Raw genomic sequence first — 56,966 nt, 5'->3', positions numbered from 1 at the left:
ACTCGCTTTCACATCACCAATCCCACTAAAATCTAGAATCACTCGCTCATAATCGCCATCTTGAAGCGTTTGTAACAAGTGATGTTCGTTAACATGAAAGAGGTTTTCCTCAAGCTCCCCAAACAAGGGGATAATACCAAGGGATGCAGATATGGGGAGAAAAGGGCTGGAAAGTTTTTTCACTTTCACTAAAACTGCTTCAAGCTCTTCTTTTTTATCCATGAGATCAAAATTCGTATCAGCAAGTCTTTCCTGCTGTCTTTGAAGTGCCTTTGACAATTTTTCCAATCGCTCATCTTGCCTTACACATACCAGCTGTCCTCCACCATTCGCTGACCACTTTGCATAAACGTGAAACAAGGAGTAAGGAGACTGGGCAGTACCCATGACCAATTCAACTTCCGATTCTTTTAACAGGGGATTCAACATTTTGGCAGCTTTTTTACGACTATCAATATCGACCAGCTCTAAAAAAGAAGATCTTGGAGAAAAAGCTTCAGTGGCGAGCTTTGATTGTGAAAGAATATTAAGCTCTTCATCAACTAAAAAAGCAGGGAGTGGATGGTCATTTATATCGAACATTATTCATACTCCCTTTCCGCTCTTCCAGCCATTCCCGAACACGATGTAAATCAGGAACCAACGTTGTCTGTTGAGAACAATACTTAGATAAGTTGTATTGTGAGGTAAGCCTCCCTCCAACTAAGACTTCTGGGGGATTTCCCAATGCTTCAAGCTCAGTGACATAACGATTTAGACGCTCAGCATGATACAAGATTGAAACCGAAATACCAACTACTGAAGCCCCCCATTTCTCCGTTTTCTCCACTGCATATTCTAGAGGCAAATTTGCACCGAACAACTTCGTTTGCCAACCATACTCTTGAAACAGCAACGATATCATTTTTAAGCCTAGATAATGCTGTTCTTGCTCAATGCAAAGAAAAAGAGCTTTCGGACCGTTTTCATTCTTATTCGTTATCTTCCTAAAATGAGCATAGCGTGAAAGAACATAGTCACATGTTGTCGTAGCTAAATGCTCATCCGCAACTGATATTTCATTTTCTTCCCATAGCTTACCAATTCGTTGCATGGCTTTCGTGAGAACTTCAAAGGTTAAATGACTGTTTGTCATTAATTCAGCCTGCTCTTTGATTCTTTCCCATGCTTGATCTTGATCCCCTTCAAGAAAGTCATCTGTTAACTTGTTGATATCTATCGTCACATGCTCACCTCTTTGTGTACGAAGAACTCTCGACTGTAAGTTCTTCAAGCTCTGCAATTCCTTTTTTCAACGTGCTGAGATAATCATCTTTTTCCTCAAATGATTCCACTGCATATATTTCATCCTCAAGGCGCTTAAAATTATCAATTAAGTGCTCGGTTTTCATCCCTCTTGCAGTTAAAATATTGTTCAACCATAAAACATAATCAACAAAAAAATCATCCGAATCCAGGTTGCGTGCCGAATTCAGGTGCTTGATATGATGATAATTATCTTCGCGACATTTCACACGACCCTGTTCCCCGAATCTCTCCAGTAGCTCTGGCATATCGTGGTAAATCCCCTGTACTACTCGGTCAATAATCAAGTCGATTTGATTCATCATTCAGCCACAACCTTAAAGCGCGATACTTTCGGTTTTATTGCTGCTAGTTCCTGATCTGGATATTTCTTTTCAAGGTCATGTATCTCTTTATAAGAAGGACTTTTTATCCAAGTCAAAAACGCTTCTTTTGTTTCCCATTTCATCTGAACCGTTAGTTCTGAAGGTTTGCTTTCATTTTGGAGAAGCCGGAAAGATTCAAACCCTTCAAATTCATCCACTTGTCTAGAACGAGACTGATAAATGCCAATCACTTCATCTACTTTTTCTTCTGGCACATTAATGACAGAATTCACAATGTACATATATACCCTCCTTACCGAAATGTTATACCTGATTTTTATTTTTTTTAGGACGGAAAGAATACCAATTTAAAAGTTCTTCTCCGTTTAATTGTTCAATATCTTTCACCCTAAATTGCTTTCCAGCAAGGCTTGATAAGATTGATACTTTAAAGGTCGTTAATTGTTTAGGTTCTTGAAGTAACGTTGTCTCCATCTCCATCGATTGAATATTTTTTCTAGCTACGTATACACGCGTTCTTGATATTTGTCTAAATTGGAGAAGGGCGACGTCTTTTTTGACCCCAAATCCTGCATCACGATAATGAATATAACCAATAACACAGCAGAGTGGCAACAACAAGAGTGAGTAAGCACCGTAAGGAACAACATAGGTTAATACTCCTACTGGTAATATAACCGGCAGAAGGAAGCGAATGACATATCGTCTTTTTGCTCGTAATGGCAGGGATGAACGCTCTTCATGTATCGCCATCTCCGGTAGGATTTCCCCCAATAATGTTTTCACTCTTTTTCGTTTAACGAGTGGAAATAAAATGGTTGAAAATTGTTCCTCTTTTCCTCCTCCCCCGCCACTTTCTACGTAGAGCGCTGAATATCCAAAAGGTTGGCGAAGAATGCCTTCCACAATTCGAATCGCCTGGATGCGATGAACAGGAATGGTTAATTGACGCTTTTCAAGAATCCCTCTATTAATAATCAAATCATTTTCATGACGACTAAGAACAAAACCACCATATTTTAAAACCGTTCCAACGACTGAGAAAAACCATGATATCAGGAGAAGAAAGGCCACTGCAAGTAACAGTAATGGAACCGTAGCATCCAATACTCGCTCTGTAACACTTTCATAAAAACGATTTGGAATGAAATCATCTACTTGGGAAGCAATTGCAGCTACGAAAGAAAGAACAACCCCTATACCTCCAGAAGTTGATGCAGTAATTAGTAGTTCACGCCAAGAAAGCTTATAAAGCAGCGGCTGCTCTTGCTCTACTTCTTCCATCTCATCTTCCGTCACGGCTTTTCTTTTTTGATAGAGTTCACTTCTTAATATTTCAGCGTCAGCTCGTCTTAACGCCGACATCACCACTTCCGGTTCTCCACCACCCCCGGCGGTCTCAATTTGAACCTTTACGAGTCCAAATGCACGTTGGATTAATCCTTGAGAAAAATCAATTGATTGAATTCTCTCTCGAGGAATAAATCGCTTTTTACGAAAAACAAACCCCTGATGGATGCGTAGCTCATTGTTTTCAATGTGATAATTATAAAAAAACCATCCTAGTACACCATTACCTAGTGTGAATAGAAGTAGTGATCCAATAATCAGAAAATGCCACCAAGAATACCCATTTCCTCCACCAACGAAAACGAAAAAAACCAATGGAAGAGCCGCTTCTCTAGCTGCCTTTATAACTGATAACAGCATGGCTACCGGATGCAATCGCTTCTTCTCAGACATCTTCTTCTGCCACCCTTGCAAGAATCGAAATACGATTTCTTAACTCATCTGCCACGTCGTTTGAAAGAGCGGGAATTTCATGGGTCGTTGCGGCTGTTGAAATCGTGACCGATGAAAGCTGATACGCCCTTAAAAGTGGTCCTTGTCTCGTGTCTACATGTTGCACTCGAACCATAGGGATTAACGTTCGTTTCACTATGATGACGCCATATTTAAGTTCAATTTCGTGTTCAGTAACTTCGTATCTCCACCTTTTCCACCGAAGCTTTGGTAGCAACCATGTCTGGAGAAGGGCAAATAGAAGAGCAAGTATACAACCTACCGCTAGTAGCCATATAGGGAGAGGTCGTAAAATGAAATGAACGACGAAAAAACCACCGAGGAGAAGAATGGCAATGAATGATATAATTCCGCCTGTTATTTGCCATACTTTTAACCCTTTTGGGTCGATTTGTTTTGAAGGTTCCAGTCGCATTCGTTTCCTCACTTTCCATTGAATGATCTTTCCTAATGATTAAAATAATTATATCATTCTTAAGTTATGCCTTCTATTCCCCCGCTCGATCTGAGAGAAAATAAACAAATGGCGGAACACTAATAAAAAAACTCGAGCCCATTTAGGCTCAAGCTTCATTCTTCTTATTAAAATCGATTTGATACATATGGTCGCTCAGACTCTCTCATGCTAATGATTTCTTTTAGTTGATGGTCCCAGATTGCTAAGATTTTCGTATCTGCATTATAAAACGTTAAATGTTGCTCTGAACACTGAACGAGCTCAGAACTTGGGATTGGGAATTTCTCTTGGCTTCCTGTTTTGGAACAGATGTAAACCAGCTGATCGCTTTTCCCTGTTCTTCTGTTAATGCCATGGACAATTAAATGACCGTTCCAGGAGTGAATCGTTCGCGGTGAAAAATCAAGCTTAAAGGTATGTTTAACCTGGTACGTATCATCAAGAAGAAGCACTTGATCCTGGTAAGAAGCAGAAATCGATAGAGCTGCAACATAAATGCCTTCTTCAGCAACCATCATGTTTACTGGTGAATAACCCGTTTCTAAGGGAATTACCTTCTTACCAGAATCACTAAACGTTGTTAAAAGGGCTTCATCCCCTTCAACATGATAGGAGGATACAAGAAGTTGGTTCCCTCTTCGCTTCAAATCACAAAAGATTCCATTCACATGCCATTGATGCGTCATGCGTGGATCTTGCTTTGAAAATTCATAAATCCACCCGTTCCATTCTTCGCCCTCACAAGCGATACAAATGGTTTCAGGGTATTCATAAAAACTTGGTTTGCCATTTACTTGGAACGTTCTCAATTGAGCAAGGCTGTGAACAAAGACATAAACCTCGACATGGTTAGGCGAAAGTTGCTTAGTAAACCAATAATTTTGATTGGAGTCCCTCACAACATTAGAAAAGCCTTCTTCACTTGCAATTGGTAGTTTGGGTACATTGACCCGCTCAGATGTTTGGGTAGTGCGCTTATGCCCATCAGATTTAAGTGCTTTGTTCCCTTGCTCAAACGGCATTCTAAACTCTCCCTTCATAATCAGCTGCCTTCTTCCATTGAGGCAAGTAGGAAAAAGGATAGATGTTTACAACCGATCCTTGCTGTTATTACTAGTTTAACAAACAATTCGTCAAGGGGGTATTGGGAAATAACAATAACTTTCGTAGGATTATTAGGCTGATTTGTTTCCTACTTTCCCAAGTATTGAACCTCCTTATAGGACTTTACTCCTCATCTTATCCATTAAATTATGTTCGCTTGCTGATCACTCTCGTTTCTGTGTTCCTTCAGAAGTATGAGTTTAACCTTGACAGTCACCTTTCCCTGCATAACAATGAGTACGAATCCACTAATACTAGGAAGGATGAGATCGTCTTGGCACGTAACCACGATGAGTATATTCAACACCTATTCGGAAATGAAGACGAAGCACTGCACTCAGTCAATGAAAGTATTCGTAGGAATGGTATGCCTGCTATCTCAGTTAAACCAGAAGTTGGACGCTTTCTTTCTTTACTTGTCAGCATTGCTAAGCCTCGTAACATAATGGAAATTGGAGCCCTTGGCGGCTATAGTGGGATGATGCTTGCTAGCGCACTCGATAAAGAGGGCTCATTAACGTCACTCGAATTAGAAGAATCGTATGCAAATGTGGCGAAAGATAACTTGAATCGAGCAGGTCTTGGCGACAAAGTAAAATATGTCATTGGTCCCGCCCTCCAAAACATGGATTCTTTACATAGTGCTGGACAGCAGTATGACTTTTTCTTTATTGATGCTGATAAAGTAAATTATCCCAATTACTTTCAAGCTGCATTAAAATTAGCCACACCAGGAGCGGTTATCGTAGCAGATAACACACTCCAGGGTGACAAGGTTATGGATGAAAATGACACTAGTGAAAGTGTAGAAGCGATACGCACATTTAACAAACAAATCGCGTCCGATGAAAGAGTAGAAGGAATGCTGCTTCCCCTTTGTGATGGACTAACGGTTTGTAGAGTGAAACCTTAGCTTACAAAAAGAAAGGAAGCAGAGCGATGCTCTGCCTCCTTTTTTAAAACGCAACAATTGTTCTTCCACGAACTTTTCCGTTTAAAATGTTTCGTAATACATCAGGTAGTTCGTCAAGCGTAATTTCGTTTTGTATTGCCTCAAGATGCTCAGACGGCTTGTATTCATCAGCGGCTTTTTTCCAAATTTCTTTTCTCTTTTCCATCGGACAGTAAACCGAATCAATTCCAAGTAAATTAACCCCTCTTAATATAAATGGAAACACGGTCGTTGGAACCTTAGGACCACCTGTCAGACCACTAACAGCCACAGCACCGCCGTACATCGTATTACTTAGAACTGCCGCCAGCGTATCTCCTCCCACTGGATCAACGACGCCTGCCCATTTCTGCTTCCCAATTGGTTTAAACCCTTCTGGTGCGACTTCTTCTCTGCTAACAATCGTTGTTGCACCTAACTCTTTTAAATAGTTATGCTCAGATTCTTTCCCTGTGCTTGCGGCTACTTCATAACCTTTTTTCGCAAGAATAGCAACGGCCATACTTCCTACTCCACCAGTAGCACCCGTTACAAGAACCGTTCCTTTTTCAGGAGTAACTCCTGCTTGTTCGAGCTGATAAACAGAAAGCGCTGCAGTGAACCCTGCTGTACCGTATACCATTGCTTCTTTAAGAGACAACCCGTCAGGTAGTGGGACAATCCAGTCAGATTTCACTCTAGCATATTCACTAAAGCCGCCGTAATGAGAGACGCCTAGCTCATAGCTTGTCACAATGACACGATCGCCTTCCTGCCAATCTGGATGATCCGATTCAGCTACAACGCCTGCTAGGTCAATCCCTGGAACATGAGGATAGTTTTTTACGATATTTCCTTTTGGATGTACTGCTAATCCATCTTTATAATTTACGCTCGAATAATGAACTTTGATCATCACGTCACCTTCAGGAAGGTCTTCCTTCTTTAGTTCTTTAATAGCTATTTTTGTATCTTCTTCAACTTTGTCAACGACTAACGCTTTAAATTGGTCCATTTTCAACTTCCTCCTTTAGCTTTCTTTCGGAACAAGCTTAACAGAAATTATTCTGACCGGTCAATTAATCTGAATTCTTTAATCGTGCATCTAATTTATGTATAATAAGCTCAGTAAGGAGAGGAATACAATGAATCGTAAAGCAGAGTTGAAGCGGCAACAAATTATTAAAGCAGCTTATCAGGCCGTTTCTGACAAAGGTTACGAAGCTGTAACACTACAAGATATTGCGAATTATGCAAATGTGAGTAAAGGCGTGCCGAACTATTATTTCCAAAATAAAGAGGACGTTCTTGCGCATCTTCTCGCTCAAATTACAGAGCGAATTTATAAGAAAGAAAAAGAAGCGGTTGAAAAAGAAACTTCTGCACAGGAGATGCTTCAAGCTTATATCAATACCGTCTTTGTTAGCCCTGAGGAAAATGAAAAGTTCTACCGTGTTTATTTGGATTTTCTTGCACAGGCTACAAAGAACAACCGCTATCGAGAGATTAACGCACGTTTTTACCAAAATTGTGCTTCAATTTCTAAGGAGATTTTAACCCAGGCTAAGAAGGAAAATGTCTTTGTCGTCAACGATTTTGAAACGGCTGGCCGAGCCATTCGTACGATGATTGATGGGTACATGATTCAGTGGATGATGACAGGTGACCATGCCCAACATCGTTCCTATAAACAGGCATGTTATCAAGCCATCACCACCTATTTATCCTAATGCGGCTCATTATTTGAGAGCCGCATTTTTTCAATCCATTCGACCTCTTCTCCATTCGGGCCAATAGCATAAGCGACCTGTGTTCCGTGTAGCGTGTAGCGCTCTACTTTAGTAAACACCGTTCTGTATTCTCGTAAAAACCGCTCAAGATTATCTATTTCAAAAGCAAGGTGACCAGATAGTCTGACCGGAAGACTTCGTGTTGTTACCTCTTCAATCAGTTCTACCATCATCCCATTTTTCTTTAGAAATGCTGTCCTCTCCTCATGCGAACAATACGTCTCTATCTTAGTAAAACCTAATTTCTCATAGAAAGAAACCGACGCTTGGAGATCAAGCACGTTAATCGCAGCGTGATGAAACCTCATTTACTCACTCCTACTATTAGATTAACATCACCAAATTCATGCCAAAGATACTTCTCTTGTATAGCGATCTCATAGGCTTTATCCAACTTTTCCTTCGATACAAAAGCAGAAAGCATATCTAAATGACTGGCTTCTGGTTCATGAAAACCTGTGAGGAGTCCATGAACAGCCTGAAGTTTCGTTTGGGAATGGATGTATAGGTTTGTCGATCCTTTACCTGATTTCACTTCAGTATCAAATGCAGACTCAAGAGCACGAACAACGGTTGTTCCCACTGCGATAACTCTTCGTCCCTCTTTTAATGCTTTATTTACAGTGTGTGCCGTTTTTTTAGGTATCGTATATTCTTCCCAATTTTCACATGGATTCGGAGACCAATTCTCCTGAAGCAAGTCACTTATTCCTGTATGAAGCGTAAGGTAGGCAAGGTGCACACCCAATGCTTCTAATTCGAATAGCATTTTCCATGTAAAAGCTCGACCAGCAGAAGTCATTTCTACAGAACCAGGAGCCGAACTATAAACCGTTTGATACGTTTCAAGTGGCCATGGCTCATGAATATATTCATAGCGAATGGGCTCTCCAATTTGATAAATATCATTTAGTAGTTCCGTTCCTCCTTTTGAAAAAGATAAATGATCATAAGCTCCCGCATTCTTCTCAATCATGGCGCTTAATGATTTCGAAAACCAAATCGTTTTGCCACTTTCTGCTACGCCTTCAGCTACAATTACAGCCCACTTCTTATCGCTCAACCGTCTTGCAAGCCGAACAGCAATTTTCTCCCCTTTTTCCGTAACCCCCTTTAATTCCGCAGGCAACGTACGACTATCATTAAAGACGAGAACATCTCCTTCATGCAAGAAGGAGCCTAGCTCAAGAAATTGCTTATGCCTTACTTCTTCTTCCTCTATAACCATCATACGAACATCCTCTCTCCGTCCAGATCGATGTTCGGGGGGATCATTCGCGTGAAGCACATCAGGTAAGCAAAAACGGATTCCCATCAATTTCAATCACCATCCCTTAAGCGTTGAGCTTCCACTCTTACACCTGTATCACTAGACTCAGCTAAATGAAGAAAGACACTTGTGACATCCTCTGGTCGTGCCAGTAAATAATCACAATCCGGTACTGCTTTCTCATGCATCGCTGTGTCCATCTCACCTGGGTCGACCATATTTACTCGAACGCCTAACCCGCTTAGCTCATCAGCCCATGTCTCTGTCATACCTTCAAGTGCAAATTTAGAAATACCATAGGCGCCCCATCCTGCATAGCCTGTTCCTCCAGCTTCCGAAGTAACATTAATGATGGATCCTTCCTTTCTTCGGATCATGCCAGGTAGTACGCGTTTCGTTAAAAGAAACGGCCCTTCAGCATTGACCCTCATCACTTCTCTAAATTCAATTGGCGAATAATCCAGTAAAGACGGAATTGGAGAAGGACCCAAGTAAGAAGCGTTATTGATGAGAACATCAATATTTCCATAAGTGTGCTCTGTTACCGCCACCAACCGTTCAACTTCTTCTGCCTTTGATGCGTCCGCAACGACAGCTATTACTTCTGCACCATTTTCAATAAGTGCATCTCTCACCTGCAAGAGCTCCTTTTCTCCTCTTGCACAAATTGAAAGGCGGTAGCCTGCATCAGCAAAAGAAAATGCCAGTGCTTTACCAAGTCCTTTAGACGCCCCTGTAATCATAACCGTTTTGTTCATTATTCTTTCCTCCCCTTCTTTTTTCCTATTTCTAGTTTATCGAGAAAATTAGAATCAGGCTTCGGGGATTCGTTGTAGAAATGGCTACTGATTAAGTCCTGTATTCCTGTGTTATTTCTACACCTTTTGACTGAGTGACGGAATAAGAAGCATCTATGTGAAAAGAATAACCCTATCAAAGTTCGGATAAAACCTGATAGAACGGACACGCTAATTTCATGTAAGGAGGAGATTTGATGGCCAAGGAAAAAAAACGTGGTATGAAGAAAGAGCTTTCTCAGGCAGTAGAGCATACCAATGAAACAAAACCTTCAACGAAACAAAGAAGCAAAAAAATCACAGAGTAAAACCGGGCATGCTTTGCCCGGTTTTACTTTATTCTAAATGTAGAACCGTCAATGAGCTCGATATCGTCCCGTTTCTTAATGTTATCCATTAATTGAAATAAAGCCGCATCCTTTTGCTTTGCTTCAATCATACAATCAATTTGCTCAGTACTTCCTTTTACGCTATTTAGGAAAGAGAAAAACCAATCAACATCTACATAATCAGCATGACTTCGAAATTCTTGCTCACTTTTCGGTGATGAAATGTGCATCTTCACCGGGAGCGAAGAGTTTCGCCACGTGTCTACCACTCTCCCCCAGTGCTCTTCCCACTCTTTCGTTTCATGACAAGCCATATGGTGATGATAGTCAAAAACCATCGGAACATTTAATTTTTCGCACAAATAAAGGGTGTCCAAAAGAGTAAATGTTGTATCATCATTCTCTAAAATAATGGTTTCTTGTATCTTCTGTGGGGTATACATCCAATTATGGATAAAGCGTTCAAGCGAAAGCTCTTTGTCATCATAACCACCGCCCACATGAAGAACACACCGATGGGTTGAATCGATCCCCATACTTTCAAGAAGCCTAACGTGCAAAGCGAGCATTTGAACGGAAGCCTGTAAGATTTCTTTTTTTGGAGAATTTAATAATACAAAGTGATCAGGGTGAAAATCGATTCTCATTTTTTCTTTTTTTGCAAAATTGCCTAATTCCTTTAATTCATTCTTTAGCGGTGTTAAATAATCCCATCCTTCAAGTGCCTCATGGTTGGCAAGAGGAATCAAGCGTGAACTTAGTCGAAAGAAATGAATGTCATTCCCTTTGTTATGCTTTAAAAGTCTGAGGCAATTTTCAAGATTTGATTTAGCGATCCGTTCAAGCTTACGAATCGCGGCTTCTTTGTTTTTGATTTTCTGAAATTGAGCGTAAGTCATCGTCTGAGACGGAGAGCTATTTATAAGCTCGGTACTCATGGCAACATAGCCCAGTTGAATGATTGTCATTTCCTTCTCACCTCTCAAAAATCTTTTTATTAGGCTGTCCATTTCACTCTTCATCCATGAGAAATATCTTCCGGTCGATTAGGCGTGAAAGCGTGGTACAATAGACGTAATACCTGGATGCGGGTAATAACGAAAAAGGGGTAATTGTATGGCAACTCGAATCATTACTGACAGCAGTGTTGACTTCCCTGAAGAACTGCTAACTGAATTGAACGTGTCGGTCGTTCCACTTAACCTTCTCTTTGGTGATGAAGAATACAAAGCTGGAGTAGACCTTGATACACCTACGTTCTATCAGAAACTTAAAAAATCAAAAGAACTTCCCAAGTCTTCTGCCCCATCACCCCAGGACTTTCTTACAAAATTTCAAGAAGCAAGTCCGGAAGACGATATTCTTGTTATAGCGCTTTCTGGAGCACTGAGTAGCACGTATGATAACGCTGTTCTGGCGAAAAGAATGTTTCATGAGGAACATCCTAATCGAAAGATAGAAGTGATCAACTCTAAAACAGCCTCATCCGGTCTTGGGATTATTGTTTATCATGCTGCGGAGATGGCGCGCGATGGGGAGAGCTTTGATTCTATTGTCGAACAAGCATATGAATATACAGAAGATACGCTTACGATGTTTTTACTAGACACCCTTGAGAACGTTATCAAGGGGGGACGCCTTGATCGAGTAAGAGGAACAATTGCTTCTGCCTTAAATATCAAGCTGCTTATGAAAGCAAGTGATGACGATGGATCGCTTGAAGTACTTGATAAAATTCGTGGTAATAAACGAGCCGTTCGACAATTCATTCAGAAAATCGGAGACTATGGTCATAACCTAGAAGACAAAGTAATTGCGGTTGCTCATAGTAACTGCGAAGACAAAGCCAAGGCATTGATTGAGCAAATTCAAGAACGCTATCCGTTTAAACAAGTGATTCTCTCAACTATGGGCCCACTTATTGGAACATACGCGGGAGAAGGCGGACTCCTGGTCGCCTTCAAGAAACACTAAAAAGCCTGTCTAGAAAGAGCGCCGAGGCGCTCTTTTTTGATGTGTTATCATCGTTTCTCATAAAAAAAATAAATAAAAAAGCGCTTTCTTTACAGGAAATGAATGACCATTCATCGAAATGTGTTCAAAACGAAGAAGTGTGGTGAATGGTAAATGAAATGGGAAAAATTATTTGAACCTATTCAATTAAGAAGACTCACGTTGCCAAACAGAGTGATGATGGGATCCATGCACCTTGGCATGGAAGGAAGTAAAGAACAAGAGGAGGCTCTTATTTCCTTTTATACTGAACGTTCAGGAGAGGATGGCCCAGGCCTTATGGTTACTGGTGGAATTTCCGTTTCTCCCGAAGGTGATGGAGGGCACCACTTTTTAGGATTCTACCGGGAAGATGATCTTCGAGTAATGAGACGATTAACAGACAGTGTGCACGCGGCAAACGGACGCATTGCTGCGCAACTTTTTCACGCTGGTCGATATGCCTATTCACAAATGAACGGTGTTCCATCCGTCGCTCCCTCTCCTATAAAATCCCCTATACACAGAGAGGTTCCGGAAGAATTAACTGAAATAGATATCCTAAATTTGCTTGAATCCTATGCAGAAGCAGGAAGAAAAGCAAAAGCTGTTGGCTTTGACGCTGTAGAAATCATGGGTTCTGAAGGGTATTTAATTAACCAATTCCTCTCACCAAGAACGAATAAACGATCAGATAAATGGGGGGGCAATTTTGAGAATCGTACTCGTTTTGCAACCGAAGTCCTGAAATCTGTTCGAGCAGCGGTTGGCGACGATTATCCCATTATTTTTCGGATGTCCGGGCTCGATTTAGTTCCTGATTCGTCAACACCAGAGGAAACGATCCAACTGGCAAAGAAGTTAGAAGAGCATGAAGCGGATATTTTAAACATCGGAATTGGTTGGCATGAATCTACCGTTCCGACAATTTCAATGATGGTCCCGCGCGCTGGTTTCATTGAACCGGCTCTCAAAATCAAAGAAACCGTTACCATCCCCGTCATTGGTAGCAATCGCATTAATGATCCGCTTCTAGCAGAAGAGTTACTTTATAAGCTAGATATGGTTTCGATGGCAAGACCGTTTCTTGCTGACCCTTTTCTATTAGCAAAAGCGAAAGGGCAAGCGCTCGATCAAATTAATACGTGTATTGCCTGTAACCAGGCATGTCTTGATCATGCCTTTGAAGGAAAAGCCGTCTCCTGTCTTGTGAATCCTCGTGCTGGAAGAGAACATAAATGGACAATTAAAAAAGCAGATAAAACAAAAACAGTTGTTGTAATCGGTGGCGGTGTAGCTGGAATGGAAGCAGCCAGAGCTCATGCTGAACTGGGCCATACCGTTACGCTTTACGAAGCGAACGCAGCGATTGGCGGTCAGTTTAATCTGGCGAGAAAAATTCCAATAAAGAAAGAATTCGATGAGACCATCCGCTACTATACTACTGAACTAAACCGATTAGGCGTTCAAATTAACGTTAACCATAAACCGAATGCAGATGACCTGCTCGCCCACTCACCAGATCTAGTCGTACTTGCTACTGGAGTTGTTCCAAGACAGCCTGTTATTCCTGGGATCCATCATGCCATTTCGTATCCTGAAATTCTTTCTGGGACCCGAGAAGTTGGAAAGAAAGTCATTATTATTGGTGCAGGTGGAATTGGGTGTGATGTCTCGCACTTCCTGATCGAAAAAGGAATTCACGACATCCTTCTACTTAGGCGAAATGGAAAAATGGGCGAAGGACTTGGTAAGACGACAAAATGGGCGATGCTGCAAGATTTAAAGCAAAATGGCGTTACGTTCAGAACCAATCTTTCATACGAGGAAATCACAACAGAAGGAGTAACGATTACAAATAGCGAGACGGGTGAGCAGGAATTTCTTCAAGCTGACACCGTCATCCTTGCTGCTGGTCAGGAGTCGAATATTCCTGAGGAATATGAGGAACTATCAAAGAAAGGAATCGATATAGCCGTGATCGGAGGCGCTCGACTTGCTGGTGAGCTTGATGCCAAGCGAGCAATCTACGAAGGAGCGAAAATTGCTTTTGAACCCGAGACAATTTCTGTTAAGTAACTTCTTATCCGTCAAGGTAATGCCAGCCATGAGGCAAGAAAACAAAATCTTTAGATCGAACTAGAAAAAGGTGCCCTTGGCACCTTTTTCTAGTTCCTTCTATCTTTATTCATTTAACTCAATCATTCGCTTTAAAAACGAGCTACTATAAGTCGTTCCGTCAAGCTGATCAAGTATCCAAGCTTCTTCTTCTTTAAGCCAATCTCGTATGTCGCGTACCGCCTTTTCATGATCGTCAATCGTTATGTGTTGATAAATATCCTTCGTTTTTTTTAAGTTGTTTTCTTCAAGTGTCGTATGTAATGTTTTTAACCCCAGCTGCGCTCGCTCTGGATGATAATGGTAAAGCAACACTCTGGAATAATGCATCATAACGTGATGCAACATATGAACTGACCAAATGTCATTTCCTCTTCTTCTGGACTTTTCATATTGAAATAAAAAAAATGCCGTATCATCTACATGGTTAATAAACTCTTGTTTTGATAAGGTTAACTGTTCGTTAAAATCACTTAGACATCCTTGTGGATCGTAAAGCACTCTACAAAAATCTTTCTCAATGAACGATTCAGCTGTCACTGTAAACAAATCAAGGTGCAACAAATTATCAAACACGGCTATCACTTGTGGCGCAATAATAAAGATTTCATCATAGAACAGAAGTTTACTATAAACTTCCAAATAACTTTTTCGCTTTTTTAGAAAAGCCTCCATGTCTTCCTCATTAACGAGACAATAGAGATCCACATCTGAATTCTCATCATGCTCGTTTCGCCCCATCGATCCTTTAAGAAAAATGGCTTTAACAAGCGGATCCTCTTTTAGATGATTTGTAATGACTCTTACTGCTTCTTCCTGTTTCAACTTTCTAACCCCCATCCATCATCAAAATTAATTATATTTCTAGTGAAAAAAGACAGCTGATAAACAAGAAAGAAGAGTGCTTAAGCGCACTCCTCACCCCAGTTTATAGCCATTCTTTACTTTTTGATCGGGCTGTATCAAAACCACACCATTATCCCCATACACACCTAGAACAAGTACTTCTGACATAAAATCGGCAATCTGCCGGGGCGGAAAGTTTACGACAGCCATCACTTGTTTACCAATTAAATCTTCAACTTCATAAAGATCTTTGATCTGGGCACTGGACTTCTTTATACCAATTTCCTCACCAAGATCCACTTTTAATTGATAAGCTGGCTTCTTTGCTTTTTTAAAATCGTTGACTTCAATAACTTCGCCTACTCGAATATCAAGCTTCATAAAATCATCAAACGTTGCCATTCATCTCACCCTGCCTCTATTTACATAAGCTACACTTAATCAGATTCTCGTTCCATGAGCGAATTCCTGCTTAAGCGGTTTTGAACAAATTGCTTAACGGCAAATCGAATTTCATCTTCCGTTTGGTGATTATGTCCAAATAAGTAAGAAGAATAAAGCTCCACAAGAAAGCGATCGGTCTCCTCAAATTGAATCGAATAGAGTTCTGAGAGGGTAAGCGGGTATTGAGAAGTAGCGAAAAAGCGTTCAATGCGAAGGATGTACATAAGATCATTCAGCAGTTCGTAAGGGTTAATTGGCGATACAAATTGATTTAATCGGCTGTCAATCGAGAGCAATAGTGTCATTAAACCAATTTTTATCTCATTTCTTGCAGGAAGAACAAATGGCGTCTCTCCATAGATTTTCAATTGCTCAAAACAAGGGGCTACATATTCTTTCGATCCATCTGCCACCTCATTAAAATCTCTTAAACATACCTCCCTCACATCAAGTGATATACCTGTTAATTCAGGTAGAGAAGGCGATTTTATAAGTGCTTCATTGTAGAAACACCAAATATCTAAATCGGAATGCGGACCTGCTTCTCCCCTTGCAAAGCTTCCTGTGATTACGACGCCTGTTAATAACGGGTGCTTCAATCGATCAACAAGACGTTTGGCGTATTTTTCAATCATTAGTGGAGTGATTAGGGAATGTCGCATCTCATTTTCTCCTTTTCACCGAGAGCCTTAGAAAAAGCTAGCAAGCACGAAGCCGGTGGGTATAATGAAGTGTTCTATCTTACTCTAGTGATCTTCAACGTTCTTGCCTATCAAAAATTGATAAACCGCATCAATCACGTCATCACGATCTTCTCCATGACAAATCAAATGTTTGGAATTCTCCATCATCCTAACCTGTTTCTCATTTGAGCTGATGAGTTCATAGATTGCATCCGCCGTTTTATATGGCACCATCCCATCAAGCTTCCCCTGAAGAATGATCGTTGGTGTTAAAACATTCTCAAACGAAGGCTTAAGATGTTGAACAAGTTTACGAAATTCTAATGAAGCAACGAAAGGTGTCCTTTTCACCTTCTGACTATAGCGAATAAACAATTCATTTCTAAGAAGTCTTCCCCTACAAAGGTCCGTTACCATCCCTCCAATATCTTTGATCATCTGGATAGGATGAATATAGTGAATTGCTGCACTTAATAAAACTAACTTATCCACTTGATACTTTGTCGCTAAATAACCAGCGAGAACACCACCCATAGAAAAGCCGATAAGGTATATAGTGTCGCATAGCTCTAGTAAGTGTTGGAGATGGGCTTCAGCCGTGTCAATCCATTGCTGAAAAGTAATACCTCGAAGCGAATCCTCTTCCCCATGCCCTGGAAGAATTGGAGACGAAATAATCCAATTTGTATTTTCGCGAAAATAATTTGCTAGTGGTTCAACTTCATAGGGTGCACCAGTAAAACCATGTATAAGCAAACAACCCGTCATATTCGCTCCCTCACCTTTCCTCCTGAAGTTTATTTTTATAATACCACCAGGAGGAAAAAGTTAACCGCTTGTTATCCTGTTTTAAGATTGATTACTTATTGCCTTGAGGTCTTGGATCCTTTACCAAAATGAATCGTTAAAGCTGGACTCTGCTCCTCTTCTCGAAGCGATGTGGAACAATTAGGACAAATGATCGCTTTAGAAGGAATGGGCGTACAGCAATAGGGACATTCCTTTCGAGTCATCGAATTGATAGGATCCTGTCCAGGTTTACGCCATCTGTTTAATTGACGAACAACAAGAAATACAGAAAAAAAGATGATCAAAAAACGAATGGAAGTTGTAAGAAATACACCATAATTAATCGTAGCTGCTCCTGCTTCTTTCGCATCGGATAGAGAGGGATAATAGTGACCATTTAAACTGATATATAAATCTGCAAAATTGATCTGCGCTAGTAATAAACCGACTGGTGGCAGAATAATATCCGAAACGAGTGATTCAATAAATCGACTAAAGGCTGCACCAAGAACAATCCCTATCCCCATATCAGCCGCATTTCCTCTAATAGCAAAGTGACGGAATTCATTTAATAGACCGATGGGAACCCACTCCTTTAACCTCGCTCTACACAATATGTATGCTTCATTCATACAAGCTATGAATTTTTTTAATGGTTGTAATTTTTCTATAATTTTTTCTAAAAGCGTCGCAAGCCTGATAGATGGTATAATGTTTCTTTGCGACTATAGTCTAACATCAAGGAGTGAACAATCATGACATTTGCACTAGCCTGGTCAAAGGCGAATCCCTTAATAGAGGATCCAATGGCTGTCTTTGTCTATCTAACGGTTGTCGTTGGACTCATCTTTATGCTTGGCGAATCAAAAAACACCGTCTTGCAAAAGATTTTTCATTACGCACCTCCGTTAATTTGGACATACTTTATTCCAATGCTATCAACGACCTTTGCTATCATCCCTCAAGAGTCAACGTTGTATGGCTTTGTTTCCACGTATATTCTTCCTGTCGGATTACTGCTGTTACTGTTATCAGCAAACGTTCCAGCTACACTCCGATTAGGACCAAAAGCATTACTTATGTTCCTAGCTGGTACAATTGGGGTTATTATCGGTGGACCGATTGCACTTGCTATTTTCCAACCATGGTTACCAGCCGATGCCTGGACGGGAGTTGCGGCACTTGCAGGAAGCTGGATTGGTGGATCAGCGAACATGGCTGCCATGATTGAAGCAGTAGGAACACCCAAAGAAATTCTGTCCCCTATTATCGTTGTTGATACGGTAGTTGGTTATAGCTGGATGGGGATTATGATTTTCCTTGCAGGGTTCCAGCATAAATTCAATAAATGGAACAAAGCGGATGATTCCGTCATCCAAAGCGTGAATAAAGAAATGAACGATATTCAACGTAAGAATGAACGCCCTATTCAAGTTCCGCAACTACTAGGTTTACTTGGACTTGCTTTCGGTGTCTCTTACATCGTATTGAAACTATCAGAGAATCTTCCGCAGTCGGCCGTTCTTTCTACAACAACGTGGACTGTTATGATTATTTCGGCAATCGGTATCGCATTCTCTTTCACCCCTGTGAAAAAATTAGAGGGGTATGGTGCAAGTAAAGTCGGCTATACGGCCATTTATCTTTTACTTGCAACAATAGGGGCAAGAGCTGATCTTGCTTATGTCGTTGATTCACCTCAATACGTTCTTATGGGTATTGTTTGGCTCAGTATTCATATCCTCGTTATTTTCATTGCAGCACGATTGCTGCGCGCCCCGCTTTTCTTTGTCGCCGTAGGTTCACAAGGAAATATTGGTGGGACGAGCTCCGCTCCAATTGTGGCTTCTGTCTTTCAGCCTTCACTTGCTCCGGTTGGACTTTTGATGGGAATTGTAGGTAACGTTGTTGGTAGCTACGCAGCTGTTCTCTGTGCACAATTAGCAAAAATGGTTGCCACAATGTTTTAGCTTCTAAAAAAATCCGTCCTCTTGTTTCTGAGGACGGATTTTTCTATACCTTTATCCTTGTGATGTAGGACGAACGAGTACTTCGTTAATGGATACACTGTCAGGTTGACCAACAGCATAATAGATTGCATCCGCAATGGCTTGTGGATCTAAAGGATCCAGACCATTAGGACCACGATTGTTTAACTTCTCCTGTACATCTTCATCTGTAATGGTGTTTGTTAATTCTGTTGCAACTGCCCCTGGAGAGATAATCGTTGCACGAATGTTTGAAGAAGGAGACATTTCTTTACGAAGTCCTTCTGTAATCGCTCGCACCGCAAATTTCGTACCGCAATACACAGCACCAGCCGGCATGATTTCATGACCTGCAACAGAAGATACGTTGATAATGTGGCCGGATTTTCTTTCCTCCATATGAGGAAGAACGCCAGCAATACCGTAGAGAACACCCTTTATGTTCACATCTACCATCTTATCCCACTCATCAATTTTCAGTTTGTTCATGAAGGATAGTGGCATCAATCCTGCGTTATTAATTATGACATCGATCTGTCCATACTGCTCAATCGTTTTATCAGCCAGAGCTTGCATTTGCTCTCTTGACGTCACATCCGTTTTTTGAATGATGGCTTCTCCACCGCTATTTGTAATTTCTTTCTTCAATTCTTCAAGGCGATCCTCACGTCGCGCAGCAAGAACAACTTTCGCCCCATCTCCTGCAAGTTTCTTCGCCGTTGCTTCACCAATTCCACTACTTGCTCCAGTAATAATGACAACTTTTCCATTAATATGACTCATGATGATCCACCTTTCCTTTTATCTACATCTTATCTACATCTTTCTAGTTCCCGGTTGTATCACTCGTAAACATTCAGATGTGCCACAAAAAAAGCACCCGCTATAGGTGCTTTCTCTAGTTACTTATTTTTTTCTATCCATTGCTTAAACGTTTCTTCTGTTTGAGTTCCAACAATGCGATCGACTTCTTTTCCATCTTTAAATCGGACAAGGGTAGGCGTCGATTCAATTTGATAATCATTCCAACCCTGTTCGAATTCCAGCACATTGTACTTCTTTAGGTCAATATCCATATCTTCAGCGAGTGGCACAAGGATCGGAGAGGTGTTTTTACAATGAATACACGTTGGACTATAGAAATAAACGAATGCATCTTCTTCGTTCGAAAGGGTTTTATCAAGCTCATCTGGAAGAATTTGATTTTGATAAAGCGGATCATCGAGCTGATCAATTGTTGCTGGATTTAACGAGTCTTTCCCGTATGGATTTCCCTCTTCTTTTTCGCTATTGCTTAAATTTGTAACAAATGCGAGCGCTCCAAATAACACAATAATAATACCAAGAAAAATAATGGCTTTCTTCATACGTTTTTCTCCTTTTTTGTCTGCTTATTTAACAACAACATGATAATCGTAATGGAAAGAAAAGCGATGAATGCTAGAAACGGAATCGTGATAAATCCGGCATAGTTAATATACTGTCCGGTACATGGAACTCTCCCGCAAGCGGGCGCTGACTCTGCAAAAAAAGATGTTTTTTGAATCAAATAATGATAAAGAGAAACACATGAACCAATGACCGATAACGGCAAGACATATAGCCATTGTGACGCATCTTTTCTTACCATAGCCATTCCAAGGATAATAACTAAAGGATACATAAGAATTCGTTGATACCAGCATAGTTCACATGGTTCATATTTAAGGACTTCGGAAAAATACAAACTTCCAGCAAGGGCAAGAACGGAAGCAGCCCATGCGCCGAATAACAAATACTCACTTTTTTGCTCAGATTTCACAGCTGTACCCCTCTTCTTTTCACACCAAAATGTAGTTCCATTATACACCACACCAAACGACTTTTAAAAAGATGAAACGTGACAATACAATTACAAAGCCGACTCCTTAAGGAGTCGGCTTTGAACCTATTCAATAATTTGTAATTCTTTTGGATACTTCGTTAATGTCTCGTGTCCATTCTCAGTAACGAGCACATCATCTTCAATTCTTACCCCACCAACGTCCGGTAAATAAACGCCAGGCTCAATGGTGTAAGTCATTCCTTCTTGTAGCAAGCTATCGTTTTTCTCACTCATGGATGGAAACTCGTGTACTTCTATGCCGATACCATGACCGATTCGATGCGGAAAATAATCTCCGTATCCTGCATTTGAAATAACATTTCGAGCAGCAAGATCAATATCGCCAAGTCGAGTTCCTGGCTTTGAGATATGAAGTGATTCCGTTTGAGCACGCAAGACGGTATCATAAATTTCTTTTTGTTTCTCATTCACTTCACCGAACGCGACTGTCCGAGTGATATCAGAGCAATAGCCGTTTAGTACCACACCAAGATCAAATAAAACGAAATCCCCTTTCTTCAATTGACGATCCCCAGGGTTACCATGAGGTTGACCTGATTTTTCTCCGAATAGCACCATCGTTGAAAAGGACATTTCACGGATGCCTTTCTTTTTCAATTCAAATTCAATCGTAGCGAGGACTTCCATTTCAGTAACACCTTCGCGTAAAGCTTTCACTCCCGTTTCTACACCAAAATCGGCGAGTGCGGCTGCTTCACGCAATACTTCAATTTCTTTCTCATCTTTAATAAGACGAAATTGATTCAGTCCAAGCTCTGCGGAATGATATTTCAAACCTGGAAAACGATCCTGCAATTCTTCAGCACGCTCATAAGCAAGCGTTCCTTTTTCAATTGAAGCACTTTTAGGTTCATGAACACCTCGTTTTTTCAAAGCCTCATAAATAAAATCAAAAGGATTTTCTGAATCACTATACCCGATGATCTCATATTCCCATCCTGCGTCTCGTGCTTGGGAAACTTCCATTCCAGGTACTACAAGAAATGGTTCATGATCAGGTACAATAAAAAGACCAAGTAACCTTTCATGTGGTTCACAGTGGAAATTTGATAAATAAAAAACATTTGAAGGTGAATGAATGTAAGCAAAGTCTTGATTTTGTTCACTAAGCCATTCTGTCATTTTGGATAAACGTACGTTCATAGTGCCACTTCCTTTTATAAAAATTAAGCTTGTTCCCGCTTTCCCTCTCCTAGCTTATCATAAGTGAATTCCGCTCACTTATCCAACGCACAAAAAACCCTGCAATCTAAGCAGGGTTTGTCGGATCTATTCTAGTTCTTTCGCAAAGCTTGGCTTAATAAGACCAGTGTCTTCAAAAACCTTACCCATTTTATCTTCAAACGCTGTAAAATGCTCTGCTGCCTTTTCTTGTACGGAAGGATCTTCAATATCTGCTTGCTCTGCTCGAATGTTATAAACCTGTGTTAACTCATCAAATGAGCTCTCAATTTCTTCTTTTGATTCATCCAATTCAGCTGGCACAGATAAACCCTCAATGCCATCTATCGTTGCTTTACTCGCTTCAACAGCATGACCTTTTAATTCCTCAAGTTCTTCTTTAGAAGGCTTTTCTGCCTCAGGGGTTTCACTATCAAGAAAAGTGGCCTTTGCTGATTCGTAAGCGACAATCTTGTCATTATTCTCCTTTAAGACACTCACGACCTCTGCTTGAAAATCAAGTAGAACACTTTTCGTATCTGCTTGCTCTGCTTCTCCGCTTGTTTCATTTTCACTGTTTGTATTTGAACCACATGCTGCTACGACTAGAAGCATGGATAAACTTAAAACAGATAATAACTTCTTCATATAATAATCCCCCTATTAATGTTTACTTCCAAAAAATAGTTTAGCACTAAATTTTAATTTGTAAATGAGAATAAATGGATTAAAACCTCTTCTGAAGCTTGATATAGTAAGGGTATTGTATAATTATAAAAACAGACAAATAAAAATAGCTGCCGGCGTTGGCAGCTACGATCCTCAAACAATTGGAGAAGGGGGAACTTCTTTAGCTTTGTTTGAATTATATAGGACAAATTGTGTCGGGGAACACCATGTCTCTTATCTTCTATATTGATAATGATAATCTTTATCAATTAAAAAGTCAATAACTTTTCTTAAATGCGATTGGCGGTGTTGATTCGTATGCGCTCGTTTTCTTCTCACGGCTATAGCCACTTTTTACAGCCTCTGCTCTAAGAACAAGCGCAAATGTGGTAAACGACAAGAGTAAAATAAAGAAAAACATCGATATTTGTAACGTTTCAACCATTTCATCCACCTCTTATTTAAACGTTTTTTTCATTATAGCACGTGCCAATGATAATGAGAAGCATTATCATTGGCAAAGTGCACATGATGAATAAGACTGTTTTGTTGTGCAAGCGGTTTAATTCGTCTATGATTAAAAAAGCACCTATACAGGAGGATCTAACGATGCAACGCATAAACTTAACAGAAGATTTATCTTTTTCTCGTATTATTCATGGTCTTTGGCGACTGGCTGACTGGAATCAAACAAGTGAAGAAACCCTTTCACTCATTGAGCATAACCTAGAGCGAGGGATTACAACATTTGATCATGCTGATCTTTATGGAAGTTACGAATGTGAAGAGCTTTTCGGGAAAGCACTCGCGCTGAAACCCTCATTGCGCGACCAAATGGAAATCGTAACAAAATGTGGGATTGTCATTGAATCACCCAACAGACCGACACACCAATCACATCATTACAATACAAGTAAAGAGCACATTATTGCATCTGCTGAGCAATCGCTCACCTCACTTGGTATTGACCATATTGATGTTCTCTTAATTCATCGTCCGGATCCGTTTATGGACCCAGAACAAGTGGCTGAAGCCTTTTCTACATTAAAACAAGAAGGAAAAGTTCGTCACTTTGGCGTTTCCAATTTTAAACATCACCAATTTAATATGCTCCAGTCATATGTGGAGCAACCTTTAATTACAAACCAGCTTGAGCTTTCTGCTTATAACCTTGAGAATTTTGAGGATGGCACCCTTAACCTCTGTCAAGAAAAGCGAATGAAGCCGATGGCGTGGTCTCCTCTTGCTGGTGGGAATGTATTCACATCGAATGACGAAAAAGCCGTGCGTCTACGTGAGACGGTCAAAAAAGTCGCTTCTGAAATCGGAGCAGAAGGTATGGACCAAGTTCTTTATGCATGGCTCCTTAACCATCCCGCAAACATTATGCCAATTGTGGGCTCTGGCAAACCAGAACGCATTGATAGTGCAGTAGATGCCCTATCGTATTCATTAACTCGTGATCAGTGGTTTGAAATCCTTACTAGTTCAATGGGGTATGATATTCCATAAGTAGTACTCCTATTCGAAATCTATTCCTTTTTTTAAAAAATACATAAAAACGCCTCCTCAAATGAAGAGGCGTTTTTTGTAAGTCAATAAAATTAAACAAACGTTTATTTAACGCTAGTAGTTTGCATTTTGTTATGGCGATTTTCTTTCTAAGGCATGCTCTCATCAATCATTTCAAATCCTGGAATCATTTGAGATAGTGGCACAATCACCGCTTCACTCTTATACATTGGAATAAATTCGTTTAACACCGCCACCATTTTCTCTCCGGCTATCCCCACATGACCGATCGCGATATGAGCTTGGTCATCTTTAAGCTTTTTCGCAAGTTCTTGAGCCTTCTTACTCATATGCTGAATTGTGTATACATCATCAAAGAAGAGTTCGTTTTCAAGATAAGGTACCCCAATTTCATCTGCTAGCTCTGGAATAACGCTGCTCCCTGTGGTTTTGCTATCTAAATAATAGAGACCATTTTCTCGACATACTTCAAGAACAATCCTCATCACTCTTTCATCAGCTGTCGCTTTCGACCCCATATGATGATTCATACCAACTGCATGAGGCACAGCGTCTATTGCAGCCTTTACACGCTTCTCAATTTCTTCATCAGACAAGTCCGTTGTAATCGCGCCTGGTCCCAACCAACTCTTCTTTCCTTTCAATGGCTCCATCGGAATATGCACAATTACTTCATGACCAAATTTATGCGCTTCTTCTGCATCTTTTTCTGTCGTTTCCAGAAATGGCATGATGGCAACAGTTAAGGTGACAGGAAGTCGTAGCATCTCTTCCGTCCCCCCCATATCATTTCCAAAATCATCAATCACGATGGCGAGCTCCCTGTTCTCTTCTGCCGATACTTGAACCGGAACGAGCATAAGCAATAACAATACATAAACCCACTTTTTCACACTCTCACACCCTTTTTCTTTTAGTATCCCCTAAGGAAAATACTTCATGAATGGAGAGGTCAATTTATTGCTTTTGCAAGGGATCTGCATGAAAATAGAAACAGAAGAGAAAGGAGTTTATGTATGAATGTGGAGAGTTATTTAGAGCGAGTGAACATAAACCATGTGCAGGTGGACCTTCATTCTCTTCAGTTACTTCAGCGAAATCACATGCTCCGTATCCCCTTTGAAAACCTTGATATTTCTCAAAAAAAACGGATCGATTTAAATCGTGAAAAAATGTATGACAAAATCATAAAAAAGAAGCGCGGTGGACTTTGCTTCGAGCTAAACCCGCTTTTTAACTGGCTTCTTACGCAACTTGGATTTACAACTACTTTGATTACAGGGACTGTCGCAATCGATGAAAACACATGGGGGAAAGAAAATACCCATTTAACGAACCTTGTCAAAATTGAAGAAACAACTTACTTAGCAGATGTAGGATTCGGAAACTCAAGTCACATTCCAATTCCTCTTTCAGGGGAGATCGTTAATGATGGCTTTCATCGCTATCGAATGGTTCAGCATACAAAAAAAATATATGATCTCCAACAAGCTCTAAGTAAAGGATGGAAGACTCAAATTCGTTTTTCTACTGAACCTCGAACGCTGAGTGAGTATGAACCATTAAGCACTTTTATTCAAACAAATCCTCATTCACCATTTGCCAATCATACGTTAGTCACAATTGAGACAAACGATGGCAGAATCACGCTAACAAAAGATGCACTTATTATCACGAAGAATAATCAAAAAACAGTTTTTGATGTAAACGAAAATGAATGGCATCATTTATATGATAGCTATTTCACATAACCTCCTTCGCTTTTCATAAAGAGAGAGGTTTTTCAGCTTTCAATCAAGGGCATAGTAAAGATAGACTACAAGAAAAGCATACTAAGGAGAGACAAACATGGAATCTAAATATATTCGTGAATCACGTGTCGTGAAAACAAGCCACGTATTCCCAGAAGCAACAAATAACCATAACACTTTATTTGGTGGTCAGCTGATGAGAGACATTGATGATATTGCCTCAATTGCAGCTATGCGTCACTGTCGGAGTGAAGTTGTCACAGCCTCCACTGACTCTGTTGACTTTTTACATCCCATTACCCCAGACGACTCTGTTTGTCTTGAAGCCTATGTGACGTTCACTGGAAAGTCTTCCATGGAAGTTTTCGTAAAAGTTATTGCGGAACATCTCCTATCAGGTGAACGACATATCGGAGCAACAGCCTTTCTTACATTTGTAGCCTTGGATGAAAATAAAAAACCAATATCCGTTCCAAAAGTAATTCCTGAATCAGAAGAAGAAAAAAACCTACACGAAACAGCACCAGCAAGAGCAGAAAAACGAAAAGAACACAGACAAGCCAGTAAAGAACTAGCCGGCCTGTTAACCACAGAAAAACCCTGGGAATAACAAAAGCGGAAGTGACCGTTTAGCCTCGACAAGCGCTGGAACCTCATAAAAAGCACACGGTCTTTGTGTGCATTTTATGAGGTGAAGCGATCGAGAGGCTGGTCACTGTAGCTGGATGAAACAAAAGCGGAAGGGTCCTGGAGGCCCGACAAGCGCTGGAGCCATATGAAAAGAACACGCCCTTTGTGTTCATTTCATGTGGTGAAGCGATCGAGGGACTGGGGCCCTGCAGCTAGATGAAACAAAAGCGGAAGTGACCGTTTAGCCTCGACAAGCGCTGGAACCTCATAAAAAGCACACGGTCTTTGTGTGCATTTTATGAGGTGAAGCGATCGAGAGGCTGGTCCCTGCAGCTAGATGTATCAAAAGCAAAAGAGACCCTTTAGGCCCGAAAAATATAGAAAAAACCTAAAAAAGCGACGTCCCATAAACGGAACGTCGCTTTTTCGTATTAAATCCAGTTGTACCCGATCGAGATAATTACTAAAATAAGAACAATACACGCAACCCAAAGCATTTTTGTTGATTCAGCGCGTTTTCTTCTCCCTACAATCATTTCCATAACCCCGATTAACACAATGGCCAGAATTCCTTTTAGGACATAAATCAGTGGAAAACCAAGGATAAAGAGCATCCCGATACCTGTACCAAGCATAATCAGATAAAATAAGCGTTGAATCATCAGCGAAATCTTTTGCTTAGGTGCAAAAAAACTAATCACTAAAAGCAAAACAAGGATCGCCCATGATCCTGAATGAGACTGTAATAAAATATTAAACATGCGTGTTCCCCTTCCCATTAAAAATGGATATGACTCTTGTCATACCCTAATAGTAGAATTGTATTGAAGCTGGCACAAGTCTTAATGCAAAATCGTAACAAAAATATACGAATTCCTCAAAAAAAAGGAGAAGCTCCATACGAGCTTCTCCTTGCCATTAGCTGAGCGCCATTTCTTTATAGTGCTTGCTAATTAAATCAAACAAAATTTCTTCCTCGTTGACGCCTGTAAAAGCAGTAATCGCACTTGAAAGACCCTCATTCTTGATTTTGCTCTGAATCTTAACTGCATCTTCATCTTCTGAGGGATCGAATCGTAATGCTGCTGCAATTCCTTTTGCAAGATAGTTTGGTTCTTTATTTAATTCTGCAAGCTGACGTGCTGGACCAACAAGGCGATCGTTAGGTCCAATTTTACGTATTGGAGCTCGTCCAACGCGAGTCACTTCATCCACTAGATGTGGATTTAGAAAACGACCAAGAATTTTTGTAATGTAAGCCTCATGTGCCTCTTTTTCAAAACCATGCTTATGTTGAAGCAATTCACCAGATTCTTCAAGTGCTTTCTTGACATCATGATAGATATCTTCGGTGTCTAGTGCTTCTTTAATCGTCTCATACCCAGCTTGATAACCAAGATAAGCTGTCATTGCGTGGCCTGTGTTAACTGTGAACAGCTTCCGCTCAATGTAAGGAGCAAGATCTTGAACGTACGTAAGGCCAGCAATATCAGGAACCTCTCCAGCCATCATGGTTTGGTCGACCACCCATTCATAGAAAGGTTCGACCGCAACCATTAACGGATCTTCATGAGTTTGATTCGGAACAATACGATCCACTGCTGCATCTGGGAAGCCAGCGTACTGATCAAGCACTTGACGTTCTCCTGCACCCATTTTTTCTTCCACAGCATTTCGAAGCATTGTACTGCCACCGATCATATTTTCACATGCAATCACATTAACGGGATCTCTTCCATCTGCGATACGTTTTGAAATGCCTTCTTTAATAGCTGAAGAAATTAATTTCAATACGGTCGGACCAACTGCGGTCGTAATAAGGTCAGCTTGATAGATCGCATCGACCACTGCCTCAGGATTTTGTTGGCTGTTAATACCTCTCACACCTTCAATAGCAATTTGCTCCTTATCCTGACCTAGTATTTCAACCGTATAGCGATTTCGTTCATTAAGCTCGTTAATCACAGTCTCATTGATATCTACGAAGCATACTTCATATCCTGATTGAGAAAGAAGCTTTCCAATAAAACCTCTTCCTATATTTCCAGCACCAAAATGAACGGCAAGCATGATTAATTCACCTCGTTAAACATTGAGATTAACGTTTCTTTGGAATCCGCTTGAATCAACTCTTCTACATTTTCTTCTTCAGAACAAACAATGGCAATTTGAGAAAGGATCTCTAAGTGTTCATTATCTTTACCAGCAATCCCAATGATAATCTTCGCAATATTGCCGTCTCCGAAATCGACGCCTTCTCGCAATTGGATGATCGATAGTCCAGAATGCTTCACAGCTTTCTTAGCATCCTCCGTGCCATGGGGAATAGCCACAGAGTTGCCCATGTAAGTCGTTGTGATCTTTTCACGTTCTTGCATTTGTTCAAGGTAGCTTTCATCTACGTATCCGTTGTCTACAAGAATTTGACCAGCCATGCGGATAGCCTCTTCCTTTGTTGCAGCCGTTTCATTTAGTAATACGTTTTCCGTTGATAGAATTTCTTTTGCCATTTTAATCGTCTCCTTTAAATCCTAATTGTTTTTCTACGTAACTTTTCATTTTGTTTGCAAGGTACAATCCAATTGACTCTTGATTGCTCTCCGAAAAAAGGACGATACTTTCATTTGATTCAATGATCAGCGAGCTAATGTAACTCATGATCTCAATGCTTTCCATAGGCAATTCTTCTGGTGCCAATTGTAAAAGAACAGTGTCCATTTCAATGACCGACCCATCCATTGCCTGTCTCTGAATAGGTTCCATTAATCGCACAATTGTAAACACCGGCTTCTTCACTTCAGGTGTTCGCGAATGGAACAATGCAAGTGACGTCTCGGGAATGCCCACCCCACTAATGGCCTCGCGCTTCAGAAGTGCATCTTTAACCTCTGAAGAATGGTTAATAGCATTAACTGTTTCTAGACGTCTACACTCTTCCTCTAACAGCTTCTCTACCTCTTTGTGTTGAGTTTGATTTACTCGGAATAATTCTACTATTGAAGCTGCAGTCTTGCTATATAACTCAACCTTACGAAACCAGGTACTTGCTTCATCGTTTGAATGAAATAAAAATTCCTTCTCGGCCTTAGGCTTTTCAACTATGCTTCTTTTTTTCATCATCGACTTCTTTTGAAGTGTCGAGCGAATACGTGTAGCCTCTTCCTCCGTTAAAAAAGGATTTACTTTTATATACTCACCTTCATATTCAGGGAGAGGAATCGTCGAAACAATCAGATCATAGTTCTCGGGGCTTTCATCTTGTAAATCTAATAGTGAAGCACTTTTGACCGTTTGGATTTCTGGCAATTCCTGTTTCAACCGAGTCGCCAGCATTTTAGATGTTCCGATGCCACTTGAACATACGGCAAGAACATTCACTTCGTTATGTTGAAAGCGGCCCTCAAGAGCTGAACCAAAGTGCAGAACGAGAAAACCAACTTCTTCATCAGGAATAGAAACTCCCGGGAAAATTTCTTTTAACGCTTCTTCAAGCAATTGGAATAAATCAGCGTAATCTGCTTTAATTTTTGTAAGTAGCGGATTATGAATATTCATGTTCTGCCTAACGCGATGTGTAGCAGGACCAAGATGCGTCACTAAACCCTCTAAAAGTGATTCGTTTGTTTCTAAATCCGCATTGAGACGCTGATCTACATAGCGGATTAACTCCTTTGTTTTAACGAGAATCGGATAATTTGCTTCTTCTAAATAATAGTGTCCAGTATTTCTTAATTTCGCTCCACGCAAATGCATGGTAATATAACCGATCTCAGCTTCAGGTATTAAGACACTAAAAGATTCTTCAAGCTTTATAGCGGTTATTTTAGCAAAACCAAACTCCTTCGTATTCTTAAGTGTGCTTAAATACTCTTCATCAATCTCGATCTTTTCACCCTTTTGAATACGCTCAACAGCCAGAGTCAGATGCACAATTAAACCAATATATGCGCTATCAGCGATCATGTATGGTAAATCATTGTTTATATCATCAACGATTGTCTCAACCTTTAAGAGCTTATCTCGATCAACTAAACCTAGTAATCGCTCGGAAGCAGATTCGAGAACATTGCCTTGCGTTTTCTTTTGAATCGACTTCTTTAACAACGTAAAAAAGTCTGAATCATTGAACTCAGAAGCAAGCAGGGAGCTCATGGCGTGCCTCTTCAGGGCTTCAGTCCCTTCAACCTGCACGCCATACCCCCGCCTTCTTATTAATGAAAGCTGCATTCTTTGTAGCCATTCTTCCGCTTTGTCTAAATCATGACTGACTGTAGCAACCGTTACTCGCAAGTCATTCGCTAAACCAATTAATTTAATAGGATCAGCTGATTCTAGCAACTTGCATAGAATCAGCGTCTCCCTTTCTTGTTGCGTGTACTCGGTAATGTTTAGATCAACCAAATAGCTTTTCAACTCATTTCGGTTGAACGCTTCACCATCAATTTGAACCCCAACTCCAGCTTTCTTGTTTAAGGTTAAATCATACTGAGTAAGGATATCCTCTACGCCTACTAAATCACGGTGAACCGTTCGTTCGCTTACCTCAAGTTCTTGAGCGATCCCCTTAACCGTATAATAGTCATTACTCTCTAACAGAAGATGAAGAATTCTTCGTTCCCTTGCTGAAATAAACACATGGTTCACCTCGAATTCTGGCTATACCTACTTTTTAAGTCGATCAACAAGCTCTTCGTATTTCGGGCTGTTCATAAAGTTTGCCACTGAAATATGCTCAGCATCAGGACGTTTTGTTTTTGCCCGATCGGTTAGGTCCTGGTGTGTGACAATTAAATCAGCGTCATCAGGTAAGTTGCTGATCGATGTATTCGTCACTTCAATGTCCTGAAGACCAGCTTTCTTGAACTTGTTACGAAGAACGGACGCACCCATTGCACTTGATCCCATTCCAGCATCACAGGCAAAGACTACTTTATTAATTTCGTTATTATCCACTTGTTTTGGTTCTTCTCGCTTCACTGCTACTTCACCTGCAGAAGTTAATTCAGATACAAGCTCATCATATTTTGGACTGTTCATAAAGTTTTTAACCGAGATGTGATTCGATTCTGGAAGCTTATCCTTTGCACGATCGGTTAAATCCTGGTGCGTTATCACTAGATCAGCATCATTAGGTAGATTGCTAATTGACGTATTCGTAACCTCAATGTCTGTTAACCCAGCTTTTTTGAATTTGTTACGCAATACGGATGCACCCATTGCACTTGAACCCATTCCAGCATCGCATGCAAAAACGACTTTAGCGATATTGCCATAAGAAGATGCTTCTGCTTTTGGCTCTTCCACATTCGTTTTTAGGTTAGAAGATACGCTACTTTTCTTACCTTTCATTGCTTCCATTTTTTCAGTCGCTTCTGAAATATCTTCTCCGCTATCTTTTGAGCGTTTAAGAATAAAGGATGCCACAAGGAAGGAAACAGCGGTTGCCACAACAACGCCTGCTAGTACACCCAGATACCCTCCACGAGGTGTCATAATCATTAGAGCAAAGATACTCCCTGGTGAAGGTGGTGCAATAAGCCCAGCACCGAAAATTGTTAGTGTAAAGACACCACTCATTCCACCAAGTATTGCTGCTAATAGAAGAGCTGGCTTCATTAAGATGTACGGGAAATAAATTTCATGAATACCACCAAAGAAATGAATGATAGCTGCACCAGGCGCAGTTTGTTTTGCAGTTCCTTTTCCAGCAAACCAAAATGCAAGTAAAATTCCAAGACCTGGACCAGGGTTTGATTCTAGTAAAAAGAGAATTGATTTCCCAGTATTAGCTGCTTGCTCAATACCAAGCGGACTCAAAATGCCATGGTTAATGGCGTTATTTAAAAATAGTACTTTCGCTGGTTCAATTAGAATACTTGCAAGAGGTAGAAGTCCTGCATCAACAATCACTTGTACTCCTGCTGCTAATGCTTTGTTCAGACCTAGTACAACCGGTCCAATTGCTATAGATGCTAGTATTGTTAAAATACCGCCGATGATACCTGCTGAAAAGTTATTAACAAGCATTTCAAAACCAGATTTGATTTTCCCATGGATCGCCTGATCAAATTTCTTAATCGCGTACCCACCAAGTGGCCCCATAACCATTGCGCCTAGGAACATCGGAATATCTGCTCCGACGATAACACCCATTGTAGCTGTGGCACCAACTACTCCTCCTCGGCCACCGTGGACAATTTTACCTCCAGTGTAACCAATTAATAGAGGCAGCAAGTAAGTAATCATTGGACCTACCAACTCAGCTAAACTCTCATTTGGCGTCCATCCTGTAGGTATAAATAGTGCCGTAATCAGTCCCCAAGCAATAAACGCGCCAATATTCGGCATAATCATACTGCTTAGAAAACTCCCGAACCGCTGAACTTTTACTTTAAATCCAGATTTCTCTGTGTTTTGTTCACTCATCGTATATCCTCCTTTTCATCTGCACATTAAAAGCGTTTTCATTTTGTTTGTTCGTTTGTAAACTGAATCTTATTATACGAACGCTTTTATAGGACCCTTATCCCCCACGTGCGACTTTCTGTAATTCTTATCATACGAGCGTTTTGGGTCATATACAATGAAATCCAAACGTGAATTCGGCGCAACACTTGTTGACATGATTAAATAAACTCCTATATCCACCTAGATTTTAGGTTGATTTTCTAGAATGTTCATAAAGAAAAAACCTCTGGAGTCCCAGAGGTTTTACGTATGCTGTGGTTCAGCTTGTTTTTTTACAGTTGGCTTTTCTTTTTCTTTCGGCTCCCATAAAATCGTTAAACTAATTAAGGTCACAAGAATCGTTGCGCCCATATCAGACAAAATGGCAACCCAAAGTGTTAATAGCCCAGGAATCGTTAGAAGCAAGGCAATGAGCTTGAGGCCAAGGGCTAGCGCAATGTTGACACGAATGGTTCGATTCACTCGCTTAGCAATCGAGACAGCCTCTGGGAGTTTACCAAGATGATCTTGCATTAAGACAATATCTGCTGTTTCAATCGCGCTATCCGTACCTTTCCCCATTGCAATTCCAAGGTCAGCTGAGGCAAGGGCTGGAGCATCATTAATTCCATCACCAATCATGCCTACTTTTCCATCGCTGGTTAATTCTTTCACTTTAGCAACTTTGTCTTCCGGTAAGAGACCGCCGAAATAAGAACGAACACCCACACGGTTTGCCACTTTCTCGGCCGTTTTCTCATGATCTCCCGTTAGCATCACCGTGTTCTTAATACCTGCATGATGTAGCGCCTGAATAACAGACTGACTTTCCTCTCTAATTTCATCTGCTATACCAAACATACCAAGAATCTTTATTTCATCAGCTACTAGAACAAGCGTTAACCCTTCACGTTTCATCTGATCGATTGATGTTTGCACATCCTCAGGGATGGTGACATGTTGAACGCTTTTTTCATTTCCTACCCAATATTTCATTCCATCAACATCTGCTATTATCCCCTGCCCTGAGACAGCTTCAACGTTGGTTGCTTCGAATTCCCGGTAAGGAAAATCAGCTACTTTCTTCATGATCGCTTTAGCTAACGGATGGGAAGAATGCTTCTCGACTGCTGCTGCTACAGATAAAAACTTCTCATCACTATAGTTTTCAAATGTCTCAACATAAGGAAATCCTTTTGTAAGTGTCCCAGTCTTATCAAAAGCAAGCGTATCGATTTTACCGAGTTGCTCAAGATAAACCGACCCTTTAACAAGAATTCCATTACGCGCATTTCTTGTAATACCGGAGATGTTCGCAATAGGTGATGACAGAATGAGAGCGCAAGGACATCCCACAATTAATACGGCAAGTCCCTGATAGAACCAATCAGCCCAAATCCCACCAAAGAATAGAGGCGGAACAAGCATCACTAGGGCTGAGATAACCATAATAATCGGCGTATAATATCTCGAAAAACGATTAATGAATAATTCTGTTGGGGTCTTCGTTTCTTGAGCTTCTTCAACTAAATGCAAAATTTTTGCGAGCGAAGAATCTTCGTAGGATTTCGTTATTTTAACACGAAGGATGCCCTCATTATTGATACTTCCACCAAAAACAGTTTCACCGACGCTTTTTTCAACTGGCATCGCTTCTCCCGTTATGGCAGCTTCATTTACTGAGCTATATCCCGCTGAAACAATCCCATCTGAAGGAATTTTGGCACCAGATTTAACGACAACGAGATCATCCACTTGAAGGTCGTTTATTGAGACAACGACTTCTTTTCCATCTCGAATGAGAAGTGCTTCTTTCGGTGCGACTTGAAGAAGAGATTCCATCGATTTCCTTGCCTTCTCCATACCAAGTCCTTCTAAGTATTCATTTAATCCAAATAAAATGGCAACAAGTGTTGCTTCTTTCCACTCCCCGATGGAAACAGCACCAATTAATGCAAGCGTCATTAAGGTTTCAATGTTAAATGTTAGTTTCGTTAAATTGCGAAGTCCTTTCACAAACGTTTGATATCCACTTAGAATAATCGCAGCAAGATAAAATGGAACGGCAATAATCATAGTAGTGGCATCCAAAAGAAGAGCCACAAGAAAAATCGTGGTTGAGATACCTAGTAGCCACTTGATGTTGGAATGGTTGTGAGAATGTTCATGCGCATGATCATCCTCTTCTTTCACTATAGAAGCATGATCGGAATCAAGGATTTTCTCGACCTGCGTAAGATTCACTCTTTTATCTACCTTTAATTTGCCTGAATTGTATTGGATTTGGGCTGATTCACCGTATTCAAGCTTTTGAATCTGTTGTTCCATACCAGCAGCACAGTTTGGACAAGATAAGCCTTTAAGACGATATTCTTCCACCGTGATTCACTCCTTTCTTCGTTCGTTTATCTATTCTATTCAATATATGAGCATGTGTTCATATTAACCTATGTACAATTTTACTGAATCTTTTGCACGTTGTCAAAAGAATTTGTGAGCCACTTTTAGATAGAAAGATAATAAAAGTATTCCCAGACATGTATACAAGTACAACTCTCTTTTTGAAACTTTTCCAACCACTTGGCCAATCATTTCGTGTATGGCTACATAGGACAAAGAACCGATCGCAATGCCCATAAATATCCCGTTAATCAAGTTTGATTGATCCGAAATAGCTCCAAACCACGCTGCCACTATTAAAACAATGGTGATAACGCTGGCTGTGATGATCAATACAAACCGATGAATTCTGTTCATTTTCATTAAAATATAAAGCGCAACCCCTTCCGGTAAATGATGAATAAATAAAGCAAGAAGCAACGATTCACCAATCCCGTCCTTTAACGTCATCCCAAGCGCGACGCCAACAGGGACATTGTGAAAGATCATCGCAAGAACAAAAGCAATTACCGGAAGATAGCTTTTGTCACTGTACTTCACGTGTATGACTTGATCCGTCCAAACACACAAAAAAACCGCCAATGATGCCCCTGCCATGAGAGCCCAAAATGAATAGGTACGAATGCTTTCTGGTATTAGTTCAAGCGTGATGACACCAATAAGCATACCACCACAAATGAGGTAAAGAGCTTCCAAACGGTGTTCATAATATGTAAATGCCATTTTTCCTGCTAACGCACCCAACACAAGTCCTCCAAAACCTATCAAAAAAAGAGTGATTAGTGATGTCATCTTGGCTGCACCCCTCCCTAAATGGATCAAAAAGGCGTTTTCGCCCACTTGTCCTATTAGCGCATTTTATTAATGGAGAGAACAACTTATGTATGATAAAAAGGCCGAAGAAAGGATCAAATCCTTTCTTCGGCCTTTTTAGTTAGACAATATCATATCCCTGTTCTTCAACCGCTTCATTCATTTCAGAAATCGAAACGCTAGAAGAGTCGTACGCAACTTTTGCTGTCCCAGCTTTTACATCTACCTCAACTTCTGATACACCTTCAAGCTCTTTTAATGAGTTGGTTACGGCTGCTTTACAGTGATCACATGTCATACCTTCGATTTTTAATGTTGTTTGTTCCATGTTTATTCTCCTTTCAATCCTTTAAAGTTTCACTCGCTTCAAACGAAGTGAGTTCGTGACGACGGATACAGAACTAAATGCCATCGCTGCTCCTGCAACCCAAGGGGCCAGCAAACCAAGCGCAGCAATTGGAATCCCAACGGAATTATAAAATAGCGCCCAGAATAGATTCTGGCGAATATTTCGCATCGTTTTCCGACTTAAATGAATCGCCTTGGTGATATTTTGAAGATCTCCACCTACTAGGGTTACATCTGCCGTCTCAATCGCGACATCCGTTCCTGTACCAATGGCCATTCCAATGTCAGCTGTCGCAAGAGCAGGAGCGTCGTTAATGCCATCTCCTACCATCGCCACACGTTTTCCTTCTGCTTGTAATTCTTTGACTTTACTAGCCTTTTCCTCAGGAAGGACTTCAGCAAACACACCATTTACCTTTACTTGATTACCGATGGCTTCAGCCGTACGTTGATTGTCACCCGTTATCATATACACATCAATGCCAAGCGCACGCATCTCTTCAATCGCTTTTGCGGATGTTTCCTTCACTGTGTCCGCAACGGCGATCATTCCTTGTATGTTGTGATCAAATGCAATAAACATTGCCGTTTTTCCATCCATCTCGTAGGCAGACATTTGCTTTTCATACGAAGAAAAAGGTATATGCTCCCGTTCCATTAGCTTTCGTGTCCCAACAAATACTTGCTTATCTTGAACAGTTGCTACAATGCCATGTCCTGGAATTGCCTGAAAATGTTCTGCTTCAGCTACTTCTACCTGTCGATTTGCACCGTACTCTACAATTGATCTTGCCAGAGGATGCTCTGAAGCTTTTTCAGCCGCTACCAATGTTTCTAGAACGGTCTTTTCATCACTTCCAAATACTACAAAATCTGTTACTTCAGGTTTGCCTTTTGTAATGGTGCCTGTTTTATCAAGTAAAATGGCATCAATTTTATGAGTGGCTTCTAAAAACTCACCACCTTTATAAAGAATTCCTTGCTCAGCACCCTTTCCTGTCCCAACCATTATGGAGGTTGGGGTAGCTAAACCAAGGGCACAAGGACAAGCAATGACTAGTACAGCAATGCCAACTTCAAGCGCCTGAGGTAAATTGTATGGATCTACAAGAAAATACCAGATAAAAAATGTAATAGAAGCAATTGCGACAACAATAGGAACAAAAATTCCTGATATCACGTCAGCTAACCGCTGGATAGGAGCTTTTGAGCCCTGCGCGTCTTCAACAATCTTAATGATTCCAGCAAGTGCTGTATCCTTTCCTACCTTTTCAGCACGCATCGTTAACGTTCCATTTTCATTAATCGTAGAACCAATCACGCTTGCTCCTACTTCTTTCTCTATTGGAATGGATTCACCTGTAATCATCGATTCATCTACGGATGAATTTCCCTTTTCTACAATACCGTCTACAGGTATTTTTTCGCCAGGTCGAACAATGATTCGATCGCCTACCTGAACCTGATCAACAGGTACTTTCACTTCTTCTCCCTCACGAATGACACTTGCTTCCTTCGCCTGAAGGTTAAGTAGTTTTGTAATCGCCTGCGTTGTTCTTCCTTTAGCAAGATCTTCAAATAACTTTCCTACTAAAATGAGCGTAATCAGAATAGCACTTGTTTCAAAATAGAGAGAAGGGTTATAGTCTACCGTTAAATAACTTCTAATTCCCTCAATCACACTGTAAAAATAAGCTGCGGATGTTCCAAGCGCAACAAGGACATCCATATTTGCGCTTTTATTAACGAGAGCTCGATAGGCGCCAGAATAAAATGGTGCTCCAATGATAAACTGAACGGGTGTTGCTAGAAGAAATTGAAGCCACGGTTCCATAAGAAGATGAGGAATTGGTAGCGCTAATCCTCCAGGTAAGTGGCCAAGCATCGTGATTAGTAGCGGAAGCGAAAGAAGTGCCGATATGAGTAAACGACGTTTTTTCTTCTTGATTTCTTCATCTTTATGAGACTTCTGCTCTTCTCGATCTTTTTTGACAACCGCTTCATAACCGAGCTTTTTCACCTTTTGAAGAATTTCATCTAATGTCACTTCTCCTGGCTGATACTCAACAACCCCAGACTCTGTTGTTAAGTTCACGGAGGCAAGCTCAACGCCTTTTGTACGGTTTAAGCCTTTTTCTATTCTTGTCGAGCAGGCCGCACATGTCATACCATGAATATCAAGCTCTACCTTTTCCTTTCGTACACCGTAACCAAGCTTTTCGATCTTGCCTATTATCTCTTCCATCTTCACTTTGTCTTCTTCATAAACAATGCTTGCTTTCTCCATCGCCAGATTGACATTCGCATCGACGCCATCCATTTTGTTTAAAACTTTTTCAATTCTTGTTGAGCAAGCTGCACACGTCATACCTGTAACATCAAGTGAGATCTGCTTCTTAGATTCCAATTTGTTCACCTCCCTACTTGGAGAACTGCTGAATCACTTTCATTAACTCCTCGATCTGCTCATCACCTGTACCTTCTTTAATCGAATTCGCTACACATGTTTTCGTATGACGTTCAAGAAGGGTATAACCGACCTTCTTCAATGCTGCCTGAATCGCAGACAGTTGAATGAGAATATCGACACAATAGCGATCTTCTCCTACCATTTTCTGAATGCCTCGAATCTGACCTTCAATACGTTTTAAACGATTTTGAAGTTGCTGCTTTTCTTCTTCCGTTCGCGGTTCAGTTGGTTTTTTATCCGGCTGCAAGGGAATGTTCAAGTCTGCCATTCGAATCATCTCCTCAATATTTACTTACTTACAATATACCCCCCTTAGGTATAAGTGTCAACTGAATCGTTTCACGAAAAAAGCCTACAAAAAAGTAGGCTTTTAAAAGATGAAAATTCATTTTTACTCTCTTTCTAAAGGCAATGTCATACACCGGATTCCTCCGCCGCCTTTCTCTAATTCCTCTACTTCGACTTCAACCAGCTTTTTCTTTTTTAAAATTGAATGATTTTTAAAGATGCTTTTATTGGCTTTTGTACTGACTAAGAGCGTCTCAGGATTAAGATTTAAGAAATTAATATCTGCTACGGTATGTTTAATATCAGAAGTCCACACAACTTCAAATCCATGACGCTTTAAGAAATCAGTCGTCATCTCATACCGAAAAGAATTTTCCGTAACAACCTGTACTGGTAGATAGCTCATATAGCTTTTACCTATAAATACATTCTCGCCCGCTACATTACAATTCATATCCAGATGCATCGTATCAGGACGTCTCGGGAGATCAATTACCCCAATTTCCTGAAATCCAGCTTTAAAAATACTTTCTTGAAGAGCTTCGATACTTTCAATACTTGTCCGAATTCCTGAATTAATAAAAACAGCATCCTTATTAAGTACCATCACATCTCCATATTCGAGCGCCTTCAGGTCGTTATTTGCTTCCAAACGAAACGTCTTGCTATCAAACCACTGTTGAAATAAGTGATGACTTTGAAAATATTCTGGTCGCCTCATGGACGTTCCCGCTGCTCCCGGAAGAATCGTATTTCCAAATACACAAGCAAGATCACGAACAAAAATACGATTGATTAATTTTTCATTTAGTAAAAGTTCCTCTCGTGATAAATGCACGGAATAATCAATGACACGAACGCCAGCATCCTCCATTACTCCAATCATTCCTTCATGATTTTCTCGTGCTTTTTGTTGTTTTACTGCTTTTTCCCACTGCACATCTTTAGCCGTTTGCTCATCTGCCACATCTAAGTGTGAAGGGGAACAAACAATAACCGCTTTTAATTCTCCATACTCATTCCAACAGTTCGGATGGATGTCCATTCGACTAAACTCCTTTATTATACATAGTCTCCTTACTTTCTCCCTGTTCAAAGAAAAGATTCCCCAATTCACGAAACACACATAAACAATGTCAGTGATTCTCAAACTAAACAAGATCAGAGGGGGGAATAAAAGGATGAGTAAATCGACAAATCACGAAAAGAAAATAACCTGGTGGCAAATGTCGTTCATCGGTGTAGGTTGTATCATTGGAACCGGATATTTCCTTGGTTCTAGTATCACGATTGAAAAAGCAGGCTATTTCGTTTTATTCGCCTATTCGTTAGCTGCTATTGGGACATGGATTGTCTATGAAGCACTTGCGAAATTAACGGCTGAACATCCAGAAAAAGGTTCTTTTCGTACATACGCAAAGCAAGCTTTTGGACCATGGGCTGGCTTTAGCAACGGATGGGTTTATTGGTCATCTGAAATGCTTATTATGGGGAGTCAATTAACCGCTCTAGCACTATTTGCACAGTTCTGGTTTCCGAATGCCCCTTTGTGGCTCACGGCTTCTGTATTCGCTTCACTTGGCCTTATCGTTATTCTCATCGGCGTTCAACTCGTAGAAATGATGGAGAATGCATTTGGAGTCATGAAAATTGCTGCCATCGTCATGTTTCTCGCGATAGGAGCCGCTTCCTTACTCGGATGGCTTGACCCAGAGAAAGGTCAAGCCGGAATGGAAATGACATCAAAAGACTTTCTTTCAGGTAGCTCAATGGGGCTTTGGGTTGCTCTTGTTTACGCGTTTTATGCGTTTGGTGGGATTGAAGTGATGGGATTGATGGCTAATGAGCTTGAAGATCCCAAAAACGCCCCCAAAGCTGGAAAGATCATGCTGTTCGTATTAACCATTCTTTATGTCATGTCTTTCTTCGTTGTGTTAAAACTCATTCCACTCAAAAGCATCAATCCGAATGAAAGCCCATTTTTAACAGCTTTAACTCAGTTTGAATTCCCGTGGGTTCCACATGTATTTAATGCGATTCTCATTATTGCCGGTTTCTCCACAATGGTCGCTTCTCTCTATGCGGTAACGACCATGCTTGTAACGCTTGCTGAAGAAAAGGATGCACCAGCACTCTTCGCAAAAAAAAGCAGGAAGATTCCTCTTCCTGCTTTTAGTCTCACCACTTTCGTTGTCTTGCTATCAATTGGGGTTGCGCTCCTTTTACCAGAAAATATCTTTGAGTATTTGACGACAGCTGCTGGTTTAATGCTTCTCTATAATTGGATGTTCATTCTTTTTTCATATCGAAAACTAGCCAAGACCACGTTTAAAGAACATTTAAAAATAGGAATCGGTGTTGTCCTAATCAGTCTAGCTATTTCAGGCACGTTATTCGACCGTATGAGCCGAGCAGGTTTTTTTGTTAGCTTATTCTTTCTACTTCTCATTACCGGAGCTACCTTTGTAAAATTGAAGAGAAAACACAGTTAAGAGCGAATGCTCTTCCATTTGTTTTTCATCACATGAAAAGGACATCTTGAAAGCGAAGAATCGTCATCTGATAAAAAATATTGTTCCCATTCATAGTTATCTTTCTGACCGTACCACTTCAAGGCGGGGTGGGCTGTAATCCCATCGTAAGAAACCAACCGCTGCCGGATCGCTTTTTTCAATTTTTGACCAAATGTTGTTTCCGCATTGATCTCATCAAAAACCCATCTTGGTTGGAAAGCAATCAGAAAACAAGGAAACTGACGACTCTTTCGAACTTGATGAGCGGGTGTTGCACAAAAAGCAAAGTACGGCTCTCCATTGAAGCAGAACTCCCATTTAGGATCGTGCGGATCTGTAGGGATGTCTTCTGGCCAGGGTTCCTCATCGAGTTCATGCACACCGTTTAAAAGCGACCAAAAGTAAGATTGATATTGATCCACATCTGCTTTTTGGTGCCCCAACATTCTAGAATCAAAAAAAACAACGAGTGAAGCATATTTACCAGTGTCTCTCGCTACTTTGCCGTACTGTTTTAATAAAGCAGCTAACTGAGCGCACGTCATATCCTGTGTTGGATCATCCACAAATCCAAATCGTAAATTATCCTGATAGAACCCCTGCTTACCAGGAATGCACGGGTATGGTTTTTCATCATCCCCTAACATCCCGCTAAACTGAGCAAATACGTTCTGCTGCCAAGTTTCCATTCCTTCTCCATGTTCATCAATCCACGATTTTGTATATAATTCCAAACAGCATCCCTCCTTAACACTACACGCGTTATCCTATTAGGAGGGACAAAAAGAGGTGCCAGTCTATCCCACGAACATCTTAACGGCTTGCATACCGAAATAAAGACCAAACCCAATTAACGTAACACCCGATAAGATCGATATTCGCTTTAATATAAGTGGATTCACCCATGCACGTGCCCCTGCTGCAGCACTCGCCATTGTGAGATCCCAAATAGTAATTCCCAGGAAAATTCCTGCACTATAAAGAAACAGCTGGGCTGTCCCAAACATACTAGATGTTTGAGCGAGGATTGAGCCATAAATGCCAAGCCAGAATAAAATATTCAATGGATTAGAAATGGCGATAAAAAAACCAGTTCGAAATGATTTGCGGTTTGTTTCATTACGTCCAACCGTCTGTTCAAGTCCAACTGAATTAGCCTTTGTGATATTTTCAATTCCTGTATACGTTAAAACAAAAAAACCGAAGAGCCAAAGAAATGTTTTCATAAACGGCGTGTCAATGACATGAGCAAGTCCAAAGTAAATAAGCATCATAAAGACCCCATCCGCTACCATTGCTCCAAACCCTACGAGCCAGGCATTCATAAACCCAAACCGTATCCCCCTGTCGAGCTGGGCTGCATTAATCGGTCCCATTGGAGCTGAAAGGGATAGCCCTAACAATATGTAGCTTACAAAGATACTCATACGCCTCCACCCTTCCTCGTATTCGTATCATTGTATTCGGACATGCTTGTAAGTATTTAAATATTTTTGTTATGACATCGTTTAATACTCATTACTTAGACCAGGCAAAACCACTGTAAAACAAGAGCCTTGCCCCACCTTACTTTCCAATAACACTTTTCCATTATGGGCTTCTACGATAAAAGCAGCAATTGAAAGTCCAATGCCATTGCTACCATGAGTGCGAGATCGTGATAGATCGACACGAAAAAAGCGCTCAAATATTTTATCTTGATGCTCTTGTGCAATTCCTATGCCTCCGTCTTCAACGGTTAAAATCACTTCTGAGCCTGTTTCTTTTAATGAGACATGAACATGTCCATCCTGCACATTATACTTATGCGCATTATCCAACAATAAATAAAGAAGCTGTTGAAGACGATCTTCATCCCCTTTTAAATAAACTTCTTCTTTCAAATCAGTCGTTAGGGATATCCCGTCCACTTCTACTATTCTTGAAAAAGAACGAACGGAACGGGAAACGAGATTAGTTAAATTTAATACCTTCTTCTCCAATACCAATTTTCCTGAATCAGCGCGCGCAAGGACGAGCAAATCGTTCACAAGCGAACTCATACGCCGCACTTCACCTGACAAATCATCCACTGTTTGCCTCGAAAAATCTGAAAGTCGATCCTTTTCTTCCTCAAGGATCTCAAACCCTGCTGATAAAATACTTAGAGGCGTTCTAAGCTCATGCGAAGCATCATTTACAAAATCACGCTGTCTCTCAGCAGATTTAATGATCGGTCTAATCGCTTTACCAGCCATAATAAAGGAAAGCAGAGTAGCGGCAAAAGTAAACAATATCGTTAGAATGAGAAGAACCATAAAAAGGCGATTTAACACTCTCTTTTGCTCTGTGACATCAACCCCACTATAGACATAACCACCTCCTCTTACAGGTTTACCCGCAAGCAAATACTCTCGATTATCTTGATCAACTTCTTTTGTTTCGAGTATGTTTGGGGTCCAACCATCAATCATGGCTTCAATACCATCTCCCTGCTTCTCCAGTATATTTCCTGAAGTTCCAACGATGGCAAATAGGTTATGATTAAATGGTTTTTCATGCGGCTCCTCCGCTTCATGAATAAGGCGAGATAATGATTTATCAGAGAGCATCGCCATGAGTTCATCTTCTTTCTCCTTCATTACCGACTGTGAAACAGTTAAATAGGCAGCCACAACAAATAACAGAAGAAAAAGCATCGTGAGTACGGCAAAAAACCACATTAGTCTTCGTTTGGTTGTCCTTACTAAATCCATCATTGAACTTGATACCCTACATTTCGAATACTTTTTATCGCTTTATCAGCTTTTGCATCTTTAAGTTTTTTTCGTGTTAGCTTGACCAGCGCATCAAGATTATTATTTGACACATCCGCATCAAACCCCCAAATGCGATCGATAAGTTGTTCTCTTGTAAGTACACGGCCTGCGTTTACCATGAGAAATTCTAGTAACTGATATTCTTTATAGGTCAGTAAAACCTGCTCTTCAAATACGTGTAGGGAGTGAGCTGTTCGATTTAACTCCAAAGACCCTACACGAATAATATCTTCTTGGAACATCTGTGGGGAGCGCCTTGCGAGAGCTCGAATACGGGCAAACAACTCATTAAAATCGAAAGGCTTTATAACATAATCATCCGCGCCTGAATCAAGACCAATGATCCGATCATCAACGCTATCTCTAGCTGTCAACATGAGAATGGATACACCACACCCCTCTCTTCGAAGCGCTGTACAAATCTCCTCTCCTGTCAGTTTCGGCATCATCCAATCAAGGATGACAACATCATAAACTTGAGACAGTGCATAATCGAGAGCAGATTGACCATCCATGACCCAATCCACCTGATGAAATTCTTTCTTTAACATATGTATGAGAAGACGACCTAGTTTCGCATCATCTTCTGCAAGTAATAGTTTCATTCCCAATCATCCTTCCTGAGCCACCTTCCCCTTCTTGAAACCCATACGCATTCTTTTAAAAAGGAATATAGCTATGATAAGAACTGACGTACCAACATAAATCAGAAGCACCAGTGAAGATGTATTGTCAGTGCCAATAAAGGCCCCGTGAATAAGAGCAAGAAGATAAGCTGGTAATGAAAATAAATGAATCTTTTTCCACAGTGACCTCCCTACTTTCTTCATCATATCCGATGAAAGTAAAATGAGAAAGACTCCATAAAAAGCGAGCGTACCAATTCCATTTAGGATCCGGTGGTCACTAGACATAAACGGCACCAATACTGCATACCACTCGTAGCTAACATACTGATCATATAGTAAGATCACAGCATGAAATACGATAACTAAAAACCCAAGCCAACCTGTAGTTTGATGAAAGAAATATAACCTACTTTTCCACTCCCTTTTTAAAGTAGGCGAGCTATGCAAAAGTCCAGCAAATATAGAGAAAAACAACAAAACAAATGACGTAAGGCCAGAAGCTCTCGTCCACTCCCACGTTGTCAAGACCATGCCGCTTCCACCCCTTCACAATAATCTCTGATATTTTTTGTTATAACAATTCTACGGTCTTTAGTAATCAGTATGGCTGCGATCGTTAATTTTTTATCCATTATCCAGCTTTCCGCCGATTCTGCATCCATCATACAAAGCACCTTCGCATACACTTCCGCTTCTCGAACGGTGGCTGCCAGCACAGTTACTTGTACAACGTCAGAAACTTCGTTTTTTCCAGTACGGCCGTTTAATAAATGATGTACCTCGCCATCTGTCGTTTGCCAGCGACGGTGGACAACGCTGGATGTAGCCATAGCCCCAGTGCTCATTTTCAATTGCACAACATCTGTGTCAAAATGAAAAGGATTGATCACTCCGATGACACGAGGTTTTTCAAATGAAAAACGTAGATCTCCTCCTCCATCGATAAACCGCTCGTTCCCCTTTGCAATACAATAGACTTCATCTACGCTCCATCCTTTAACAAAACCACCAAGATCAACAGAAACATCCTTCAGCTTTTTGATCATTGCTTTCTCGGAATGAAACAGGAGAGGTGATTCTTCCGAAGGTGTAAAGATTCTCTTTTGTTCGAACCCACTCTTGCTCAAATCAGAAAAGGATTGATCATATCCTAGAGCAACTAATTGCTGACCGAGATATGGATTAAAAAAAGAATCCGTACTAAGCCGATACCCTTCAGATAATTGTAGAATGTCGTATAACTCTTTAGAAATCGGAACCCATTCCAGAGAGATCTCCAATTGATTCAACTGAGATAACTCACTTTCTGTTCTAAAGCGCGAATAGTTCCTTTCTACCCTATGAAGCCAACTCTCTAATACTAATGCATTACTAGCTTCAACACAGAAGTTAGTGCCCATACAAGGAAATGTTACCTTCTTACTCATGAATGCGTCGTCCTTCGTTCAGAAGGTTCGAAACCTTGACTTGGTTGCTCTTCAAACTGGTCTCCACTCCCACTATTCGCATCAAATTCAAGACCTCGACCTTCACTTCTTCCACTTTGATAACGATCGCCTTCTTCTGTATAACTAACCTCTGTTTCATTAGAATGAGCGTTCACCTCAGGGGAATGCGTTTGTACAAAACCAATGAATGAAGCTGCCGTTACAGCAGCGGTTACACCCGAAAACCACTTCACGCTTGTCTGTCTTTTCATTCTTTATCCCTCCACTAAGTCTTTTGGAAACTATAACAGCTCGAAATGAAATTTAGCTGAAATTCATTTCATGACTGACGGCTCAAGCTTTATGACTAAAATGACTGACTAAAACAAATAGCGTGCAAGCTTTGATGATCAAAGCTTGCACGCTATTGTTAATTTATTATATCGATCGAAATTATCTACTCAACAGTTACTGATTTAGCAAGGTTTCTTGGCTTATCTACATCACATTCTCTGTGCAGCGCTGCATAGTAGGCAAGCAGCTGAAGCGGCACAACAGAAGCAAGTGGTGTAAGGTGCTCATGTACTTCATCAAGCACAATGGTGTCACCTTCCTCTTCAAGTCCTGCAAGAGAGATAATGCATGGAGACGCCCCACGGGAAACGACTTCCTGTACGTTGGAACGGATACTTCCATTCACGTGCTTCTGCGTAGCAAGAGCAATAACAGGCGTGCCTTTTTCAATTAGAGCAATCGTACCGTGTTTCAACTCACCACCAGCAAATCCTTCAGCTTGAATATAAGAAATCTCTTTAAGCTTAAGGGCACCTTCAAGGCATACATAGTAGTCAACGCCGCGGCCAATAAAGAACGCATTACGCGTAACGGATAGGAAGTTACGAGCAACTGTTTCAATCATTTCTTTTTGGTCAATCATGGATTCCATTGCTGTAGCAACGATACCAAGTTCTTGAATTGGATTGAAATCAAGCTTCATGCCTTTCGCCTGCGCTGTATCAACTGCAAGCAGTGTTAACACTGCCATTTGTGCAGTGTAGGCTTTCGTAGAAGCAACCGCAATCTCAGGTCCTGCGTGGGTATGCAGCGTATAATCCGCTTCACGAGAAAGGGTGGATCCAGGAACGTTCGTAATTGTAAGAGACTTAAACCCTTTCTTCTTCACGTTCACAAGGACGCCGCGGCTATCTGCCGTTTCACCACTTTGTGAAATAAAGATAAAGAGTGGTTTCTCTGAAACAAGCGGCATATTGTATAAGAACTCACTAGCGATGTGCACTTCAACCGGCACCTCTGCAATGTTCTCAATCAGTTGTTTACCAACAAGACCTGCGTTGTAGCTTGTGCCACACGCAATAATGTAGATACGATCCGTTTCTTTCATCGCCTCACGGATGTCTTCATCTAATTTGATATTATCATTGTCATCTTTGTACTTCGTAATAATGTTACGAATGGCAAGCGGCTGCTCGTCAATTTCTTTCAGCATATAGTGAGGGTATGTTCCCTTTTCGATATCACTAGCGTCAATTTCAGCCGTGAATGGCTCACGCTCCATTACGTTTCCATTCATATCTTTTATTGTAACTGAGTCACGCTTCACGATTACTACTTCTTCATCCATTAGCTCGATGAATTTACTTGTTACTTGAAGCATAGCCATTGAGTCACTTGCTACTACGTTGAAATCATCGCCGATACCAACTAGGAGCGGACTCTTATTCTTCGCTACGTATAGCGTTTCTGGATTGTGATTGTCAATAAGTGCAAGTGCATAAGAACCGTGAAGTTCATTCAATGTTTGATGAAAAGCATCTTCAACAGACATGTTATTGTCTTCAACAAGACTCGCGATCAGTTGAACAACAACCTCTGTGTCTGTTGCACTTACAAAATCAACTTCGGATAAGAAGTCACGTTTGATTCGTTGATAGTTTTCAATTACTCCGTTATGAACAAGAGTGAAACGTTCAGTTGTGCTCTGATGTGGGTGAGCATTTACCTGACTTGGTTCACCGTGTGTTGCCCAACGTGTATGTCCGATACCCGCTGTTGCTTCCACACTAGTATCCACCCTTTTTCTTAGATCGGCAATGCGACCTTTTTCTTTAAAGAGGTGAAGACCCCCGTCATTAAGAAGCGCAATACCCGCAGAGTCGTACCCTCGGTATTCAAGCTTCTCCAGACCTCGTAATAGAATTTCTTTAGCGTCTTGATTTCCAATATATCCAACAATACCGCACATGTAAAAGTCCTCCTTCAATTGAAGGAGCAGGTGTACATCGGGGCAGACCTGCCCCTTCTTTTCCGATTAATTGCTATTTTGTCACCATAGTTTTGCTTTTGTTCAGAAAGTCACCTCTCTGTTTTTCACAAAACCATTCGATTGTGGTGAAGCAATCGAGAGGTATCCGCCGATAATCGATAAACCTCTTCCTCGTCAACTGTTTTCTTCCGTTCGAAAAACAGTCCAGGCGCTTTTTTTCAAAGTAACCCAACTTCCCTCTCTTTCCCTTCTAGAATAAAAACCAAACACACTTCTATATTATATCAATTGTAAAAAGATGGTCAATTCTTTTTTTCTTAGAATAAGTCGCTCTTATCCTAGATAGCTCTATTTTGCCTCATCTTAATAGAAAAAAATTCTCTATATAAAAAAGTATGCACATACAGCTATTTTGTGCTGCACATGCATACCTTTCGTACAAAATCTTTATTTTTGTCGATTACGCGCCAAGTTCTTCTTTCACCATGGATACAACGCGATTAACGTACTCATCACAAAGCTCTTTCGTAGGTGCTTCCGCCATTACTCGTACAAGCGGCTCTGTTCCAGATGGACGAACTAGAATGCGACCTTCGCCGTTCATATCACTTTCTACCTGCTGAATGGTTTCTTGAATGCGCTCATTTGAATCCACTTTGTTTTTATCCGTCACCTTTACATTCACAAGAGATTGAGGATATTTTTTCATTTCGCCAGCAAGCTCCGAAAGCGGTTTGTTGGTTACTTGCATAATGTTAGCAAGCTGAAGCGCTGAGAGCATGCCGTCACCTGTTGTAATGTGATCAAGGAAAATAATGTGTCCAGACTGCTCTCCCCCAAGGTTGTAGCCCTCTTTACGCATTTCTTCCATTACATAACGATCGCCTACTTTCGTTTGCAGCGAAGTAACACCTGACTCTTCCATCCCTTTATGGAATCCAAGATTACTCATGACAGTGGAAACAACCGTATCATGACGCAAACGCTTTTGATCTTTCATAAATTTAGCACAGATAAACATAATCTGGTCGCCATCAACAATGTCTCCATTTTCATCAACAGCGATAAGACGATCCCCGTCTCCATCAAATGCAAAGCCTACGTTAGCATTCTTTTCTTTCACAAATTCAGCCAGTGTCTCTGGATGCGTCGATCCCACACCGTCATTAATATTGGTGCCCGTTGGGTTCGTACCGATCGTAGAAATGTCAGCTTCAAGATCAGCGAACAAGTGAGCAGCAAGAGATGATGTAGCACCGTGGGCACAATCAAGCGCAATATGAAGACCTGAGAAGTCTTCATCTACTGTTTGTTTTAAGTATTGCAGGTATTTCTGACAACCTTCGAAGTAATCACTGACAATACCTAAGTCAGCACCAGTGGGACGAGGAACTTGATCGTCATCACTATCAATCAGAGCCTCGATTTCTGCTTCTTGTGCATCCAATAATTTAAATCCATCCGGTCCAAAAAATTTGATACCGTTATCGCCAACCGGGTTATGAGAAGCGGAAATCATTACTCCTGCTTGTGCGCTAAGAGCTTTCGTTAAATGAGCCACGCCAGGGGTTGAAATGACACCAAGACGCATGACTTCTGCCCCTATTGAAAGAAGACCAGCAACTAGCGCTCCTTCAAGCATGTATCCAGAAATACGTGTATCGCGTCCAATTAAAATCTTTGGTTTTTCTGCATCTTTTGTTAAAACATAACCACCTAAACGGCCTAGTTTAAATGCAAGTTCTGGGGTAAGCTCTGTATTCGCTATCCCTCTCACACCGTCAGTACCAAAATATTTACCCATTGATTTACTCTCTCCTTTATTATCACGCAGTCCCTGTTAGGACGAACTATTCTCTATTTTCAGCTTAACCTTTGTATCTGAAACAGACCAGCGTACATAAGATGGCCCGTTCCACTGTAATTCGAGTTCGTGATCTCCTTCAGACAGGCCACTTGCATCAATATAAGCCTGAAAGTCTCCATTTTGAACGTTATCAAGGACAGTGGATACACCATAAAGCGTCAGATTTGTTGAACCTTGTTTCGGTTCTGATATATTTGCTGTTAAGCCTTCAGATATTCCGGTCACTTTAATCGGTACATCTTCAAATGCTTTTTCGTCCTCTTTACCGACTGTAATTTTTGCTTTTACTTTCTCAGGATCCACTTTTTTCATTCCATCAGGAACCGGAACATCGAGTTCAATGGTTGTATCCTTCGTGATCTCTGATACATCAAGAGGTATACCGTCAAGGAACTCTAGCTTTTCAAGTTCCTCTTCTGGACCAAAGACAGAGACTTCCTTAGGTTCAATCTCGATCGATGAAATGCTCGTGCCTTCAGGAAGCTTGCCTTTTTGATCAAGCTTAATTGGCACTTTCTTGTAAGGGGCTGTCACTGGTACTTTCACATCAACGACGGCCGGATCAATTGATAACCCCTGTATTTCTTCCATATTCGCATCGTACACATTTAGTGTTATTCTTTCATTCACTTCTTCTTTTGCATCGCTAACATTTACATATCCCCTAACAAAGGCAACCTGTTCAAGCTTTGAGCTTGCACCAGTGACCGTAACAGTTTTTGGAGAGACAATTGGCTCTTCTGTCGCATACCCCTCAGGCAGCTCTTCTGCTTTTAATAAATTAATGCCAGCCTGAAACGTGTTTGATTTTTTCTCTTCAATGGTTACAGACACCCGAACAGGATCAATCGTCACATCTACGTTTTCTGGAAAATCTCTATGCTTTACTGTTACAAGATGTTGCCCTGGAGTGAGGTTTCGTAAATCTACATAAATTTCTTTATTTGTCAGCTTCGATAACATTAAGCCATCTGTCCGTCCTTCAACAAGGACATCTACCGTTTCCGGCAAATCCGATACGACAACGTTCTCCTCATCATAGAGAACTTCAAGTTCCATATTCGGAATCCGTTCTGATTCAGTTTGCGGCTGTAAAACACCACTCGTGTTTGACGTTGATGCGTCAGGCATCGCAACGATCGTATAAAGCATGAGAGCGAGAAGAAAAGAGATGATTTTGACAAACCAATTACTCGTCAACAATTTGTCCATTACTTTTTCCCCCTCCAATTACTAAAACGGTTGGAAGTCTCGGTTTTTGATACTGACGGGTTTAATTCAGCATTAAGTAAGTCGCGTAAAGCCTCTTCAGATAAATTTCGATGAAGTTCCCCGTTCTTTGTCAGTGAGATACTACCTGTCTCTTCAGAAACAACAAGCGTTAGACTATCTGTCACTTCACTTATACCAAGGGCAGCTCTATGCCTAGTACCAAGCTCCTTCGAAATAAAAGGGCTCTCTGACAAAGGTAAATAGCACGCGGCAGCAAGAATTTCATCTTTCTTTAAAATCACTGCTCCGTCATGAAGTGGCGTATTAGGAATAAAAATGTTAATTAAAAGCTCCGAAGTCAGTTTAGCATTCATGGGAATTCCTGTCTCCACATAATCATTCAATCCTGTTTCACGCTCTATGGAAAGCAAAGCTCCAATTCTTCGTTTGGCCATATAGGATGACGACTTAATGATTGCTTCAACCATTTTATTCGTCTCTTCTTCTTCCACTGCCGAACGAGCAAACAATCGACCACGTCCTAACTGTTCAAGGGCTCTTCGAAGTTCTGGTTGGAAGATAATAATAATAGCAAGCAGTCCATAAAGTACCACCCGCTCCAAAATCCAATGCAGGGTATTTAACTCGAAAAAGCTACTTAAAAACCAGGCTGCAATAATAACCGTTATTCCCTTAAGAAGCTGAACAGCCTTTGTGCCGCGAATAAGCATTATAATTTTATATATCACATACGTAACGAGTAAAATATCAATAATCTCAGTTATGTAATCAAGTACGTTTACATTTCCAACAGGCAGCACGGCTCTTCCTCCAAACGTATTGTATTTAGCCTGAAGTTCACTTCAAATGCATTGCTAATATACATTTATAACTTTTTAATTATATCATATTTTTGACAACTTCAAAAAAATCCAGTCACTAACTGATTCTATCAGCGTAGGGTGACTACTTAAGAAAATGAAACAAATTTCACCATAAAAAAAGTAAATCGCCTATCAGACGATTTACTTATTATCTTCACTTGAAAAAAGATTCCCTACATCTTGTAAAAGATTTTTGATTTGGTACCATGTCCAGTCTAGAATATGATCGACTTCTTCAATCTCTCCTGTCACCTGTCCAGCGGATGCCATATACTGTTCTCCGTTAATGACAAGAACATCTCCTTTAACTTGACCTTCTATTTCAAGATTGCGATTCTTAACCGTTAAATCGCCCTCAATCACTTCACCTTCAGGAACAATAACTGTATTGGTTTCCTGGTCAAATCTTAAATTCCCAGACAGAGCGGACAATTGATCCTCACTTGTCCAGGATGAATAAACGGAACCCGCCATTAACACAAGGAATAAGATAGCCGCTGTTACCAACGGATGTGACTTCATCCATCTTTTCATCCACACAGTGCGCTTCTCTTGTGGTAGTTGCTCCATTACCTTTGATGTAAAACCATCGGGTGCCTTCAAAGAAGGCGAGCTGAGGAGAAACGATTCCGTTTTCTTTAATTCGTCATAATGTTCTTTGCAATCATGGCAAGTTTGCAAATGATCAAATAGCTCACGACGTTGTTCATTCGTAGCTTCTTCATCAAGCACTTCATGCATGAGGACAATTATTTCAGCAGGGCATTTCATAGCTTCTCCCCCTTTCTCACTGCTCTCGAAGCTTCTTTCTAAGCGCTTCTCTTCCCCGATGAATACGGGTTTTGACTGTACCAACTGGTAAATCGAGAATTTCACTAATCTCCTTGAGCGATAATTCTTGGATATACTTTAACGTTATAGCACTTCTATATTTTGCTGGCAAGCTTAAAATTGCCTGGTGAATGCCTTCCTGTGCTTCTAAAGACACCACTTCTTCTTCAGGTAATGGTTCATCTGTAGAAATTTGAGAATACATCGTTAACCCCTCTGTACCAGACACTTCGGCATCAAGATAATAATCAGGCTTCTTTTTACGCATTCGATCAATAGACAAGTTTGTGGCGATCCGATATAACCAGGTCGAGAATTTACGATCAATCTGATAACGATCAATGTTCGTATAGGCCCGTATAAACGCCTCCTGAGCCACATCCTCAGCCTCCTGTCTGTTTCCAAGCATTCGGTAAGCGAGAGCAAAGACTCGATCTTTATAGAGCTCTACCAACTCTCCAAACGCATTATGATCCCCTTTTCTTACTTTTAGTACGATTCGCTTTACTATCGCGTCCATGTTTTCTCAACCTCCGCTGATTCCTGCGGCTATTATAGTTACGTATCAGGAAAAAAAAAGTTTCATTATTTTTTAAAAAAAATTTACGTGATCTTTTCTTATTCTATCACGTTTGAAATGCTCTTTAGAATGGAAATACATAATTTTCTAGTAAAAGTGGTTTATCTTTTATGTGGTTTGGGTATTAAGGGTATAAATTATTGAAAGGGTGGTTCGGCTCATGGAAAGGTTGAATCGAAAAATTAGCTTTCAAATCGGATCGGAAAAAGAACATTTACTGAAAGAAATTGAAGCTTCGCGCAATAAAATGAACTTATTAGCACGAAACAAGCCGCTTAGCTCTTCAGAAATTATAGAAATCAGCACTTATCTTGATTATCTTTTAAACGAATACGATCAGCGACGAAATAAAAAAACAGCAGCTTTCTAATGAAGAAAGCCGCTGTTTTTATTTATTTTAATTTTTCTCCAAACAAAGATCCCATTAATGCAACAGCCACCGTAGCCGTCTTATTTTTTTCATCTAAAATCGGGTTAACTTCCACAAATTCAGCGGATGTTAAGATATCTGCTTCTGCGAGCATTTCCATTGCAAGATGACTTTCGCGATAGCTAATCCCTCCAAGAACCGGTGTCCCTACTCCAGGTGCATCGTGAGGATCAAGTCCATCAAGATCCAGGCTTAAATGTACACCATCCGTTCCCTTAGAAACATACTCAATCGCTTCTTCCATTACTTTCGTCATACCCATTCGATCTATTTCATGCATCGTATAAACTTTAATGCCCTTTTCTTTAATCAGTTCTCGCTCTCCTTCATCAAGTGAACGGGCGCCAATAATCACAATGTTCTCCGGCTTAATCTTAGGAGTGTATCCTGAAATTCCAGTTAAAGACTCATCACCAATACCCAAACTTACGGCAAGCGGCATTCCATGTATATTTCCAGATGGTGACGTTTCAGAATTATTTAAATCACCATGTGCGTCATACCAGATCACACCTAAATTATCGTAATTACGAGCTACTCCCGCAAGCGTGCCAATCGCAATACTATGATCTCCTCCAAAAACGAGCGGAAAACGCTTTCGATTCACAACGTCATGAACCACGTTAGAAAGCTTCTCACTGGCATCAGCCACTTCCTTTAAGTTCTTTAACTGATGATCCTGATCCTCTGGTCGTTTTTCTGGTCTCCCGATTTCAATGTCTCCAAGATCTTCAATATCATAACTCAACTTTGTTAAACGTTCTACAATTCCTGCATAACGAATGGCGCTCGGGCCCATATCCACCCCGCGTCTCATTTGGCCAAGATCCATTGGTACACCGATAATTGAAAGTTCATGATTCATTATGTAGTCCTCCTCGTATCCTAGTCTAGCTCTATTTTACCCAGATCTCGTTAAATGACTCAACCAGACATAAAACACGAATAAATATTCATACAATTACGTAAATTGAAAGGTTTTACGGATAAATATAAATGAAAATAGGAAACGGTCTGAAGAGAAATGAGGCAAAAGAGTAACTTGAAAAGTAGAGGTGTGGATCGAAGTTAATTTTAAACATAAAAAAACCCCTAAACATGGTTTAAGGAAATTGGTGGAGCCTAGCGGGATCGAACCGCTGACCTCCTGCGTGCAAGGCAGGCGCTCTCCCAGCTGAGCTAAGGCCCCATTTGGAGCGGGTGATGGGGATCGAACCCACGACATCAGCTTGGAAGGCTGAGGTTTTACCACTAAACTACACCCGCATATGAAGTTTGGAGCGGAAGACGGGATTCGAACCCGCGACCCCCACCTTGGCAAGGTGATGTTCTACCACTGAACTACTTCCGCATATGGTGAGCCATGAAGGACTCGAACCTTCGACCCTCTGATTAAAAGTCAGATGCTCTACCAACTGAGCTAATGGCTCTTACTGGTGGAGGGGGACGGATTCGAACCGCCGAACCCTGAGGGAGCGGATTTACAGTCCGCCGCGTTTAGCCACTTCGCTACCCCTCCACAAGTGAGAAAAAATGGTGCCGGCCAGAGGACTTGAACCCCCAACCTACTGATTACAAGTCAGTTGCTCTACCAATTGAGCTAGGCCGGCAAAATCAATCTAACTTACAAATAAAAAACAGTGCACTCTACCGAGTACTCCTGAAGGTAAGTTGATTATTAAAAAAATGGTGGAGGATGACGGGCTCGAACCGCCGACCCTCTGCTTGTAAGGCAGATGCTCTCCCAGCTGAGCTAATCCTCCACAGAGTAAAAAGTTATATTGGTGACCCGTACGGGATTCGAACCCGTGTTACCGCCGTGAAAGGGCGGTGTCTTAACCGCTTGACCAACGGGCCATGTCCTGGAGCTTCCAACCGGATTCGAACCGATGACCCCTTCCTTACCATGGAAGTGCTCTACCTGCTGAGCTATGGAAGCATAATGGCTCCACAGGTAGGATTCGAACCTACGACCGATCGGTTAACAGCCGATTGCTCTACCACTGAGCTACTGTGGAATATTGGTCAGCCTGGCAACGTCCTACTCTTGCAGGGGGAGATCCCCCAACTACCATCGGCGCTGAAGAGCTTAACTTCCGTGTTCGGCATGGGAACGGGTGTGACCTCTTCGCCATCATTACCAG

General features: G+C 40.9%; 59 protein-coding genes, 10 tRNA genes and 1 rRNA gene (1 of these 70 running past the window's edge). 10 read left to right on the top strand and 60 right to left on the bottom strand.

Annotated features, from left to right (window positions below):
- From LC090_RS20640 to LC090_RS20610, 7 genes are all read right to left on the bottom strand, one after another.
- Positions 1–582 carry the 5' portion of an STAS domain-containing protein gene (locus LC090_RS20640; RefSeq protein ID WP_226660028.1) on the bottom strand. It extends 183 nt beyond the left edge of the window, so only the first 582 of its 765 coding nucleotides appear in the window; the start codon lies at positions 580–582; its stop codon lies off the left edge, out of view.
- Entirely contained in the window at positions 566–1,225 is a 660-nt protein-coding gene (locus LC090_RS20635; RefSeq protein WP_226660027.1) for a cobalamin B12-binding domain-containing protein, read from the bottom strand. Before LC090_RS20635 ends, LC090_RS20640 begins: the two co-directional genes overlap by 17 nt.
- A 4-nt stretch (positions 1,226–1,229) precedes the next feature.
- A complete protein-coding gene (locus LC090_RS20630) occupies positions 1,230–1,610 on the bottom strand; it encodes a hypothetical protein (protein WP_226660026.1) in 381 nt (126 codons plus the stop codon).
- On the bottom strand, positions 1,607–1,912 hold the full coding sequence (locus LC090_RS20625) for an antibiotic biosynthesis monooxygenase family protein (RefSeq protein ID WP_226660025.1): 306 nt from the start codon (positions 1,910–1,912) through the stop codon (positions 1,607–1,609). The genes LC090_RS20630 and LC090_RS20625 overlap by 4 nt, the downstream gene beginning before the upstream one ends.
- A 22-nt stretch (positions 1,913–1,934) precedes the next feature.
- A complete protein-coding gene (locus tag LC090_RS20620; protein WP_226660024.1) occupies positions 1,935–3,374 on the bottom strand; it encodes a PH domain-containing protein in 1,440 nt (479 codons plus the stop codon).
- Positions 3,367–3,849, bottom strand: a complete 483-nt coding sequence (locus LC090_RS20615) for a PH domain-containing protein (protein ID WP_226660023.1) — start codon at positions 3,847–3,849, stop codon at positions 3,367–3,369. Before LC090_RS20615 ends, LC090_RS20620 begins: the two co-directional genes overlap by 8 nt.
- A 167-nt stretch (positions 3,850–4,016) precedes the next feature.
- Positions 4,017–4,913 carry a hypothetical protein gene (locus LC090_RS20610; RefSeq protein ID WP_226660022.1) on the bottom strand — a complete coding sequence of 299 codons (897 nt, stop codon included), beginning with the start codon at positions 4,911–4,913 and terminating at the stop codon, positions 4,017–4,019.
- Between the two features lie 356 nt (positions 4,914–5,269).
- Here LC090_RS20610 and LC090_RS20605 point away from each other — a divergent pair, with 356 nt between their 5' ends.
- Positions 5,270–5,908, top strand: a complete 639-nt coding sequence (locus LC090_RS20605) for an O-methyltransferase (protein ID WP_226660021.1) — start codon at positions 5,270–5,272, stop codon at positions 5,906–5,908.
- Positions 5,909–5,951: 43 nt separating this feature from the next.
- Here the strand turns inward: LC090_RS20605 and LC090_RS20600 are convergent, their stop codons facing one another.
- Positions 5,952–6,941, bottom strand: coding sequence for an NADPH:quinone oxidoreductase family protein (locus LC090_RS20600; protein ID WP_226660020.1), 990 nt, complete (start codon positions 6,939–6,941; stop codon positions 5,952–5,954).
- A gap of 130 nt (positions 6,942–7,071) precedes the next feature.
- On the opposite strand from LC090_RS20600, the gene LC090_RS20595 reads away from it, so the two are divergent.
- Complete coding sequence (locus LC090_RS20595; protein ID WP_226660019.1) at positions 7,072–7,656, top strand: TetR/AcrR family transcriptional regulator; 585 nt, start codon at positions 7,072–7,074, stop codon at positions 7,654–7,656.
- Here LC090_RS20595 and LC090_RS20590 read toward each other — a convergent pair.
- The 4 genes from LC090_RS20590 to uvsE form a co-directional block, all read right to left on the bottom strand.
- Complete coding sequence (locus LC090_RS20590) at positions 7,653–8,024, bottom strand: VOC family protein (protein ID WP_226660018.1); 372 nt, start codon at positions 8,022–8,024, stop codon at positions 7,653–7,655. The genes LC090_RS20595 and LC090_RS20590 overlap by 4 nt on opposite strands.
- Positions 8,021–9,031 carry an S-adenosylmethionine:tRNA ribosyltransferase-isomerase gene (locus LC090_RS20585; RefSeq protein ID WP_226660017.1) on the bottom strand — a complete coding sequence of 337 codons (1,011 nt, stop codon included), beginning with the start codon at positions 9,029–9,031 and terminating at the stop codon, positions 8,021–8,023. The genes LC090_RS20590 and LC090_RS20585 overlap by 4 nt, the downstream gene beginning before the upstream one ends.
- A gap of 5 nt (positions 9,032–9,036) precedes the next feature.
- Positions 9,037–9,744 (bottom strand): SDR family NAD(P)-dependent oxidoreductase, encoded by a 708-nt coding sequence (locus tag LC090_RS20580; RefSeq protein WP_226660016.1) that lies wholly within the window; start codon positions 9,742–9,744, stop codon positions 9,037–9,039.
- Positions 9,745–10,114: 370 nt separating this feature from the next.
- Positions 10,115–11,080, bottom strand: a complete 966-nt coding sequence (gene uvsE / locus LC090_RS20575; RefSeq protein ID WP_226660015.1) for a UV DNA damage repair endonuclease UvsE — start codon at positions 11,078–11,080, stop codon at positions 10,115–10,117.
- Positions 11,081–11,228: 148 nt separating this feature from the next.
- On the opposite strand from uvsE, the gene LC090_RS20570 reads away from it, so the two are divergent.
- Together LC090_RS20570 and LC090_RS20565 are read left to right on the top strand one after the other, a co-directional pair.
- Entirely contained in the window at positions 11,229–12,086 is an 858-nt protein-coding gene (locus tag LC090_RS20570) for a DegV family protein (protein WP_226660014.1), read from the top strand.
- Between the two features lie 153 nt (positions 12,087–12,239).
- A complete protein-coding gene (locus LC090_RS20565) occupies positions 12,240–14,183 on the top strand; it encodes an NADPH-dependent 2,4-dienoyl-CoA reductase (protein WP_226660013.1) in 1,944 nt (647 codons plus the stop codon).
- Positions 14,184–14,288: 105 nt separating this feature from the next.
- Here the strand turns inward: LC090_RS20565 and LC090_RS20560 are convergent, their stop codons facing one another.
- The 5 genes from LC090_RS20560 to mscL form a co-directional block, all read right to left on the bottom strand.
- A complete protein-coding gene (locus tag LC090_RS20560) occupies positions 14,289–15,047 on the bottom strand; it encodes a nucleotidyltransferase domain-containing protein (protein ID WP_226660012.1) in 759 nt (252 codons plus the stop codon).
- A gap of 93 nt (positions 15,048–15,140) precedes the next feature.
- The gene (locus LC090_RS20555) at positions 15,141–15,470 is read right to left on the bottom strand and encodes a tRNA-binding protein (protein ID WP_226660011.1); all 330 of its coding nucleotides are present in this window, start codon (positions 15,468–15,470) and stop codon (positions 15,141–15,143) included.
- A gap of 35 nt (positions 15,471–15,505) precedes the next feature.
- Complete coding sequence (locus tag LC090_RS20550; RefSeq protein ID WP_226660010.1) at positions 15,506–16,174, bottom strand: nucleotidyltransferase domain-containing protein; 669 nt, start codon at positions 16,172–16,174, stop codon at positions 15,506–15,508.
- A gap of 84 nt (positions 16,175–16,258) precedes the next feature.
- The gene (locus LC090_RS20545) at positions 16,259–16,963 is read right to left on the bottom strand and encodes an alpha/beta hydrolase (protein WP_226660009.1); all 705 of its coding nucleotides are present in this window, start codon (positions 16,961–16,963) and stop codon (positions 16,259–16,261) included.
- Positions 16,964–17,058: 95 nt separating this feature from the next.
- Positions 17,059–17,598: a large conductance mechanosensitive channel protein MscL gene (gene mscL, locus LC090_RS20540; protein ID WP_255648247.1), complete on the bottom strand. Its 540-nt coding sequence runs from the start codon at positions 17,596–17,598 to the stop codon at positions 17,059–17,061.
- A gap of 141 nt (positions 17,599–17,739) precedes the next feature.
- Here mscL and LC090_RS20535 point away from each other — a divergent pair, with 141 nt between their 5' ends.
- On the top strand, positions 17,740–18,954 hold the full coding sequence (locus tag LC090_RS20535; RefSeq protein WP_226660008.1) for a DUF819 domain-containing protein: 1,215 nt from the start codon (positions 17,740–17,742) through the stop codon (positions 18,952–18,954).
- 51 nt (positions 18,955–19,005) lie between these two features.
- Here LC090_RS20535 and LC090_RS20530 read toward each other — a convergent pair whose 3' ends face one another.
- The 6 genes from LC090_RS20530 to LC090_RS20505 all read right to left on the bottom strand — a co-directional run bounded on the left by LC090_RS20530 (position 19,006) and on the right by LC090_RS20505 (position 23,132).
- Positions 19,006–19,755: an SDR family oxidoreductase gene (locus tag LC090_RS20530; protein ID WP_226660007.1), complete on the bottom strand. Its 750-nt coding sequence runs from the start codon at positions 19,753–19,755 to the stop codon at positions 19,006–19,008.
- A gap of 119 nt (positions 19,756–19,874) precedes the next feature.
- Positions 19,875–20,339 carry a thioredoxin family protein gene (locus tag LC090_RS20525; RefSeq protein ID WP_226660006.1) on the bottom strand — a complete coding sequence of 155 codons (465 nt, stop codon included), beginning with the start codon at positions 20,337–20,339 and terminating at the stop codon, positions 19,875–19,877.
- A complete protein-coding gene (locus LC090_RS20520; RefSeq protein ID WP_226660005.1) occupies positions 20,336–20,773 on the bottom strand; it encodes a disulfide oxidoreductase in 438 nt (145 codons plus the stop codon). Before LC090_RS20520 ends, LC090_RS20525 begins: the two co-directional genes overlap by 4 nt.
- A gap of 126 nt (positions 20,774–20,899) precedes the next feature.
- Positions 20,900–22,000: a M24 family metallopeptidase gene (locus LC090_RS20515; protein ID WP_226660004.1), complete on the bottom strand. Its 1,101-nt coding sequence runs from the start codon at positions 21,998–22,000 to the stop codon at positions 20,900–20,902.
- 126 nt (positions 22,001–22,126) lie between these two features.
- A complete protein-coding gene (locus tag LC090_RS20510; protein ID WP_226660003.1) occupies positions 22,127–22,666 on the bottom strand; it encodes a hypothetical protein in 540 nt (179 codons plus the stop codon).
- 298 nt (positions 22,667–22,964) lie between these two features.
- Positions 22,965–23,132 carry a hypothetical protein gene (locus LC090_RS20505; protein ID WP_226660002.1) on the bottom strand — a complete coding sequence of 56 codons (168 nt, stop codon included), beginning with the start codon at positions 23,130–23,132 and terminating at the stop codon, positions 22,965–22,967.
- 164 nt (positions 23,133–23,296) lie between these two features.
- Between LC090_RS20505 and LC090_RS20500 the strand changes: the two genes are divergently transcribed.
- Positions 23,297–24,199 (top strand): aldo/keto reductase, encoded by a 903-nt coding sequence (locus tag LC090_RS20500; RefSeq protein WP_226660001.1) that lies wholly within the window; start codon positions 23,297–23,299, stop codon positions 24,197–24,199.
- Between the two features lie 149 nt (positions 24,200–24,348).
- Here LC090_RS20500 and LC090_RS20495 read toward each other — a convergent pair whose 3' ends face one another.
- Positions 24,349–25,113 carry a divergent polysaccharide deacetylase family protein gene (locus tag LC090_RS20495; protein ID WP_425590682.1) on the bottom strand — a complete coding sequence of 255 codons (765 nt, stop codon included), beginning with the start codon at positions 25,111–25,113 and terminating at the stop codon, positions 24,349–24,351.
- Between the two features lie 123 nt (positions 25,114–25,236).
- Here LC090_RS20495 and LC090_RS20490 point away from each other — a divergent pair, with 123 nt between their 5' ends.
- Positions 25,237–25,971 carry an arylamine N-acetyltransferase family protein gene (locus LC090_RS20490; protein WP_226660000.1) on the top strand — a complete coding sequence of 245 codons (735 nt, stop codon included), beginning with the start codon at positions 25,237–25,239 and terminating at the stop codon, positions 25,969–25,971.
- Positions 25,972–26,068: 97 nt separating this feature from the next.
- Positions 26,069–26,581 (top strand): acyl-CoA thioesterase, encoded by a 513-nt coding sequence (locus LC090_RS20485; RefSeq protein ID WP_226659999.1) that lies wholly within the window; start codon positions 26,069–26,071, stop codon positions 26,579–26,581.
- Between the two features lie 451 nt (positions 26,582–27,032).
- Here LC090_RS20485 and LC090_RS20480 read toward each other — a convergent pair whose 3' ends face one another.
- The 11 genes from LC090_RS20480 to LC090_RS20430 all read right to left on the bottom strand — a co-directional run bounded on the left by LC090_RS20480 (position 27,033) and on the right by LC090_RS20430 (position 40,412).
- Positions 27,033–27,362: a DUF1516 family protein gene (locus LC090_RS20480; protein WP_226659998.1), complete on the bottom strand. Its 330-nt coding sequence runs from the start codon at positions 27,360–27,362 to the stop codon at positions 27,033–27,035.
- A gap of 157 nt (positions 27,363–27,519) precedes the next feature.
- A complete protein-coding gene (locus tag LC090_RS20475; protein ID WP_226659997.1) occupies positions 27,520–28,671 on the bottom strand; it encodes a mannitol-1-phosphate 5-dehydrogenase in 1,152 nt (383 codons plus the stop codon).
- A gap of 2 nt (positions 28,672–28,673) precedes the next feature.
- The gene (locus tag LC090_RS20470; RefSeq protein WP_160921705.1) at positions 28,674–29,111 is read right to left on the bottom strand and encodes a PTS sugar transporter subunit IIA; all 438 of its coding nucleotides are present in this window, start codon (positions 29,109–29,111) and stop codon (positions 28,674–28,676) included.
- Position 29,112: 1 nt separating this feature from the next.
- The gene (locus LC090_RS22230) at positions 29,113–31,236 is read right to left on the bottom strand and encodes a BglG family transcription antiterminator (protein ID WP_226659996.1); all 2,124 of its coding nucleotides are present in this window, start codon (positions 31,234–31,236) and stop codon (positions 29,113–29,115) included.
- A 27-nt stretch (positions 31,237–31,263) separates the two neighbouring features.
- Entirely contained in the window at positions 31,264–33,027 is a 1,764-nt protein-coding gene (locus LC090_RS20460; RefSeq protein ID WP_226659995.1) for a PTS mannitol-specific transporter subunit IIBC, read from the bottom strand.
- Between the two features lie 285 nt (positions 33,028–33,312).
- Positions 33,313–35,427 (bottom strand): heavy metal translocating P-type ATPase, encoded by a 2,115-nt coding sequence (locus tag LC090_RS20455; RefSeq protein WP_226659994.1) that lies wholly within the window; start codon positions 35,425–35,427, stop codon positions 33,313–33,315.
- Positions 35,428–35,529: 102 nt separating this feature from the next.
- On the bottom strand, positions 35,530–36,192 hold the full coding sequence (locus LC090_RS20450) for a ZIP family metal transporter (protein ID WP_226659993.1): 663 nt from the start codon (positions 36,190–36,192) through the stop codon (positions 35,530–35,532).
- A 190-nt stretch (positions 36,193–36,382) separates the two neighbouring features.
- Positions 36,383–36,589 (bottom strand): copper chaperone CopZ, encoded by a 207-nt coding sequence (gene copZ / locus LC090_RS20445; RefSeq protein ID WP_226659992.1) that lies wholly within the window; start codon positions 36,587–36,589, stop codon positions 36,383–36,385.
- Between the two features lie 21 nt (positions 36,590–36,610).
- The gene (locus tag LC090_RS20440; protein ID WP_226659991.1) at positions 36,611–39,016 is read right to left on the bottom strand and encodes a heavy metal translocating P-type ATPase; all 2,406 of its coding nucleotides are present in this window, start codon (positions 39,014–39,016) and stop codon (positions 36,611–36,613) included.
- Between the two features lie 13 nt (positions 39,017–39,029).
- Positions 39,030–39,347, bottom strand: a complete 318-nt coding sequence (locus LC090_RS20435) for a metal-sensing transcriptional repressor (protein WP_226659990.1) — start codon at positions 39,345–39,347, stop codon at positions 39,030–39,032.
- Between the two features lie 123 nt (positions 39,348–39,470).
- On the bottom strand, positions 39,471–40,412 hold the full coding sequence (locus tag LC090_RS20430; protein ID WP_226659989.1) for an arginine deiminase family protein: 942 nt from the start codon (positions 40,410–40,412) through the stop codon (positions 39,471–39,473).
- Between the two features lie 136 nt (positions 40,413–40,548).
- On the opposite strand from LC090_RS20430, the gene LC090_RS20425 reads away from it, so the two are divergent.
- Positions 40,549–41,859, top strand: coding sequence for an amino acid permease (locus tag LC090_RS20425; RefSeq protein WP_226659988.1), 1,311 nt, complete (start codon positions 40,549–40,551; stop codon positions 41,857–41,859).
- Here the strand turns inward: LC090_RS20425 and LC090_RS20420 are convergent.
- The 13 genes from LC090_RS20420 to sigW all read right to left on the bottom strand — a co-directional run bounded on the left by LC090_RS20420 (position 41,856) and on the right by sigW (position 54,332).
- Positions 41,856–42,569 (bottom strand): YqcI/YcgG family protein, encoded by a 714-nt coding sequence (locus LC090_RS20420; protein ID WP_226660040.1) that lies wholly within the window; start codon positions 42,567–42,569, stop codon positions 41,856–41,858. The two genes, LC090_RS20425 and LC090_RS20420, sit on opposite strands and share 4 nt — an antisense overlap.
- A gap of 108 nt (positions 42,570–42,677) precedes the next feature.
- Positions 42,678–43,307, bottom strand: a complete 630-nt coding sequence (locus tag LC090_RS20415; RefSeq protein ID WP_226659987.1) for a LysE family transporter — start codon at positions 43,305–43,307, stop codon at positions 42,678–42,680.
- 81 nt (positions 43,308–43,388) lie between these two features.
- Entirely contained in the window at positions 43,389–44,618 is a 1,230-nt protein-coding gene (locus LC090_RS20410; RefSeq protein ID WP_226659986.1) for a sensor histidine kinase, read from the bottom strand.
- Entirely contained in the window at positions 44,615–45,283 is a 669-nt protein-coding gene (locus tag LC090_RS20405; RefSeq protein ID WP_226659985.1) for a response regulator transcription factor, read from the bottom strand. Before LC090_RS20405 ends, LC090_RS20410 begins: the two co-directional genes overlap by 4 nt.
- Before the next feature lie 6 nt (positions 45,284–45,289).
- Complete coding sequence (locus LC090_RS20400) at positions 45,290–45,838, bottom strand: ferric reductase-like transmembrane domain-containing protein (RefSeq protein WP_226659984.1); 549 nt, start codon at positions 45,836–45,838, stop codon at positions 45,290–45,292.
- Positions 45,829–46,734, bottom strand: coding sequence for an FAD:protein FMN transferase (locus tag LC090_RS20395; protein WP_226659983.1), 906 nt, complete (start codon positions 46,732–46,734; stop codon positions 45,829–45,831). The genes LC090_RS20400 and LC090_RS20395 overlap by 10 nt, the downstream gene beginning before the upstream one ends.
- Complete coding sequence (locus LC090_RS20390; RefSeq protein WP_226659982.1) at positions 46,731–47,006, bottom strand: hypothetical protein; 276 nt, start codon at positions 47,004–47,006, stop codon at positions 46,731–46,733. Before LC090_RS20390 ends, LC090_RS20395 begins: the two co-directional genes overlap by 4 nt.
- A 185-nt stretch (positions 47,007–47,191) precedes the next feature.
- On the bottom strand, positions 47,192–48,997 hold the full coding sequence (gene glmS, locus LC090_RS20385) for a glutamine--fructose-6-phosphate transaminase (isomerizing) (RefSeq protein WP_226659981.1): 1,806 nt from the start codon (positions 48,995–48,997) through the stop codon (positions 47,192–47,194).
- Positions 48,998–49,478: 481 nt separating this feature from the next.
- Complete coding sequence (gene glmM / locus LC090_RS20380) at positions 49,479–50,822, bottom strand: phosphoglucosamine mutase (RefSeq protein WP_226659980.1); 1,344 nt, start codon at positions 50,820–50,822, stop codon at positions 49,479–49,481.
- 36 nt (positions 50,823–50,858) lie between these two features.
- Positions 50,859–52,097, bottom strand: coding sequence for a CdaR family protein (locus LC090_RS20375; RefSeq protein ID WP_226659979.1), 1,239 nt, complete (start codon positions 52,095–52,097; stop codon positions 50,859–50,861).
- Positions 52,097–52,915, bottom strand: coding sequence for a diadenylate cyclase CdaA (gene cdaA, locus LC090_RS20370; protein WP_224591517.1), 819 nt, complete (start codon positions 52,913–52,915; stop codon positions 52,097–52,099). The genes LC090_RS20375 and cdaA overlap by 1 nt, the downstream gene beginning before the upstream one ends.
- 207 nt (positions 52,916–53,122) lie before the next feature.
- Positions 53,123–53,752: an anti-sigma factor family protein gene (locus LC090_RS20365; protein ID WP_226659978.1), complete on the bottom strand. Its 630-nt coding sequence runs from the start codon at positions 53,750–53,752 to the stop codon at positions 53,123–53,125.
- Positions 53,753–53,768: 16 nt separating this feature from the next.
- Positions 53,769–54,332, bottom strand: coding sequence for an RNA polymerase sigma factor SigW (gene sigW / locus LC090_RS20360; RefSeq protein WP_226659977.1), 564 nt, complete (start codon positions 54,330–54,332; stop codon positions 53,769–53,771).
- Between the two features lie 220 nt (positions 54,333–54,552).
- Between sigW and LC090_RS20355 the strand changes: the two genes are divergently transcribed.
- Positions 54,553–54,762, top strand: a complete 210-nt coding sequence (locus LC090_RS20355) for an aspartyl-phosphate phosphatase Spo0E family protein (protein WP_226659976.1) — start codon at positions 54,553–54,555, stop codon at positions 54,760–54,762.
- 22 nt (positions 54,763–54,784) lie between these two features.
- Here LC090_RS20355 and rocF read toward each other — a convergent pair whose 3' ends face one another.
- The 12 genes from rocF to rrf all read right to left on the bottom strand — a co-directional run bounded on the left by rocF (position 54,785) and on the right by rrf (position 56,966).
- Positions 54,785–55,687: an arginase gene (rocF, locus tag LC090_RS20350; protein ID WP_226659975.1), complete on the bottom strand. Its 903-nt coding sequence runs from the start codon at positions 55,685–55,687 to the stop codon at positions 54,785–54,787.
- A gap of 248 nt (positions 55,688–55,935) precedes the next feature.
- Positions 55,936–56,011, bottom strand: a tRNA-Ala gene (locus LC090_RS20345).
- 3 nt (positions 56,012–56,014) lie between these two features.
- Positions 56,015–56,088, bottom strand: a tRNA-Gly gene (locus LC090_RS20340).
- Between the two features lie 10 nt (positions 56,089–56,098).
- Positions 56,099–56,173, bottom strand: a tRNA-Gly gene (locus LC090_RS20335).
- 3 nt (positions 56,174–56,176) lie between these two features.
- Positions 56,177–56,252 (bottom strand) — tRNA-Lys (locus LC090_RS20330).
- Positions 56,253–56,256: 4 nt separating this feature from the next.
- Positions 56,257–56,341: transfer RNA gene (locus LC090_RS20325), tRNA-Tyr, on the bottom strand.
- A 15-nt stretch (positions 56,342–56,356) separates the two neighbouring features.
- Positions 56,357–56,432 (bottom strand) — tRNA-Thr (locus LC090_RS20320).
- Positions 56,433–56,509: 77 nt separating this feature from the next.
- Positions 56,510–56,585, bottom strand: a tRNA-Val gene (locus LC090_RS20315).
- A gap of 19 nt (positions 56,586–56,604) precedes the next feature.
- Positions 56,605–56,679: transfer RNA gene (locus tag LC090_RS20310), tRNA-Glu, on the bottom strand.
- Between the two features lie 6 nt (positions 56,680–56,685).
- Positions 56,686–56,761, bottom strand: a tRNA-Thr gene (locus LC090_RS20305).
- 4 nt (positions 56,762–56,765) lie between these two features.
- Positions 56,766–56,840 (bottom strand) — tRNA-Asn (locus tag LC090_RS20300).
- Positions 56,841–56,850: 10 nt separating this feature from the next.
- Positions 56,851–56,966 (bottom strand): 5S ribosomal RNA (gene rrf / locus LC090_RS20295).

This window comes from Guptibacillus hwajinpoensis, from assembly GCF_020524165.1.
GTDB classification, from domain to species: Bacteria; Bacillota; Bacilli; order Bacillales; family Guptibacillaceae; genus Guptibacillus; species Guptibacillus hwajinpoensis_D.
The sequence above is the reverse complement of the archived record's forward strand: the minus strand, read 5'-3'. Positions and strand labels throughout refer to the sequence as shown.

What these genes read in the sequence shown, in the direction of transcription:
- LC090_RS20585 (WP_226660017.1), bottom strand. Translation starts at nt 9,031, where the DNA reads ATGGGAATCCGTTTTTGCTTACCTGATGTGCTTCACGCGAATGATCCC.
- LC090_RS20415 (WP_226659987.1), bottom strand. Translation starts at nt 43,307, where the DNA reads ATGAGTATCTTTGTAAGCTACATATTGTTAGGGCTATCCCTTTCAGCT.
- LC090_RS20395 (WP_226659983.1), bottom strand. Translation starts at nt 46,734, where the DNA reads ATGAGTAAGAAGGTAACATTTCCTTGTATGGGCACTAACTTCTGTGTT.
- LC090_RS20420 (WP_226660040.1), bottom strand. Translation starts at nt 42,569, where the DNA reads ATGGAAACTTGGCAGCAGAACGTATTTGCTCAGTTTAGCGGGATGTTA.
- copZ (WP_226659992.1), bottom strand. Translation starts at nt 36,589, where the DNA reads ATGGAACAAACAACATTAAAAATCGAAGGTATGACATGTGATCACTGT.
- LC090_RS20530 (WP_226660007.1), bottom strand. Translation starts at nt 19,755, where the DNA reads ATGAGTCATATTAATGGAAAAGTTGTCATTATTACTGGAGCAAGTAGT.
- LC090_RS20630 (WP_226660026.1), bottom strand. Translation starts at nt 1,610, where the DNA reads ATGATGAATCAAATCGACTTGATTATTGACCGAGTAGTACAGGGGATT.
- LC090_RS20550 (WP_226660010.1), bottom strand. Translation starts at nt 16,174, where the DNA reads ATGCGACATTCCCTAATCACTCCACTAATGATTGAAAAATACGCCAAA.
- LC090_RS20580 (WP_226660016.1), bottom strand. Translation starts at nt 9,744, where the DNA reads ATGAACAAAACGGTTATGATTACAGGGGCGTCTAAAGGACTTGGTAAA.
- LC090_RS20600 (WP_226660020.1), bottom strand. Translation starts at nt 6,941, where the DNA reads ATGGACCAATTTAAAGCGTTAGTCGTTGACAAAGTTGAAGAAGATACA.
- LC090_RS20505 (WP_226660002.1), bottom strand. Translation starts at nt 23,132, where the DNA reads ATGGTTGAAACGTTACAAATATCGATGTTTTTCTTTATTTTACTCTTG.
- uvsE (WP_226660015.1), bottom strand. Translation starts at nt 11,080, where the DNA reads ATGACAATCATTCAACTGGGCTATGTTGCCATGAGTACCGAGCTTATA.
- LC090_RS20355 (WP_226659976.1), top strand. Translation starts at nt 54,553, where the DNA reads ATGGAAAGGTTGAATCGAAAAATTAGCTTTCAAATCGGATCGGAAAAA.
- LC090_RS20480 (WP_226659998.1), bottom strand. Translation starts at nt 27,362, where the DNA reads ATGTTTAATATTTTATTACAGTCTCATTCAGGATCATGGGCGATCCTT.
- LC090_RS20555 (WP_226660011.1), bottom strand. Translation starts at nt 15,470, where the DNA reads ATGGCAACGTTTGATGATTTTATGAAGCTTGATATTCGAGTAGGCGAA.
- LC090_RS20485 (WP_226659999.1), top strand. Translation starts at nt 26,069, where the DNA reads ATGGAATCTAAATATATTCGTGAATCACGTGTCGTGAAAACAAGCCAC.
- glmM (WP_226659980.1), bottom strand. Translation starts at nt 50,822, where the DNA reads ATGGGTAAATATTTTGGTACTGACGGTGTGAGAGGGATAGCGAATACA.
- LC090_RS20470 (WP_160921705.1), bottom strand. Translation starts at nt 29,111, where the DNA reads ATGGCAAAAGAAATTCTATCAACGGAAAACGTATTACTAAATGAAACG.
- LC090_RS20460 (WP_226659995.1), bottom strand. Translation starts at nt 33,027, where the DNA reads ATGAGTGAACAAAACACAGAGAAATCTGGATTTAAAGTAAAAGTTCAG.
- LC090_RS20625 (WP_226660025.1), bottom strand. Translation starts at nt 1,912, where the DNA reads ATGTACATTGTGAATTCTGTCATTAATGTGCCAGAAGAAAAAGTAGAT.
- LC090_RS20570 (WP_226660014.1), top strand. Translation starts at nt 11,229, where the DNA reads ATGGCAACTCGAATCATTACTGACAGCAGTGTTGACTTCCCTGAAGAA.
- glmS (WP_226659981.1), bottom strand. Translation starts at nt 48,997, where the DNA reads ATGTGCGGTATTGTTGGATATATTGGAAATCAAGACGCTAAAGAAATT.
- LC090_RS20590 (WP_226660018.1), bottom strand. Translation starts at nt 8,024, where the DNA reads ATGAGGTTTCATCACGCTGCGATTAACGTGCTTGATCTCCAAGCGTCG.
- LC090_RS20365 (WP_226659978.1), bottom strand. Translation starts at nt 53,752, where the DNA reads ATGAAATGCCCTGCTGAAATAATTGTCCTCATGCATGAAGTGCTTGAT.
- LC090_RS20525 (WP_226660006.1), bottom strand. Translation starts at nt 20,339, where the DNA reads ATGAAGAAAGCCATTATTTTTCTTGGTATTATTATTGTGTTATTTGGA.
- LC090_RS20545 (WP_226660009.1), bottom strand. Translation starts at nt 16,963, where the DNA reads ATGACGGGTTGTTTGCTTATACATGGTTTTACTGGTGCACCCTATGAA.
- LC090_RS20615 (WP_226660023.1), bottom strand. Translation starts at nt 3,849, where the DNA reads ATGCGACTGGAACCTTCAAAACAAATCGACCCAAAAGGGTTAAAAGTA.
- LC090_RS20430 (WP_226659989.1), bottom strand. Translation starts at nt 40,412, where the DNA reads ATGGACATCCATCCGAACTGTTGGAATGAGTATGGAGAATTAAAAGCG.
- LC090_RS20425 (WP_226659988.1), top strand. Translation starts at nt 40,549, where the DNA reads ATGAGTAAATCGACAAATCACGAAAAGAAAATAACCTGGTGGCAAATG.
- LC090_RS20390 (WP_226659982.1), bottom strand. Translation starts at nt 47,006, where the DNA reads ATGAAAAGACAGACAAGCGTGAAGTGGTTTTCGGGTGTAACCGCTGCT.
- LC090_RS20410 (WP_226659986.1), bottom strand. Translation starts at nt 44,618, where the DNA reads ATGATGGATTTAGTAAGGACAACCAAACGAAGACTAATGTGGTTTTTT.
- LC090_RS20490 (WP_226660000.1), top strand. Translation starts at nt 25,237, where the DNA reads ATGAATGTGGAGAGTTATTTAGAGCGAGTGAACATAAACCATGTGCAG.
- LC090_RS20535 (WP_226660008.1), top strand. Translation starts at nt 17,740, where the DNA reads ATGACATTTGCACTAGCCTGGTCAAAGGCGAATCCCTTAATAGAGGAT.
- LC090_RS20500 (WP_226660001.1), top strand. Translation starts at nt 23,297, where the DNA reads ATGCAACGCATAAACTTAACAGAAGATTTATCTTTTTCTCGTATTATT.
- LC090_RS20610 (WP_226660022.1), bottom strand. Translation starts at nt 4,913, where the DNA reads ATGCCGTTTGAGCAAGGGAACAAAGCACTTAAATCTGATGGGCATAAG.
- rocF (WP_226659975.1), bottom strand. Translation starts at nt 55,687, where the DNA reads ATGAATCATGAACTTTCAATTATCGGTGTACCAATGGATCTTGGCCAA.
- LC090_RS20510 (WP_226660003.1), bottom strand. Translation starts at nt 22,666, where the DNA reads ATGAAGAAGTTATTATCTGTTTTAAGTTTATCCATGCTTCTAGTCGTA.
- LC090_RS20565 (WP_226660013.1), top strand. Translation starts at nt 12,240, where the DNA reads ATGAAATGGGAAAAATTATTTGAACCTATTCAATTAAGAAGACTCACG.
- LC090_RS20475 (WP_226659997.1), bottom strand. Translation starts at nt 28,671, where the DNA reads ATGCTTGCCGTTCATTTTGGTGCTGGAAATATAGGAAGAGGTTTTATT.
- LC090_RS20515 (WP_226660004.1), bottom strand. Translation starts at nt 22,000, where the DNA reads ATGAACGTACGTTTATCCAAAATGACAGAATGGCTTAGTGAACAAAAT.
- LC090_RS20595 (WP_226660019.1), top strand. Translation starts at nt 7,072, where the DNA reads ATGAATCGTAAAGCAGAGTTGAAGCGGCAACAAATTATTAAAGCAGCT.
- LC090_RS20620 (WP_226660024.1), bottom strand. Translation starts at nt 3,374, where the DNA reads ATGTCTGAGAAGAAGCGATTGCATCCGGTAGCCATGCTGTTATCAGTT.
- LC090_RS20435 (WP_226659990.1), bottom strand. Translation starts at nt 39,347, where the DNA reads ATGGCAGACTTGAACATTCCCTTGCAGCCGGATAAAAAACCAACTGAA.
- LC090_RS20375 (WP_226659979.1), bottom strand. Translation starts at nt 52,097, where the DNA reads ATGGACAAATTGTTGACGAGTAATTGGTTTGTCAAAATCATCTCTTTT.
- sigW (WP_226659977.1), bottom strand. Translation starts at nt 54,332, where the DNA reads ATGGACGCGATAGTAAAGCGAATCGTACTAAAAGTAAGAAAAGGGGAT.
- LC090_RS20405 (WP_226659985.1), bottom strand. Translation starts at nt 45,283, where the DNA reads ATGAAACTATTACTTGCAGAAGATGATGCGAAACTAGGTCGTCTTCTC.
- LC090_RS20400 (WP_226659984.1), bottom strand. Translation starts at nt 45,838, where the DNA reads ATGGTCTTGACAACGTGGGAGTGGACGAGAGCTTCTGGCCTTACGTCA.